The sequence below is a fragment of the Catellatospora bangladeshensis genome, assembly GCF_016862575.1.
Taxonomy (GTDB): Bacteria; Actinomycetota; Actinomycetes; order Mycobacteriales; family Micromonosporaceae; genus Catellatospora; species Catellatospora bangladeshensis.
The window spans coordinates 114,467-166,192 of sequence record NZ_BONF01000002.1 but is presented as its reverse complement, the minus strand read 5'-3'; the positions used below and the strand labels follow the sequence as shown (position 1 = coordinate 166,192).

Annotated in this window: 42 protein-coding genes (1 of these 42 running past the window's edge); 21 read left to right on the top strand and 21 right to left on the bottom strand. The window is 73.1% G+C overall.

Going from position 1 to position 51,726, the window contains the following annotated elements:
• Positions 1-59: 59 nt before the first annotated feature.
• From Cba03nite_RS01380 to Cba03nite_RS01365, 4 genes are all read right to left on the bottom strand, one after another.
• Complete coding sequence (locus Cba03nite_RS01380; protein WP_203740731.1) at positions 60-1,352, bottom strand: MFS transporter; 1,293 nt, start codon at positions 1,350-1,352, stop codon at positions 60-62.
• Positions 1,353-1,727: 375 nt separating this feature from the next.
• Entirely contained in the window at positions 1,728-2,678 is a 951-nt protein-coding gene (locus tag Cba03nite_RS01375) for an ABC transporter ATP-binding protein (protein ID WP_203740729.1), read from the bottom strand.
• Between the two features lie 10 nt (positions 2,679-2,688).
• On the bottom strand, positions 2,689-3,474 hold the full coding sequence (locus Cba03nite_RS01370) for an ABC transporter permease (protein ID WP_203740765.1): 786 nt from the start codon (positions 3,472-3,474) through the stop codon (positions 2,689-2,691).
• 97 nt (positions 3,475-3,571) lie between these two features.
• Positions 3,572-4,312, bottom strand: coding sequence for an ABC transporter permease (locus tag Cba03nite_RS01365; protein ID WP_239125371.1), 741 nt, complete (start codon positions 4,310-4,312; stop codon positions 3,572-3,574).
• A gap of 241 nt (positions 4,313-4,553) precedes the next feature.
• On the opposite strand from Cba03nite_RS01365, the gene Cba03nite_RS40190 reads away from it, so the two are divergent.
• Together Cba03nite_RS40190 and Cba03nite_RS01355 are read left to right on the top strand one after the other, a co-directional pair.
• Positions 4,554-7,235, top strand: coding sequence for a WG repeat-containing protein (locus Cba03nite_RS40190; RefSeq protein WP_275411523.1), 2,682 nt, complete (start codon positions 4,554-4,556; stop codon positions 7,233-7,235).
• A gap of 53 nt (positions 7,236-7,288) precedes the next feature.
• Positions 7,289-8,287, top strand: coding sequence for an aldo/keto reductase family protein (locus Cba03nite_RS01355; protein WP_203740720.1), 999 nt, complete (start codon positions 7,289-7,291; stop codon positions 8,285-8,287).
• A gap of 49 nt (positions 8,288-8,336) precedes the next feature.
• Here the strand turns inward: Cba03nite_RS01355 and Cba03nite_RS01350 are convergent, their stop codons facing one another.
• The gene (locus Cba03nite_RS01350) at positions 8,337-8,531 is read right to left on the bottom strand and encodes a hypothetical protein (RefSeq protein ID WP_203740718.1); all 195 of its coding nucleotides are present in this window, start codon (positions 8,529-8,531) and stop codon (positions 8,337-8,339) included.
• 89 nt (positions 8,532-8,620) lie between these two features.
• Here Cba03nite_RS01350 and Cba03nite_RS01345 point away from each other — a divergent pair, with 89 nt between their 5' ends.
• Genes Cba03nite_RS01345 through Cba03nite_RS01335 form a run of 3 tightly spaced genes read left to right on the top strand, consistent with a single transcriptional unit; the run spans position 8,621 to position 12,459 of the window.
• Complete coding sequence (locus tag Cba03nite_RS01345) at positions 8,621-10,618, top strand: bifunctional adenosylcobinamide kinase/adenosylcobinamide-phosphate guanylyltransferase (protein ID WP_203740716.1); 1,998 nt, start codon at positions 8,621-8,623, stop codon at positions 10,616-10,618.
• Positions 10,596-11,366: an adenosylcobinamide-GDP ribazoletransferase gene (cobS, locus tag Cba03nite_RS01340; RefSeq protein ID WP_203740714.1), complete on the top strand. Its 771-nt coding sequence runs from the start codon at positions 10,596-10,598 to the stop codon at positions 11,364-11,366. Before Cba03nite_RS01345 ends, cobS begins: the two co-directional genes overlap by 23 nt.
• Positions 11,367-11,391: 25 nt before the next feature.
• Complete coding sequence (locus Cba03nite_RS01335; protein WP_203740712.1) at positions 11,392-12,459, top strand: hypothetical protein; 1,068 nt, start codon at positions 11,392-11,394, stop codon at positions 12,457-12,459.
• Here the strand turns inward: Cba03nite_RS01335 and Cba03nite_RS01330 are convergent.
• Positions 12,456-12,806, bottom strand: coding sequence for an MmcQ/YjbR family DNA-binding protein (locus Cba03nite_RS01330; protein ID WP_203740710.1), 351 nt, complete (start codon positions 12,804-12,806; stop codon positions 12,456-12,458). The two genes, Cba03nite_RS01335 and Cba03nite_RS01330, sit on opposite strands and share 4 nt — an antisense overlap.
• A 312-nt stretch (positions 12,807-13,118) precedes the next feature.
• Positions 13,119-14,240 carry a glycine cleavage system aminomethyltransferase GcvT gene (gene gcvT, locus Cba03nite_RS01325; protein ID WP_203740708.1) on the bottom strand — a complete coding sequence of 374 codons (1,122 nt, stop codon included), beginning with the start codon at positions 14,238-14,240 and terminating at the stop codon, positions 13,119-13,121.
• Positions 14,241-14,312: 72 nt separating this feature from the next.
• Between gcvT and Cba03nite_RS01320 the strand changes: the two genes are divergently transcribed.
• On the top strand, positions 14,313-15,881 hold the full coding sequence (locus Cba03nite_RS01320) for a leucyl aminopeptidase (RefSeq protein WP_203740706.1): 1,569 nt from the start codon (positions 14,313-14,315) through the stop codon (positions 15,879-15,881).
• A gap of 103 nt (positions 15,882-15,984) precedes the next feature.
• On the opposite strand, the gene Cba03nite_RS01315 is transcribed toward Cba03nite_RS01320, so the two are convergent.
• A complete protein-coding gene (locus tag Cba03nite_RS01315) occupies positions 15,985-16,302 on the bottom strand; it encodes a hypothetical protein (protein ID WP_203740704.1) in 318 nt (105 codons plus the stop codon).
• A 171-nt stretch (positions 16,303-16,473) separates the two neighbouring features.
• On the opposite strand from Cba03nite_RS01315, the gene lpdA reads away from it, so the two are divergent.
• The 5 genes from lpdA to Cba03nite_RS01290 all read left to right on the top strand — a co-directional run bounded on the left by lpdA (position 16,474) and on the right by Cba03nite_RS01290 (position 23,217).
• The gene (lpdA, locus tag Cba03nite_RS01310) at positions 16,474-17,850 is read left to right on the top strand and encodes a dihydrolipoyl dehydrogenase (RefSeq protein ID WP_203740702.1); all 1,377 of its coding nucleotides are present in this window, start codon (positions 16,474-16,476) and stop codon (positions 17,848-17,850) included.
• A gap of 63 nt (positions 17,851-17,913) precedes the next feature.
• Positions 17,914-19,671: a 2-oxoglutarate dehydrogenase, E2 component, dihydrolipoamide succinyltransferase gene (gene sucB / locus Cba03nite_RS01305; protein WP_203740700.1), complete on the top strand. Its 1,758-nt coding sequence runs from the start codon at positions 17,914-17,916 to the stop codon at positions 19,669-19,671.
• Positions 19,672-19,868: 197 nt separating this feature from the next.
• Complete coding sequence (locus Cba03nite_RS01300) at positions 19,869-20,603, top strand: ABC transporter ATP-binding protein (protein ID WP_203740698.1); 735 nt, start codon at positions 19,869-19,871, stop codon at positions 20,601-20,603.
• Positions 20,603-22,249, top strand: a complete 1,647-nt coding sequence (locus Cba03nite_RS01295) for a DUF6297 family protein (RefSeq protein ID WP_203740696.1) — start codon at positions 20,603-20,605, stop codon at positions 22,247-22,249. Before Cba03nite_RS01300 ends, Cba03nite_RS01295 begins: the two co-directional genes overlap by 1 nt.
• Positions 22,250-22,326: 77 nt before the next feature.
• A complete protein-coding gene (locus tag Cba03nite_RS01290) occupies positions 22,327-23,217 on the top strand; it encodes a TIGR01777 family oxidoreductase (RefSeq protein WP_203740694.1) in 891 nt (296 codons plus the stop codon).
• A gap of 125 nt (positions 23,218-23,342) precedes the next feature.
• Here the strand turns inward: Cba03nite_RS01290 and Cba03nite_RS01285 are convergent, their stop codons facing one another.
• From Cba03nite_RS01285 to Cba03nite_RS01270, 4 genes are all read right to left on the bottom strand, one after another.
• On the bottom strand, positions 23,343-24,761 hold the full coding sequence (locus Cba03nite_RS01285; RefSeq protein ID WP_203740687.1) for an extracellular catalytic domain type 1 short-chain-length polyhydroxyalkanoate depolymerase: 1,419 nt from the start codon (positions 24,759-24,761) through the stop codon (positions 23,343-23,345).
• Between the two features lie 273 nt (positions 24,762-25,034).
• Positions 25,035-26,054, bottom strand: a complete 1,020-nt coding sequence (locus tag Cba03nite_RS01280) for an LLM class flavin-dependent oxidoreductase (protein ID WP_203740685.1) — start codon at positions 26,052-26,054, stop codon at positions 25,035-25,037.
• A gap of 92 nt (positions 26,055-26,146) precedes the next feature.
• Complete coding sequence (locus Cba03nite_RS01275) at positions 26,147-26,542, bottom strand: SCO5389 family protein (protein ID WP_203740683.1); 396 nt, start codon at positions 26,540-26,542, stop codon at positions 26,147-26,149.
• 35 nt (positions 26,543-26,577) lie between these two features.
• Positions 26,578-27,555, bottom strand: coding sequence for an ATP-binding protein (locus Cba03nite_RS01270; RefSeq protein WP_203740681.1), 978 nt, complete (start codon positions 27,553-27,555; stop codon positions 26,578-26,580).
• 391 nt (positions 27,556-27,946) lie between these two features.
• On the opposite strand from Cba03nite_RS01270, the gene Cba03nite_RS01265 reads away from it, so the two are divergent.
• The gene (locus Cba03nite_RS01265; protein WP_373315712.1) at positions 27,947-29,719 is read left to right on the top strand and encodes a DUF6311 domain-containing protein; all 1,773 of its coding nucleotides are present in this window, start codon (positions 27,947-27,949) and stop codon (positions 29,717-29,719) included.
• An 18-nt stretch (positions 29,720-29,737) separates the two neighbouring features.
• Here the strand turns inward: Cba03nite_RS01265 and Cba03nite_RS01260 are convergent, their stop codons facing one another.
• Both Cba03nite_RS01260 and Cba03nite_RS01255 read right to left on the bottom strand, forming a co-directional pair.
• Positions 29,738-31,120 (bottom strand): hypothetical protein, encoded by a 1,383-nt coding sequence (locus Cba03nite_RS01260; RefSeq protein WP_203740679.1) that lies wholly within the window; start codon positions 31,118-31,120, stop codon positions 29,738-29,740.
• A gap of 95 nt (positions 31,121-31,215) precedes the next feature.
• A complete protein-coding gene (locus Cba03nite_RS01255; RefSeq protein ID WP_239125377.1) occupies positions 31,216-33,345 on the bottom strand; it encodes an MMPL family transporter in 2,130 nt (709 codons plus the stop codon).
• A gap of 326 nt (positions 33,346-33,671) precedes the next feature.
• Here Cba03nite_RS01255 and lipB point away from each other — a divergent pair, with 326 nt between their 5' ends.
• The gene (gene lipB, locus Cba03nite_RS01250; protein WP_346114706.1) at positions 33,672-34,334 is read left to right on the top strand and encodes a lipoyl(octanoyl) transferase LipB; all 663 of its coding nucleotides are present in this window, start codon (positions 33,672-33,674) and stop codon (positions 34,332-34,334) included.
• A 174-nt stretch (positions 34,335-34,508) separates the two neighbouring features.
• Here lipB and Cba03nite_RS01245 read toward each other — a convergent pair whose 3' ends face one another.
• The 3 genes from Cba03nite_RS01245 to aspS all read right to left on the bottom strand — a co-directional run bounded on the left by Cba03nite_RS01245 (position 34,509) and on the right by aspS (position 38,534).
• A complete protein-coding gene (locus Cba03nite_RS01245) occupies positions 34,509-36,557 on the bottom strand; it encodes a M48 family metallopeptidase (protein WP_203740675.1) in 2,049 nt (682 codons plus the stop codon).
• Between the two features lie 9 nt (positions 36,558-36,566).
• Entirely contained in the window at positions 36,567-37,187 is a 621-nt protein-coding gene (locus tag Cba03nite_RS01240; RefSeq protein WP_239125370.1) for a LemA family protein, read from the bottom strand.
• A gap of 78 nt (positions 37,188-37,265) precedes the next feature.
• Positions 37,266-38,534, bottom strand: a complete 1,269-nt coding sequence (aspS, locus tag Cba03nite_RS01235; RefSeq protein ID WP_203740673.1) for an aspartate--tRNA(Asn) ligase — start codon at positions 38,532-38,534, stop codon at positions 37,266-37,268.
• Positions 38,535-38,837: 303 nt separating this feature from the next.
• On the opposite strand from aspS, the gene Cba03nite_RS01230 reads away from it, so the two are divergent.
• The 6 genes from Cba03nite_RS01230 (at position 38,838) to Cba03nite_RS01205 (ending at position 43,259) form a co-directional block, all read left to right on the top strand.
• Positions 38,838-39,137: a type II toxin-antitoxin system VapB family antitoxin gene (locus tag Cba03nite_RS01230; RefSeq protein ID WP_203740671.1), complete on the top strand. Its 300-nt coding sequence runs from the start codon at positions 38,838-38,840 to the stop codon at positions 39,135-39,137.
• A gap of 1 nt (position 39,138) precedes the next feature.
• On the top strand, positions 39,139-39,543 hold the full coding sequence (locus tag Cba03nite_RS01225; protein WP_203740669.1) for a PIN domain-containing protein: 405 nt from the start codon (positions 39,139-39,141) through the stop codon (positions 39,541-39,543).
• A gap of 54 nt (positions 39,544-39,597) precedes the next feature.
• Positions 39,598-40,530 carry a lipoyl synthase gene (gene lipA, locus Cba03nite_RS01220; RefSeq protein WP_203740667.1) on the top strand — a complete coding sequence of 311 codons (933 nt, stop codon included), beginning with the start codon at positions 39,598-39,600 and terminating at the stop codon, positions 40,528-40,530.
• 37 nt (positions 40,531-40,567) lie between these two features.
• A complete protein-coding gene (locus Cba03nite_RS01215) occupies positions 40,568-41,260 on the top strand; it encodes a DUF4191 domain-containing protein (RefSeq protein ID WP_203740665.1) in 693 nt (230 codons plus the stop codon).
• 131 nt (positions 41,261-41,391) lie between these two features.
• A complete protein-coding gene (locus Cba03nite_RS01210; protein WP_203740663.1) occupies positions 41,392-41,961 on the top strand; it encodes a winged helix-turn-helix domain-containing protein in 570 nt (189 codons plus the stop codon).
• Positions 41,961-43,259, top strand: coding sequence for an MFS transporter (locus Cba03nite_RS01205; protein ID WP_203740661.1), 1,299 nt, complete (start codon positions 41,961-41,963; stop codon positions 43,257-43,259). Before Cba03nite_RS01210 ends, Cba03nite_RS01205 begins: the two co-directional genes overlap by 1 nt.
• 11 nt (positions 43,260-43,270) lie before the next feature.
• Here the strand turns inward: Cba03nite_RS01205 and Cba03nite_RS01200 are convergent, their stop codons facing one another.
• Positions 43,271-43,636, bottom strand: a complete 366-nt coding sequence (locus Cba03nite_RS01200) for an RDD family protein (protein WP_239125369.1) — start codon at positions 43,634-43,636, stop codon at positions 43,271-43,273.
• 257 nt (positions 43,637-43,893) lie between these two features.
• Between Cba03nite_RS01200 and glnA the strand changes: the two genes are divergently transcribed.
• Positions 43,894-45,327 carry a type I glutamate--ammonia ligase gene (gene glnA / locus Cba03nite_RS01195; protein ID WP_203740659.1) on the top strand — a complete coding sequence of 478 codons (1,434 nt, stop codon included), beginning with the start codon at positions 43,894-43,896 and terminating at the stop codon, positions 45,325-45,327.
• A gap of 103 nt (positions 45,328-45,430) precedes the next feature.
• Here glnA and Cba03nite_RS01190 read toward each other — a convergent pair whose 3' ends face one another.
• Positions 45,431-45,904, bottom strand: a complete 474-nt coding sequence (locus tag Cba03nite_RS01190; protein WP_203740657.1) for a holin — start codon at positions 45,902-45,904, stop codon at positions 45,431-45,433.
• Between the two features lie 164 nt (positions 45,905-46,068).
• Between Cba03nite_RS01190 and Cba03nite_RS01185 the strand changes: the two genes are divergently transcribed.
• Positions 46,069-48,633, top strand: coding sequence for a penicillin acylase family protein (locus Cba03nite_RS01185; RefSeq protein WP_239125368.1), 2,565 nt, complete (start codon positions 46,069-46,071; stop codon positions 48,631-48,633).
• A gap of 67 nt (positions 48,634-48,700) precedes the next feature.
• On the opposite strand, the gene Cba03nite_RS01180 is transcribed toward Cba03nite_RS01185, so the two are convergent.
• Both Cba03nite_RS01180 and Cba03nite_RS01175 read right to left on the bottom strand, forming a co-directional pair.
• Positions 48,701-49,489 (bottom strand): metallophosphoesterase, encoded by a 789-nt coding sequence (locus tag Cba03nite_RS01180; protein ID WP_203740648.1) that lies wholly within the window; start codon positions 49,487-49,489, stop codon positions 48,701-48,703.
• An 88-nt stretch (positions 49,490-49,577) separates the two neighbouring features.
• Positions 49,578-51,726, bottom strand: the 3' portion of a protein-coding gene (locus Cba03nite_RS01175) for a bifunctional [glutamine synthetase] adenylyltransferase/[glutamine synthetase]-adenylyl-L-tyrosine phosphorylase (protein ID WP_203740646.1). It continues 827 nt past the right edge of the window; the window shows 2,149 of its 2,976 coding nt (coding positions 828-2,976); its start codon lies off the right edge, out of view; the stop codon is at positions 49,578-49,580.

Sequence of the window (51,726 nt, the reverse complement as noted above, 5' to 3'; positions counted from 1 at the left end):
ATCGAAGACGGGCCGGGCGGGTCGAGGGACAGGCCGGCGGTCGGAGGAAGGGTGCCCCGTCAGGCCGTGGTGAGGATGGGGTGGCGGTCGGTGGTGGTGGCGGTGTCCGGCTCGGCGGTGGCCCGCACGGTGCGGCGCAGGCGCGGCGCGACCAGGAGGGCGAGCGCGAGACCGGCCAGGGCCGCCGCGAGCGGGACCCCGAAGGCGCCGCGGTAGCCGTATGTGTCGGCCAGGCGGCCCGCGACCGCCGCGCCCAGCGAGACGCCCCCGACGACGCCGCTGGCCAGCAGGGTCATCACCATGCCCGCGTGGCGGGGCGGGGACAGCCGCCCCGCCAGCGCGTACCCGGAGATCAGGTACGGCGCGGCGGTGACGCCGAGCACGATCACGGCGCCCAGTGCGGTTGCGGTGGAGTGGGCGTACAGCAGCGCGGCGGTGCCCAGGACCAGCGCGGCGGCCGACCAGACGTACCGGCTGACCGGGCCGAGTGACTCCGGCAGCCAGGCCACCGCCAGGCCGGCGAGCGCGCTGCCCACGCCGAGCACGGCGTAGATGAGGCCCGCGGAGCCCGCCGCGCCGATGGTGTCGGCGAACGCGGTCACCCCGGTCTGCGTCGCGCCGAACACGACGCCGATCACCGACATTGCCGCGACCAGCACCGCGACCCGTCCCACCGGGAAGCGCCCGGACCGGGCGATGTCGGGGCCGGACTCCCGCGCTTGCCGGGTGGCCGTGGCGCGGGGTGCGCGCAGCACCGGTGGGGCGGTGCGGTGCAGGGCGAACGGCACCGCGGCGAGCACGGTCAGCACCGCGGCGAGCAGCAGCGGCGCCCCTGCCCAGCCGGACGTCGCGAGTACGCCGACCAGCGCCGGACCGGCCAGGAAGGAGGCTTCGTCGGCGGCGCCCTCGTACGCCATCGCGGTAGGCAGGCGGCGCTGCTGGCCGCGGTCGCCGAGCAGCACCGCCCAGCGCACCCGGACCAGCGGCCCGACCTGCGGCATGGCGAACCCGGCGAGCGCGGCGAGCGGCAGCACGGCAGCCCGCACACCGCCGAGCACGGCGCCGACCAGCGCGGCGTAGGCGACGGCGTCTACGAGGGCGGTGGCGATACCGACGGTGCGCTGGCCGTACCGGTCGGCGAGGGTGCCGACGACGGGGCCGCCGAGCGCGGCGCCCACGCCGAACGCGGCGGCGGCCAGGCCGCCGGTGCCGTACGAGCCGGTGGCGGCGACGACGAGGGTGATCACGCCGAGCGGGCCCATGGCGGCGGGCAGCCGCGCGAGGAAGGCGAGGACGAGGAACGAGGGTCCGGTGAGGCGGACGAGGTCACGGTAGGAGGCACGGGCGGCCATGGGTCTGCTCCGGGTACGGCACGGTGAACGCGCGCCGTCCCACCCAACCAGCGCGCCCCTTGCGGCCCTGTGCAGCTGAAAGTGTAACCGCCCAAGATCGCTGCCGGAAGCGGGTGTCGGCGAGCGCACACCCGACTCCGGCTCGTCGGCGCCGCGCCACAGTGAAGATCACTGTTTCGTGTCAGAACCTTGCGCTGGACCACACCTTTGGACACGAACCAGCGATCAACCTTCCAACCCAGCCCACCCACGAGTTAAGAAGGTGCCCTTCCTCTACGGATAGCGATAAGAAGGTGCCCTTCCTAACGCGCGGCGGGACGCGGCGCGGCAGGGCGGGGCGCGCGAGGGCGGGGGGCGGCGCGGGTGCGGGGTGGGTCAGTGGCGGTAGAGGCGGGCGATGACCTCTTCGATCTCCGGTTCGGCTACCGAGAGGTCGCGCAGGCCGCCGAGGGCGGTCAGGGCCGAGACGAGGGTGCCGACCGAGGCGCTGCCGTCGAGGGTGAAGACCAGGCGGGGGCCGGTCGCGGACTCCAGGTGTACGCCGGGCAGCACCGGCGGGGCCGCGGGCGCGACGTCGAAGTCCACGACGACCCGCCGCTGCGAGCCGTAGCGGGCGTGCAGCGCGTCGATGCCGCCGTCGTGCACCACCCGGCCGTGGTCGATGACCACGATGCGCCGGCACAGCCGCTCGATGTCGGCCAGGTCGTGCGTGGTCAGCACGATGGTGGTGTCGCCGCGTTCGCCCAGCTCGGCCAGGAAGCCGCGTACGGCCTGCTTGCTGACCACGTCCAGGCCGATGGTCGGCTCGTCGAGGAACAGGATCTGCGGGCCGTGCAGCAGCGCCGCGGTCAGCTCGCCGCGCATGCGCTGGCCGAGGGACAGCTGGCGGACCGGGGTGTCCAGGAATTCGTCCAGGTCGAGCAGGTCGCGGCAGCGCCGCAGGCGGGCCGCGTGCTCACCGCCGGGCACCCGGTAGATGTGCCGCAGCAGCTCGAACGAGTCGCGCAGGGGCAGGTCCCACCACAGCTGCGAGCGCTGCCCGAACACCACGCCGATGCGGCGGGCGAGCTGGATCCGCTGCGGCACCGGGGTGAGCCCGCACACCGTCACCCGGCCGCCGGACGGGTGCAGCACGCCGGTCAGCATCTTCAGCGTGGTGGACTTGCCCGCGCCGTTCGGCCCGAGGTAGCCCAGCAGCTCACCGCGCTGCACCGTCAGGTCCACCCCGTCGACCGCGGCGACGGTGCGCCGTTCCCGGCGCAGCAGCCCGCGGCGCACCCGCACGCTGAACTCCTTGCGCAGCTCCCGGGTTTCGATGACGTTCACGCGCTCCCCCTCACGAGCCGGTGCTGCGGTAGTGGCGTACGCCGGTGCGCCAGACGAGGGCGGCGAGCGCGGCGGCGGCGAGCGCGAGCAGCGGGCCGCACCAGCCGAGCCAGGCCGGGGCGCCGATCGGGTCGGGCCGGCCGAGCAGGATGAGCGCCGGGTAGTACGCGACCAGGCCGAAGCCGAGCCCGAACGCCATCAGGTGGCGGAACCAGCCGCCGTAGACGGTCATCGGGTACGAGGTGAAGTCGCGCCCGCCGTAGGTCAGCGCGGCGGACAGCTCGCCGGACTCCACCCACCAGAACGCGACGGTGGCGGTGGCCACGAAGACCGAGCCGAAGAACACGGCGCCCGCCAGCGGCGTGACGACCAGCAGCAGCAGGTTGGCGGGGGTGGGCCGGACCCCGGCCTGGTACGCGGCGACGGCCAGCACCGCGGTGCTCGTGATCACCCGGCCGACCCGCCGCACCCCGAGGTCCAGCACCAGTAGCTGGGACAGCACGCCGAGGGGCCGGATCAGCACCGCGTCGAGCAGGCCGGTCCGCACGTGCTGCTTCATCCGCTCTATGTTGCCGACGGCGAGGTCGGCCAGCGCGAATCCGAGCGCGGCCAGGCCGAACACGAGCAGCGACTCGGCCAGCGTGAATCCGGCCAGGGCGGGCACCTGGTGGAACAGCACCAGCACGGTGAGCAGATCGGCGCCCAGGAAGATCACGTTGGAGGCCAGGTCGAGCGCGAAGCTCGCCCGGTACGACGCCTGGGCACGGACCTGAGCGCGCAGCAGCGCCCGGTAGATCGCGGCGGTCGAGGCCGGAGCGTCCGCCACGTCGGCGGTGGTGACCGGGACGGTGCGGTCCGCGCCGGCGGGGGCCGCGGCCGTGGCGGCCGAGGGCTCAGCCACCCTGCACCACCAGCCGCCGCTCGGCGCGCCGCTGCACCGCGACGCAGCCCCACAGCAGCAGCACCGCCCAGCCCGCCTGGAGCCCGAGCAGGCCCAGCTGGCTCAGCGGCGGGTCGCGCTCCACCAGCACGTCCAGCGGCACCTGGAGCAGCGAGGGAAAGGGGGTGCCGAAGTAGAGCACCGCGGCGGCCCAGTCGGGCAGGAAGCGGATCGGGAAGTAGAGCCCGCCGAGCACGCCCGAGCAGACGGCCCAGGTCATCAGCACGCCACGGCTGTCCAGCAGCCAGTACGCGGCGGCGTTGGCCAGAAACCGCCCGGCGAAGCACACCAGCAGGGCCAGCAGCACCGACAGCGCGAACAGCGGGTAGGTGGCGGCGCGGCGCGGCACGTACATGTCGAACGCGAGCGCGCCCACCGCGATCGGCACGGTGAACCGGGTGAGCAGCGCGTACGCCGCGCGCCCGAGGTCGGGCAGCAGGTAGCCGAGGACCGGGTGGACCGGGCGGAGCAGGTCGGTGACCACGTCGCCGGAGCGGATGCGGTCGGCCAGGTCGGTCCAGCCCCAGAGCAGCACCACGCCGATCAGGCCCTGCCCCGCCCACACGTAGGTGACCAGCCGGGGCGCGTCGTAGCCGGCCGCCTGCCCGCCGAGCGCGGCGGCCGAGCCGGCCACGGCCAGCATGACGTAGGTGCGCAGGAAGCCGAACATGGTGTTGGTGGCCGTGGCGGCCACCGTGGCCTGGCGATATGTCGAGAATCTCCGGAAACCCGATGCGCCCAACGTCCGGATGAGGCCCGCCGACTCGGTGAAGTTTCGGATTGGGAGCCTATCCGCAGTGGCGGTGATGAAGCCCACCCCGTACCCTCCACTCGCAACCGCATCTTTTTTCGGGCCGGGTGACGATACCTTCGTGACGTCTCGGTTCGCGATGCGTTTTGTGTCATCGATGGACCCGGATCAGGCGAGGTGGGGCGTGAGCGACGAGCGCACCGACGAGCGGCACCGCGGCACGCCGGCCTGGGCCGGTACGCCGACGTCGCCGTGGTCTCGGGTGCCCGGACAGCGCCCGCCGTCAGACAACCCGGACAATCCGGCTCAGCAGGGCAACCAGCAGCAGGCGCCGCAGGGCCAGCAGCCGGGCCAGCCCGGCCCGAACCAGCCGCACCCCAACGGCCCGCAGCAGTACGGCCAGCCGCACGCCGGCCAGGGCCCGCCGCCCGGCCCGTTCCCGCCCGCCAACGGGCAGCGCCCGCCCCAGCAGGGCAACTGGGACCCGAACGCGCCCGGCGCGCAGCGTGGCGGCCGCCCCGGCCCCATGCCGCCCCAGCCCGGCCCGCAGTACCGCCCGCAGGGCCCCGGCCCGCAGCAGGGCCAGGTCTACGGCGGCCCCAACCAGCCGCACCCGCAGCAGGGCCCCGGCCCGTACGGCCCGCCGCAGCAGGGTCGCCACCCGCAGCAGGGCCCCGGCCCGCAGCAGGGTCAGCGCCCGCAGCAGGGCCAGGTCTACGGCCGCCCCAACCAGCCCGGCCCGCAGGGCCAGCCGCCCTACGGCCCGCCGCAGGGGCAGCCCGGCATGCCTCAGCAGGGCCAGCCGCCGTACGGCCCGCCGCAGGGTCAGCGCCCGCAGCAGGGCCAGGTCTACGGCCAGCCGCAGGGCCAGCCCGGCGGGCCCCAGCAGGGCCACCCCGGCATGCCCGGCCAGCCGCCGTACGGCCAGGTCCCGGGGCAGCACGGTCCGGGGCAGCACGGACCCGGCCAGCCGGCGCCGCAGGCGCCCGGCCAGCAGGCCGTGCCGCAGCCGGTGCAGGCCGCCGCGGCCGCGCCCGCCGCGCCGCCGATCCACCAGGACGCCCCGACCTCCCCCGCGCAGCCGCCGGCCCCGGCACAGACCGCAGCCGCAGGCACCTCGGCCGCACCCGCGACCGGCGACGGCAGCCCGGCCCCCGGCCGGCGTGGACGCCACTCCACCGCCGACACCGGCACCATGCCCGCGGTGACCGACCAGGCCCCGACCGGCGCCGAGGCCGCCGCGCCCGTGTCCGCCGAGCCGGCCGCCACGGCACCCGAGTCGGCCGAGCCCGTCTCCGCGACGCCCGTCTCGGTCAACCCGGTCTCCCCCGCCGCGCCGAGCACCCCGGTCGTGGCCAGCCCGGACACCGTGCTGCCGGTCACCGCGGTCGCGGCCGGCGCCGCTACCGCGCTCGCCGCGCCGACGATGATGCACCCGCTGGTCCGGCCGGGCGCCGCACCCGGTGCCGAAGCCCCCGCGCCCGCGGCCGCCACCCCGGTCACCGCGGGCGAGGCCGCTGCCGCCGCCGCGCCCGAGCCGGAGCCCACCCCCGAGGCCGGTCCCGACCCGGAGCAGGTGCTCGCGTCGTACCAGTGGCGCTTCCACCACGAGACCCTGCGTGAGCTGGTGGACAACCCGGACGAGCTGCGCGAGATCCGTGACCGGCTCACCGAGAAGCTCACCCCGGCCACCGACAACCCGACCCGGGCCCGGCTGCTCAGCCTGCGCGCCGTCGTCTCCCGCATCCTCGGCGACCTGTCCAAGGCGCTGTCCGACGGCAAGATGGCGCTGGTGCACGCCGAGGCGACCGGTGAGCTGCGCCGGATCGCGCTGGCCAAGGCGCGCCTGGCCCACGTGCTGCAGTGGCGCGGCGACTTCGCCGAGGCCGACAAGCTGTTCGCCGAGGCCAACTCGACGGAGCTGCCCGACCGGCTGCGCGCCACCATGCACGAGCACGCCGGGCGGTCCTGCCTGGACCAGGGCCGCTACATGGAGGCGTTCAACCACTTCGAGAAGGCCCTGGAGCTGCGCAAGGTCGAGGACCCGGAGCTGATCGCGCGCACCGAGATGGCGCTCGACGCCGTCTCGATGAAGATCGCCGAGAACGGCATGGGGCCGTACCCGCGCAGTTCGGACGAGATCCTCCAGGTCAGCAAGCCGCCGGTGCCGCGCTTCGACGAGCGGGTGCAGTGCTGGGGCTTCGCGGGCGCGGACGGCCGCACCGTCATCGCCCCGGCCTTCGCCGACGTGCAGCCGTTCCGCGACGGCGCCGCGTGGGTGCGCCGCCCCGAGATGGAGACCTGGGAGCTGATCGACGAGGCGGGCAACCGGCTCATCGACGGCCGGGCCGGCTGGCTCGGCGTCGGCTCGTTCTCCGACGGGCTGGCCTGGGTGTCGCGCGACGGCGCGGGTGGCTGGGTCGCCATCGACAAGCAGGGCCGCGTGATCATCTCCACCGGCTTCGACGACGTCCGCCCGTTCCGCCGCGGTCTGGCCGCGGTGCGCCGGGGTGGCTGGGGCGCGGTCGACAAGCAGGGCCGGCCCGTGGTGCCGTTCCAGTTCACCGGGTTCGCCACGGCGCTCACCGACGGCCGCTACGTGGACGGCTTCTCCGACGAGGGCCTGGCCATCGTGGACGCGGGCGGGCGCAAGGGCGTGGTGGACCGCACCGGCGCCGTGGTCGTCCCGCCGGTGCACCCGGCGCTGGTCATCCACCCGGTGGCGTTCCTCATCGCCGGGCCCACCGGCCGCTGGGGCGCGCTGGACCGCAAGGGCCGCCCGTTCATCGACCCCGAGCTGCCCAGCCGCCAGGTCGTGATGGAGGAGCTGGACCGCCTGCTCGCCGACACGAAACCGGTTTTGTAGAAGATTCAACCCTCGTACACCCGGCCGCACCGGCCGGGCATAGGGTCGTGGGCATGGACTTTCGGCATTTGGGCCGTTCCGGGATGCTCGTCAGCGAGATCTCGTACGGAAACTGGATCACCCACGGCTCGCAGGTCGAGGAGGACGCCGCCACCGCGTGTGTGCAGGCCGCCCTCGACAGCGGGATCACCACGTTCGACACCGCCGACGTGTACGCCGGCACCCGCGCCGAGGAGGTGCTCGGCCGCGCGCTGAAGGGCGAGCGCCGCCAGGGGCTGGAGATCTTCACGAAGGTGTTCTGGCCGACCGGCCCGGGACGCAACGACCGGGGCCTGTCCCGCAAGCACATCATGGAGTCGATCGACGGCTCGCTGCGCCGCCTGCAGACCGACTACGTCGACCTCTACCAGGCGCACCGCTACGACTACGCGACGCCGCTCGAGGAGACGATGAGCGCGTTCGCCGACATCGTGCACGCCGGTAAGGCGCACTACATCGGCGTCTCGGAATGGAAGGCGCCGGAGATCCGCGCCGCGCACGCGCTGGCCAAGGAGCTGCGGATCCCGCTGGTGTCGAACCAGCCGCAGTACTCGATGCTGTGGCGGGTCATCGAGGCCGAGGTGGTCCCCACCTCCGAGGAGCTGGGCATCGGCCAGATCGTGTGGTCGCCGATGGCGCAGGGCGTGCTGACCGGCAAGTACCAGCCGGGCCAGCCGCCGCCGGCCGGTTCGCGGGCCACCGACGAGAAGTCGGGCGCCGGTTTCATCGCGCGCTGGCTCGCCGAGGACGTGCTGACCCGGGTGCAGCAGCTGCGGCCGCTGGCCGACCAGGCCGGGCTCACCATGGGCCAGCTCGCCATCGCGTGGGTGCTGCAGAACCCGAACGTGTCGTCGGCCATCATCGGCGCCTCGCGCCCCGAGCAGGTGCGCGACAACGTCAAGGCGTCCGGCGTGAAGCTCGACGCGGACCTGCTCAAGGCGATCGACGAGATCGTCGAGCCGGTCACCGAGCGCGACCCGGCCAAGACCGAGTCCCCCGCGCAGCGCCCGTGAACCGTGCCGCCGCGGGGCCGTTCCGGATGGACGGCCCCGCGGCGGACGGTCACGCGCCCTGCAGGCTCATCCGGTACTCGTCGCGGTCGCCCTCGACGAGCACCACCTCGGCCGTACCGGCGGCGACCAGGTCGCGCCAGGTCTGTCCCAGCCACGACTCCGCGTCTGCCTGGTTGCTGAACGTCTCGTTCGGGCCCTCGACGGGCTTGCCCTCCGCGTCCTCGTACCGCCAGCTCCACGTCATGACGATCAGCTTATCCGGCACCGCCCGCGCCGCCGCGCAGGCACGCATCCGCTGACCCGCCCCGGGAGCGAAGGTCATAAGGTACGGGCATGTCGCATGACGGTCAGCCCACGAACATCGGGGCACGGGTGCTGGTGCTCGGCGGAATCCGCTCCGGCAAGAGCGAGTTCGCCGAATCTCTGCTGCTGGGCGCGCGATCGGTGCGCTATCTCGCCACCGCGCTCGCGGACGGTGGGGACCCGGCCTTCGCCGAGCGGGTCGCCGCGCACCGCGCGCGCCGCCCGCACACCTGGGTGACCCTGGAGACGTACGGCGACCCCGACGCGCTGCCGTCCGCGCTGCAGCAGGCGACCGCCGAGGAGACGCTGCTCGTCGACGACCTGGGCGGCTGGGTGGTGAGCCTGCTGGACCGCGCGGACGCGCAGGTGCACGTGAGCCGGCTGGCCGCGGCCGTCGCCTCCTGCCCGGCCCGGGTGGTGCTGGTCAGCCCCGAGGTGGGGCTGTCCGTGGTGCCGCCGACCGAGGCCGGGGTGCGCTTCGCCGACCTGCTCGGACTGACCAATCAGGCCGTCGCCGCCGCCTGCGACTCGGTGGCGCTGGTCGTCGCGGGCCAGCCCGCCTGGCTGCGCCGCCCGGACACCGAGACGGGCGCCGCGATCGACTTCGGCACCGCGTCGGTGCCGGACCGGGCCGCCCTCGGCGCGAGCACGGCGAACGGCGCAGCGGCCCAGCCCGCAGGCACGCCGGGAAGCGGCGCGGCTCAGGGCGCGGGCACGCCCGGAAGCGGCGCGGCCCAGGGCGCGACCGCGCCGGGTGGCACCGCGGCCGAGGTCGCGGCGGCCGCCGCACTGGCCTCGACCACGCCGGCCTCGGCCGACCCCGCGCAGGCCGCCCCGGCCACCGAGTACGCCAGCCCGGAGGTGTTCACCCCCGCCGCCGCGCCCCGGCCCTCCGCCACCGCCGACGTCCGCGAAGCGGCCGCGCAGGTCCCCGACAGCGGCCTGGTGATCGAGCCCGGCATGAACCTGCCCATCCCGGACAGCGACGCCCGGGACGCGGCGCGCGAGCACCTGGACCTGCTCGACATCCCCGGCTCGGGCCTGGGCCGGCTGGCCGAGATCGTGCTGTTCGCCGCCGCCGCGCAGGGCCGGGCGGTGCCCGCACCGTGGGCGCGGCCGCGCCTGCTGCTGCTGCACGGCGACCACGAGGGCGGGGTCGCGGCCGGGCAGTCGCCGGGCCGTTCCGCCCGTACCGCCGCCGACGCCCGCCAGGGCGAGGGACCGATCGGGCTGCTCGCCGCGGAGCAGGGGGTGAGCCTCCAGATCGTGGAGACCGCACCGGCCGGGGCGATCGAGCACGGCGAGGCGATGCCCGCCGAGGCGGTCGAGGACGCGCTGCGCCGCGGCTGGCGCCTGGCCGACGAGGCCGTCGACAGCGGGGTGGACCTGCTGATCCTGGGCTCCTGCGGGGCCGGTGCGGAGGCGGCCGCGGCCGCCGTGGTCTCAGCGGTGACCGGTGCCGAGGTGCCCGGCCTGCTGGCCCGCGTCGTGAGCGCCGACGGCACCGTGGACGACACCGCGTGGATGGAGCGCTGCGCCGCCGTGCGCGACGCCATGCACCGCGTGCGCGGGCGGGTCCTCTCGGCACGCGAGATGCTCAGCGAGCTGGGCGGCGCGGACCTGGCCGTGGCCGCGGGCGTGATCCTGGGCGCCACCGCGCGGCGTACCCCCGTGCTGCTGGACGGGCCTGCGGGGGTCGCGGCCGGCCTGATCGCGCGGGACCTGGGCAGCCAGTCGCGGCTGTGGTGCGCGGTGGCCGACGCTGGCCGCCACCCGACGACGGTGCTGGCCGCCGACGTGCTCGGCGCGACCCAGCTGACCGATCTGCACACCGGCCTGGGCGAGGGCGCGGGCGCGCTCCTGGCGCTGCCGCTGCTGCGCTCGGCGCTGACCCTGGCCGCGTCGCTGCCCGCGCTGCCGCCGGTGCTGGACGAGCCGCCCGCGCACCTGCAGGAGGTCGAGGACGAGCCGGAGTACGAGACCGACCCGGCCGAGTCCCGCACCGATGACACGTCCACCGTGGACTGACGGCCTGCGGCTGGCGCTGACCACGTTCACGGTCGCGCCAGTCGCCGGGCCGCAGCGGCTGGACCGGCCCGTCGCGGGCTGGTCCATGCGGCTGGCCCCGGCGGTCGGCGCGCTGCTCGGGCTGCTGCTCGGCGGCGTGCTGACGCTGCTCGCCGCGGGCCTGCCCGCGCTGGTCGCCGCGGCGCTGACGGTCGGCCTGGCCGCGCTGCTCAGCCGCGGGCTGCACCTGGACGGGCTGGCCGACACGGTCGACGCGCTGGGCTCGTACCGCTCCCGCGAGCGCGCCCTGGAGATCATGAAGTCGCCGGAGGTGGGCCCGTTCGGCGTGGTCGCGCTGGTGCTGGTGCTGCTGCTGCAGACCGCGACGCTGGCGCAGCTGTCCACCCGGCCACCGCTCGCGCTGCTCGCCTGCCTCGCGGCCGCGGTCGCCGGGGGCCGCCTGGCGATCACCGCGGCCTGCCGCCGCGGCATCCCGGCGGCCCGGCCCGGCGGCATGGGCGCGCTCGTCGCGGGCACCGTCGGCCCGGCCGCAGTGGTGCTCGGCGCGGTGCTCGTGGCCGCGCTGGCACTCCCCGCGGTGCCGCATCGTCCCTGGCAGGGCCCGCTTACCATCCTGATCGCACTGTCCGCCGTGGCTGCGCTGCGCACCCATCTGGTACGCCGACTCGGCGGCGTCACCGGGGACGTGCTCGGTTTTCTGTCCGAGATCTCGACGACGCTGATCACGGTCGGACTGGTTCTCTTCTGAGCCGCTTGCCACTAGCATGACGCGAATGATCTTCGAGTCCGCCACGCCGCTCGCCCGCGCCTGCGACACGCTGATGCGCGCCCGCCGCGAACGCGACCTGGAGGCGTTCGAGTCGGCCACGGCGCAGCTGTGGGAGGCGGCGCAGACCGCCTCGCCCGGTGAGCTGACCGCCGCGCTGAGCGCCTGCGCGGGCATGCTCGCCGAGCTTGGCCCCGGCTTCGGCGGCGAGTTCGCGGTGCTGTGCGGCGCGCTGGTCGAGCGCGGCGCGGACCCGGACCCGCTGGCCATGGTGCTGTGCATGCGGCTGGCCGAGGTGGCCGGGCAGGCCGCCGAGTTCGCGCAGGTGTGGACCCGGGAGTTCCCCGACGAGGGCGTGCCGGAGCCGGAGCAGGCCGAGTTCGAGACGGCGCTGGAGCGGCTGGACGAGGTGATCGCGCCGGACCACGCGGTGCGGCTGACCGAGAGCTGGTTCGGGCTGGCCTCCTGGATGCGGTGCGCCACCACGGTGCTGCAGCAGTCCCCCACCGCGCGGCTGGCCTGCCGGTGCACCCCCGGCGTACGGGCCGCGTTCACCGCGCTGGAGCAGGTCCGCGAGGACACCGGCTGGGTGTCGATGCTGCTGTCGGTGCTGGACGCCGAGCAGCTGCTGGTGCTGCACCGGGGCACCGGCCGGGGCTGGCGGGTCAGCATCAGCGGCGTGGGCGACAACTTCCAGCTGCACGTGCTGCTCGCCGCGGCGCTGTCCGGCCCCGCCTCCGCCGGCATGCTGGAGGGGCTGCGCGTCGATCCGGCGTGGACGGCCGTCGCGCTGGACGCGCCGTACGAGGCGTTCGGCGGGCAGGTCAAGGGCTGGTTCAACCTGGTCGACGCGTACGGCGGCTGGATCTGGAACGAGGGCGTGCCCGCCGACATCCCCGCCCCCGAGGGCCTGCGCATCATCCAGCTGGAGGCCCCGCCCTACGAGCGGACCTGGGACAACTCGCGCCGCTTCCCCATGATGGCCGCGTCCATCACCCTCGACGAGGTGCTCTCCCGCGACGAGGCCGCGATGTGGCTCAGCCGCTGCACCGAGGGCAAGCCGCTCGGCGGCTAACCCGCCGCGTCATACTGCTTGACCAGCTTCTTCGGCGCGGTCCGCCGCCACGCCTCGATCACCAGCTCCCGCAGCTCCCCGGCGTCGACCCGCTCCAGATCCACCTGCACCCACCCGAACCGCCCGACATACGCCGCCACGGCATACACGTCCGGCGCCTCGGCCAGCAGCGACGCCTGCTCCTCCTTGCTCGCCTTCACAGTCATCGTGGTGCTCCCCGGCTGCCCCGAGGCGAACATCTTGCCCCCCACCCGCAACGTCGGATGCCCCCACTCCGCCACCATGACCTCCCCGGTCCCCGGCAGCCCCAACACCCATTCCCGCACCTGCTCATAACTCACCGCCACGCCCGCACGCTACCGCCCCACCCCTCTACCCCGCGTCTCCCGGCGCGCCCCTCGCGCGCCCCCTCCCGCGGCGATCTTGCGCGAACTGTGGGTGCGACACGCACTATCCGGGCAAAAGAGCAACACTTCGCGCAAGATCGACGCGATCTTGGCGGCCGCGGGCAAGATCAGTGTTTCGTGTCAGAACCTTGTGCTGGACTGCACCTTTTGACATGAGGTGGCGGTCATCCGTCCCGCCCGGCAGACCCGGGCGTTAAGAAGGGCACCTTCCTCTACGCAAAGCGTTAAGAAGGTGCCCTTCCTTTCCTCAGGTCACTTCACGGAGGGCTGGACGAAGGGGGGCTTCGTCACGGTCATGGAGCTGCGGCGGCCGCGGACGTCGACCTCGACGGTGTCGCCCTCGGTGAGGGCGGCGGAGGTGTCGAGCAGGGCGAGGGCGATGCCGACCTTGCGGGTCGGGGAGAAGGTGCCGCTGGTGATCTCGCCGACCGTGGTGTCGCCGGAGAGGACCGCCATGTGCGGGCGCGGGATGCCGCGGTCGTTGGCGACCAGGCCCCACAGGGTGCGGCGGGGGCCCGCCGCCTTCTCCGCCGCGAGCACCTCGCGGCCCCAGAACTCGGGCTTGCTCCAGCCCACGGCCCAGCCGGCGCGGGCCTGCACCGGGGTGATGTCCAGGGAGAGGTCCTGCCCGTGCAGCGGGTAGCCCATCTCGGTGCGCAGCGTGTCCCGGGCGGCCAGGCCGCAGGCGCGCGCCTCGACGCTCGCGCCGAACAGGGCGTCCCACACCCGCGTCGCGTCGGCCGACGGGACGACCAGCTCGTAGCCGTGCTCGCCGGTGTAACCGGTGCGGCACACGGTCAGGGTGACCCCGTCCAGCTCCGCTGTGGCGAAGCTCATGTACTCGTGCTCGGTGGGCAGCCCCAGCTCGGCCAGCAGCTCGGCCGAGCGCGGCCCCTGCACCGCCAGCACGGCGAAGTCCGGGTGCTCGTTGGTGACGGTCAGGCCCTCCGGCGCCGCGGCGGTCAGCCGGCGGACGACCTCGGTGGTGTTGGCGGCGTTCGGGATCAGGAAGACGTGGTCCTCGCCGTACAGGTAGGCGATGATGTCGTCCACCACCCCGCCCGTCGCGTCGTCGCAGCACAGCGTGTACTGCGCCTTGCCCGGCTTGATCCGGCCCAGGTCGTTGCTGAGGCAGGCGTTGACGAACTCGGCGGCGCCCGGCCCGGTGATGCGGGCCTTGCCGAGGTGGCTCACGTCGAAGACGCCCACCCCCTCGCGGACCGTGGCGTGCTCCTTGAGCACCCCGCCTCCGGCATACTCCAACGGCATGTCCCAGCCGCCGAATGCGGCGAACTTGGCGCCCAGCGCGGCATGACGCTCGTGCAGAGGGGATCTGAGCAGGTCGGCTGAGTCTTTTGAACCCACGTCGGTCATGAGCGCAACTTACCCTGGCGTTTGGTGTTCGTTAGCATCGGCGCAGCAACCCACTTCCACCAGGAGTACTTTGTGACCACGCCCACCACGGCTCTGCCATCACTGAGCCTCGCCGACACCGACCCCGCCGACCTCACCGTGGACGCAGTGGTCATCGGCGTACACAGTCAGGAAGGCGCCGAGGGCGCGGCCGGCGAGCTGCTGCTGGCGTCCGGGGCCGAGAGCATCGCCGCCGCGTTCGACGGCAAGCTGACCGCCACCCTGGCGCTGCTCGGCGCGACCGGCGGCGCGGGTGAGGTCACCAAGCTCGCCACGCTCGGCACGATCACCGCCCCGGTGCTGGTCGCCGTCGGCCTGGGCGGCGAGCCGTCGGGCGCCGCGCCCGCGCCCGACACGCTGCGCCGCGCCACCGCCGCAGCGGTGCGCGCGCTGGCCGGCGCGCAGCAGGTCGCGCTCGCCCTGCCGCTGTCCGACGACGCCGACGACAACGGCGCCCTCACCCTGCGCGCCGTCGCGGAGGGCGCCGCGCTGGGTGCGTACCGGTTCGCCGGCTACAAGGGCAAGCCGGCGGTCGGCCGCAAGAACCCCGTCTCGGCCGTGTCGGTGCTGGTGCCCGACGCCAAGGAGGCGTCCGCGAACGCCGAGGTCAAGCGGGCCTCCGTGGTGACCGCGGCGGTCGCCCGGACCCGTGACTGGGTGAACGCCCCCGCCAACCTGCTGCGCCCGCCGTCGTTCGCGGACGAGATCGCCGCGGTCGCCGGCAAGGCCGGCCTGGACGTCGAGGTGCTCGACGAGAAGGCGCTGACCGAGGGCGGCTTCGGCGGCATCCTCGCCGTCGGCATGGGCTCGGCCGCCAAGCCGCGCCTGGTCAAGCTCACCTACACGCCGGCCCAGGCGACCACCACCGTGGCGCTGATCGGCAAGGGCATCACCTTCGACACCGGCGGCGTCTCCATCAAGCCCGCCCAGGGCATGTGGGAGATGAAGTCGGACATGGCCGGCGCCGCCGCGGTGGCCAGCGTCATGGTCGCCATCGCCGAGCTGAAGCCGTCGGTCGCGGTCACCGCGTACATCCCGATCGCGGAGAACATGCTGTCCGGTGACGCGTACCGGCCCGGCGACGTGGTCACCATGCGCAGCGGCAAGCGGGTCGAGGTGCTCAACACCGACGCCGAGGGCCGGATGATCCTGGCCGACGCGATCTCGCTGGCCTGCGAGGCGCAGCCGGACTACCTGATCGAGACCTCGACGCTGACCGGCGGCCAGGTCATCGCGCTCGGCAAGCGCATCGCGGGCGTGATGGGCTCCGACGCCCTGGCCCAGCGCACCAAGGCCGCGGGCGAGCTGGTCGGCGAGCCGACCTGGCCGATGCCGCTGCCGGACGAGATCCGCAAGTCGATGGAGTCCGACGTCGCCGACATCCTGCAGGTGAGCGCGGGTATGGAGCGCGCCGGGCACATGCTGCAGGGCGGCGTGTTCCTGCGCGAGTTCGTCGCCGAGGGCGTCCAGTGGGCGCACATCGACATCGCGGGCCCGTCGTTCCACTCCGGCGAGGCCACCGGCCACTGGAGCAAGGGCGGCACCGGCGTCCCGGTCCGCACCCTGGTCGCCCTCCTGGACGACCTGGCCGCGAACGGCTGAGTCTCGAGGTTCGGTTCCAAGATCGCTGTTTCGTGTCACGAAGTGAGGTTCTGCCGCACTTCTCGACACGAAACAGCGATCTTCCCCATTTACAGCGAGACCGTCACTCCGCGGGACGCAGTTTCTGGCGCGCGTTGTAGTCGCGCATGCGCTGCGGATACCCGGTGAGCTGGACGTCGTAGACCGGCATCGACAGCCGCCGGGCGAACTGGCGGACGACCGTGGGGCTGGGCATGCGCCGGCGGGTCCACTCGCCGTCATGGGCGATCAGGATGACGGTGGTTCCGGTGACCGTCGTCCGGGGCTCGATGAACGCCTCGACGCCCCGGCGGGACTGCGCGAACTGCTCAAGATGGGAGATGTCGGCCGGATTGGCCGGGCCATCTGCCGAGGACCCGCCCCGGCGGCGGAACCAGCCCACACCTGCTCCTCTCACACGGCGTCGCTTCGGTGCGCATGGTACTGGGCAAGAGTAGCCAGACGTGTCCTTGAGCACCTCCAGTGCGCGCCCCCGCTCCGACAGTGACAAGATGACCGGGTGTGGGCTGAGCACACACCGGCTCAGTGGCAATGACGCGACCTTGGAGCGATCGTGAGCGACACCTTTGACGTAGTCATCCTCGGCGGCGGTAGCGGCGGGTACGCCACCGCGCTGCGCGCGGCACAGCTGGGTCTGTCCGTCGCGCTGATCGAGAAGGACAAGCTGGGCGGCACCTGTCTGCACCGGGGCTGCATTCCCACCAAGGCGCTGCTGCACGCCGGCGAGGTCGCCGACCAGACCCGCGAGGCGGCGCACATCGGCATCAAGGCCGAGCTGATCGAGATCGACATGGCCGGCATCAACTCGTACAAGGACGGCGTCGTGGCCGGCCTGTACAAGGGTCTGCAGGGCCTGATCAAGGCCGCCAAGGTCACCTACGTCGAGGGCACCGGCACCCTGGTCGCCCCGAACGCCGTCGAGGCGAACGGCCAGCGCTACACCGGCCGCAACGTCGTGCTGGCCACCGGGTCGTACTCCAAGTCCCTGCCCGGTCTGGACGTGGACGGCGAGCGGGTCATCGCCAGCGAGCACGCGCTCGTGCTGGACCGCGTCCCCTCCTCCGCGATCGTGCTGGGCGGCGGCGTCATCGGCGTCGAGTTCGCCAGCGCGTGGAAGTCGCTCGGCGCCGACGTGACCATCGTCGAGGCCCTGCCCCGCCTGGTCGCCGCCGAGGACCCGGACATCTCCAAGCAGCTGGAGCGCACCTTCCGCAAGCGCGGCATCGGCTTCAAGGTCGGCAAGCCGTTCGAGAAGGTCGAGAAGACCGAGGCGGGCGTCAAGGTGACCATCGCCGGCGGCGAGACCCTGGAGGCCGAGCTGCTGCTGGTCGCCGTGGGCCGCGGCCCGGCCACCGCCAACTGCGGCTTCGAGCAGCAGGGCGTCACCATGGAGCGCGGTTTCGTCATCACCGACGAGCGCCTGCGCACCAACCTGCCCAACGTGTACGCCGTCGGCGACATCGTGCCCGGCCTCCAGCTGGCGCACCGCGGCTTCCTCCAGGGCATCTTCGTCGCCGAGACGATCGCCGGGCAGAACCCGGCCCCGATCGTCGAGTCCGGCATCCCGCGCGTCACCTACACCGACCCGGAGATCGCGTCGGTCGGCATCACCGAGGCGCAGGCCAAGGAGAAGTTCGGCGCGGAGAACGTCGAGACGTACAACTACAACCTGGGCGGCAACGGCAAGAGCAAGATCCTGGGCACCCAGGGCTTCATCAAGCTGGTGCGCCAGAAGGACGGCCCGGTCGTCGGCATCCACATGATCGGCGCCCGGATGGGCGAGCAGGTCGGCGAGGCGTCGCTCATCGTCAACTGGGAGGCCTTCCCGGCCGAGGTCGCGCAGCTCATCCACGCGCACCCGACCCAGAACGAGGCGCTCGGCGAGGCGCACCTGGCGCTGGCGGGCAAGCCGCTGCACGCCCACAACTGAGCTAATAAGCTCACCTCGTCCTAATCACAGCGGATCAGCACTTACACCGAGGAGTCTGAAGCAATGCCGGTATCGGTAACCATGCCGCGGCTCGGCGAGAGCGTCACCGAGGGCACCGTCACCCGGTGGCTCAAGCAGGAGGGCGACCGGGTCGAGGTCGACGAGCCGCTGCTCGAGGTCTCCACCGACAAGGTGGACACCGAGATCCCGTCGCCGGCCGCCGGCATTCTCAGCAAGATCATCGTCGGCGAGGACGAGACCGCTGAGGTGGGCGCCGAGCTGGCCGTCATCGCCGGCGAGGGCGAGAGCCCGGCCGCCGCGCCGGCCGAGGCGGCACCCGCCGCCGAGGCTCCGGCCGAGGCCGCTCCGGCGCAGGAGGCGGCACCGGAGCCGGCTCAGGCCGCCGAGCCCGCCGCGGCTCCGGCCGCTCCGGCGGGCGACGCGACCCCGGTGAAGATGCCCGCGCTGGGCGAGAGCGTCACCGAGGGCACGGTCACCCGCTGGCTGAAGGCGGTCGGCGACTCGATCGAGGTCGACGAGCCGCTGCTGGAGGTCTCCACGGACAAGGTCGACACGGAGATCCCGTCCCCGGTCGCCGGCACCCTGCTGGAGATCACGGTGCCCGAGGACGAGACCGCCGCCGTCGGTGCGCAGCTCGCGCTGATCGGTGCCGCCGGTGCGGCTCCGGCCGCCGCGGCTCCGGCTGCCGCTCCGGCACCGGCCGCGCCCGCTCCGGCTCCCGCCGCTGCGGCTCCGGCGGCGCCCGCTGCGGCCGCCCCGGCCCCCGCTCCGGCGCAGGCCGCTGCTGCTCCGGCCGCTCCGGCTCCGGCTGCAGCCGCCCCGGCTCAGCCGGCTCCGGCCGCCGCTCCGTCGGCTGCGGCTCCCGCGGCTGACGTCACCGGCGCCGACGGCTACGTCACCCCGCTGGTGCGCAAGCTCGCCGCCGAGCACGGTGTGGAGCTGGGCAAGGTCACCGGCACCGGTGTCGGCGGGCGGATCCGCAAGCAGGACGTGCTGGACGCCGCGGCCAAGGCGAAGGCTCCGGCCGCCGCCCCCGCCGCCCCGGCCGCTCCGGCCGCCAAGGCCGCCCCGAGCCCGCTGCGCGGACGCACCGAGAAGCTGTCGCGGCTGCGTACCACCATCGCCAAGCGCATGGTGGAGTCGCTGCAGATCTCGGCCCAGCTCACCACCGTGGTCGAGGTGGACGTCACCAAGATCGCCAAGCTGCGTACGCAGGCCAAGGCCGACTTCCTCGCCAAGAACGGCGTGAAGCTGTCCTTCCTGCCGTTCTTCGCGCTGGCCGCGATCGAGGCGCTGCGTGTGCACCCGAACGTGAACGCGTCGATGGACCTGGAGGCCGGCACGGTCACCTACCACGACGCCGAGCACCTGGGCATGGCCGTGGACACCGACAAGGGCCTCATCGTCCCGGTGATCCGCAACGCGGGCGACCTGAACCTGGCGGGCCTGGCCCGCCGGATCGCCGACGTGGCCGAGCGCACCCGCTCCAACAAGATCCTGCCGGACGAGCTGTCGGGCGGCACCTTCACGCTGACCAACACCGGCAGCCGGGGCGCCCTGTTCGACACGCCGATCATCAACCAGCCGCAGGTCGCCATCCTCGGCACCGGCGCCGTCGTCAAGCGGGCCGTGGTCGTGGACGACCCGAGCCTGGGCGAGCTGATCGTGCCGCGCTACATGGTGTACCTGGCCCTCTCCTACGACCACCGCCTGGTGGACGGCTCCGACGCGGCCCGCTTCCTGGGCACCGTCAAGGAGCGCCTGGAGAGCGGCAACTTCGAGGCCGAGCTCGGCCTCTGACCCGCACCACCCGAAGAGGGGCGACCGGCAACCGCCGGCCGCCCCTCTTCGCGTCCCGCCCTCCCTCGATCGTCCGACTTGCCTGGCAGGTGGGCGTATGTTGAGCGCCCTTTCGCCCATGTGCCAGGCAAGTCGGACGATCATGGCCGGGTCGGCGGGCGGGCGAGGGTGGTGGCGGGGCTGGTTAGGGTGGGCGGGTGGCGATCGTGGAGGCCAGGGGCGTGTCCGTCGCGTACGGCGACGCCGCCGTGCTGCGGGAGGTGAGCCTGACCGTCGGCGCGGGTGAGATCGCCGCCGTCGTCGGGGTGAACGGGTGCGGCAAGTCCACGCTGCTGCGCTGCCTGAGCGGGCTGCTCCGGCCCGGCGGGGGCGAGGTGCGGGTGCTGGGCGCCGCGCCGAGCGCCGCCCCGGCCTTCTGGCGCGAGGTCGCGCTGGCCGCCGAGGAGCCCGCCTGGTATCCCGGCCTGACCGCCCGCGAGCACCTGGAACTCGTCCCGCTCACGCACGGCACCAGCACCGCTCCGGTCCTGTCCGTCGCACGGGCGCTGGACGAGTTCGAGCTGGCCGGGCGGGCCGACGCCACCCCGCTGACGCTCTCGGCGGGTCAGCGTCAGCGGCTCGCGCTGGCGTCGGTGCTGGTCCGCCCCAGCCGCCTGCTCCTGCTCGACGAGCCCGAACAGAAGCTCGACGCCGGGTTCCGGCTCCGGCTCGCGGCGCTGCTGCGGGCGTACGCCGACGACGGCGGCACCATCGTCATGGCCACCCATGACGCGGCGCTGGCCGAGGGCACCGGCGCGCGCGTGCTGCCGATGCGCGACGGCCGCCTGCTCGACGCCGACCGCGACGGCGACGGCGACGGCGACGGCGACGGCGACGGCGACGGCGACACGCTCCGCCCCGCGTCCGCTCGCGCAGCCGCGCCCGCCGCCTGATGGCCGTCCCCGCAGCGGGAGCCGTACGGGCCGCCCGCGCCGCGACCCGGGCCCGCCGCGCCCCCGCCGACTGGTACGACCGCTACTTCCGCGTCTTCGGCGCGGCCGTGCTGGTGTTGCTGCTGCTCGGGCCGTTCCACGGGGTGCTCACCCGGCTGGCCGAGCCGGTCGCGGCGGCCGATCCGGCAGCCGCCCGCGCCGGGCTCGCGCTGCTGGTGGCGTACTTCGCCGGGCTCGTCGCGCTCGCCTCGCTGGCCGGTCCGATCGCGCTGTCCCCCGCCGACGCCCGCTGGCTGCTGCTGTCGCCCCTGGACCGGCGTGCGGTGCTCGCCCCCGCCGCCCGCCGCGCGGCCGCGCTCGGCGTCGTCGCCGGTGCGCCCACGGCCGCCGTGGCGGTCCGCCTGCTGGGCCTGCCCGAGCACGGCCCGCTCCGGCTGGCCGCGACCGTCCTGATCGGCGCGGCGGCCGGACTGACCGCGATCTGCCTCGCCACCCTGGCCCAGCCCTCGGCCCCGGCCGCCCGCCGCCTGCGCCGGGTCGCCCTCGCCGTGACCGCCGTGGCCGTGCTCACCGCCGCCGCGCCTCTGCTGCCAACACCCACCGCCCTCGCCGCTGCCGGCACCCTGTCCACTTCGATCTCGCCGACGCCCCCCGCACCGGCCACCGAGATCGCTCCCCGTGCCGCGACGTCACGTGTCGCTGAAGCTGCCGCCGTCGTCACTGATGCGGTGCCGCGAGGTGGCTCGCTGCCTGAGATGCCACTGCCGGGGCTGCTGCTGGCCGCGGGACTTGCCGTGGCGGTGGCGGCAGTCCTGGCACTGCTGGTTTGGCGGCGGCTGGCGGGCTTCCCGGCCGGGCCGGTGGTGGAGGCCGCAGGGCGGGTCGGGGTGGCGACCGAGACCGCCGTGGGGCTGGAGCCGTCCTTTCTGACCCGCGCGGTCGAGCAGGCGTACTGGCGCGGCAGGCGACTGCGCTCGCGGCGCTGGCCGTCCTGGCCGGGGCCGCTCGTGCTCGCCTGGCTCGACTGGCGGACGCTGGCCCGCCGCCCGCTGCGCCCGCTCGCCCTGGCCGTCGCGAGTGCGCTGCCCGCCGTCCTGGTCACGGTGTGGCCCGCGCAGGCGCCGGTGGCCGTGGCCGCCTCGTTCCTACTGGCGCTGGCCGCGGCGAGCGCGGGCACCGGCGGCGTCCGGCACGACGCGGACAGCCCGGCGCTGGCCCGCCTGTTCGGGGTACGGCAGCCCGCCGCCGACGCGTCCCGCCTGGCGCTCCCGTCCGTGCTGGCCGCGGCCTGGTACGCGGTCGCGCTGGCGCTGCTGGCGCGGGCGGGGGTGCTGCCCGGTGGGCCGTGGGCGCTGTTCGGCCCGGCGGCGGCGCCCGTGCTGGCGGTGGCCGCGGCGCGCCTGGCACGGCGCGGGCACGTCGACCACGCCTCGACCCCGGTGGTCATGCCGATGACCGGCTCGCACATCCCCACCGGCTGGTTCATCTGGTGCCTGACCGGCCTCGACGTCGCCGTTCTCGGCTGCCTGCCGCTGCTCTGGGCGCTCGCCGCCCCGCCTGCCGACCCGTACCCGCCGCTGCTCGTCCAGGTGATCGTCAGCGGGGCCGTCGTCGCCGTACACCTGCTGCGCCGCCGCACGCGATGACCACGGCCCGGCCGCGGACCGTCACCCCCGCGGTGTCGGCACGCCGGGCCCGGCTCCTTTTCGGGCATGATTGTCGTATGCGGATCGTGGTGGCGGGAGCCTCGGGCTTCCTGGGGCAGCCCCTGCTGTCGACTCTCCGGTCGGCCGGGCACGAAGTCATCCAGCTGGTGCGCCGCCCGGCCGCCGACCCCTCCGAGCGGCAGTGGGACCCGGCCGAGCCGATCCGGCTCCCCGACGGCACCGATGCCGTGGTCAACCTGTGCGGGGTCGGCGTGGGCGACCGGCGCTGGACCGACGAGTACCAGGCGCTGATCCTGTCCAGCCGGGTCGTGCCGACCGCGACGCTGGCCCGCGCCGTCGCCGCGCAGCGCATCCCGGTGCTGGTCAACGCATCCGGAGTGGGCTTCTACGGGGAGACCGGCGACCGCGAGGTGACCGAGCTGTCCCCGCCCGGCGACGACTTCCTGGCCGGCGTCTCGATCCACTGGGAGGAGGCGACCGCGCCCGCCGTGACCGCCGGGTCGCGGGTGGTGCTGCTGCGCACCGGCTACCCCCTGCACCGCGACGGCGGCTTCCTCAAGGCACAGCTGGTGCCCTTCAAGATGGGCCTGGGCGGGCGGCTCGGCAACGGCCGCCAGTGGGTCCCCTGGATCTCCCTCTACGACTGGCTGGGCGCCGCCCAGTTCGTCCTGGACGACGACCGCGTCGAGGGCCCCGTCAACATGGTCGGCCCCGCCCCCGTCACCAACGCCCAGTTCACCCGCGCCTTCGGCGCCGAACTCCACCGCCCCACCGTCATGCCCATCCCCAAAGCGGCCCTGAAGATCCTCTACGGCGAGTTCGGCAACGAGGCCTACCGCAGCCTCCGCGTCATGCCCGGCGCCCTCACCGCCGCCGGCTTCCCCTACCGCCACCGCACCATCAGCCAGGCCCTCCACGCCGCCCTCACCGACCCAGTCCCCGCCTGACCGCGCCCCGCCCCCTCTCTACCGCGCCGATCTTGCGTGAACTGTGGGTGCGACACGCCCCTTCCGGGCATATCCCTAACAGTTCGCGCAAGATCGGCGCAGCGGTGGGGGCGGGGCGGGGGCGGTCAGCACTGGCCGTCGGCGATGACCCAGTAGTCGGGGCCGGTCTGCTTCAGGGTGTGGGTGTAGAAGGTGTTGTAGAGACCCATGTTCTGGTTGGAGCCGTTGGCGTAGGCGTAGCCGAGGGAGTGGTAGGCGCGGCCCGCGGCGACCTGGGCGTAGTTGCTGGCGGTGTAGCAGACGGGCGGGGTGGTGCCGCCGGTGGTGGTGGCGGAGACGGGGGCGGACTGGCCGCTCTCGCCGGAGGCGCTCACGGCGGTGACGGTGAAGGTGTACGCGGTGCCCGCGCTCAGCCCCGTCGCCGTGTACGCCGCACCGGTGACCGGGGATGACGTCAGCTTCGTGCCGCCGCGGTAGACGTGGTAGCCGGTGGCGCCGGACACCGCCGTCCAGGACAGGGCGACGCTGGTGTCGGTGACGCCGGTGACGGACAGGCCGGTGGGCGCGCCGGGCGGGGTCGGCGTGGTGCCGCCGCCGTCCAGCCCGAAGAACAGCGCGTCGCGGTACGCCGAGCAGATGGTGTCGAGGAAGTACGACGCGGCGGTGCCGCACTGGTCCACGCCGCTGCCCGGGTCGACGGGCGTGCCGTGGCCCATGCCGGCGACCTTGTAGAGCCGCACCGCGTCGGACGCGTACGTCTCCAGCGTGGTGTTGCCCGGCAGGCTGCTCGTGCTTCCGACGGCCTGCGAAGCGCCGCGCACGTTCGTCCACTGCGTCATCAGCTCGGTGCCGTTGGCGGGCACGACGGTCGTGTCGGACTGCCCCTGCCAGATCGCCACCCTCGGCCACGGGCCGCCGAAGCCGGGGTAGGCGTTGCGGACCAGGTCACCCCACTGCTGCGGGGTCTTGCTCACGGCCGCGCCCTGGCAGGCCGTGCCGCAGTTGTACGGGATGCCCGCGACGACCGAGCCGGCCTTGAACACGTCCGGGTACGCGGCGAGCATCACCGCGCTCATCGCGCCGCCCGCGGACAGGCCGGACACGTACACCCGGCTCGCGTCGGTGCCGTAGTTGGTCTTGGCGTAGTCGACCATCTGCTTGACCGACAGGGCCTCGCCCTGCCCCCGGGCGATGTCCCCGGCCTGAAACCAGTTGAAGCAGCTCAGCGAGTTGTTGCCGGACTTCTGCTCGGCCACGATGAGCGCGAAGCCCCACAGGTCGGCGTACTTGCGCCAGCCGGAGTTGGTGAAGTACGCGTTCGCGTTCTGGGTGCAGCCGTGCAGCAGCACCACGGCCGGACGGCCGCTGGCCAGGCCGTCGGGCCGGTAGCTGTACATACTGAGGTTGCCGGGATTGCTGCCGAACGAGCTGACCTGCGTCAGCGTGGCCGCGTGCGCCGGGGTGGCGACGACGGCCACCCCGGCGAGTCCGATGAGGAGGGCGAGCGCCGCGCGGAGCAGCCGCGGGGCGGAGGGGACGGGCATGGCGGGCTCCTAGACAGTGATCCGTGTCACTCACCTGTGTGGAGCCGCACGCTATGCCCTCCCGCAACACCCCCGACATATCCCCGCAACACACATTCCCCCTCCCCGATGTGGCTACGAGGGAAAGCCCACGAAAGGAAGGGCACCTTCTTAACGCTATCCGTAGTAGAAGGTGCCCTTCTTAACGCCGCAGCCCGGCGCCCTCACCCCAGAGCGTCGATCTTGCGCGAACTGTTAGGGATATGCCCGGAAAGGGCGTGTCGCACCCACAGTTCACGCAAGATCGGCGCTCTGGAACGGGGCGGCGACGGGGGTGCGAGGCGGAGTGGGCCAGGCTGCGGGGAGGGCAGCGAGGGTGATGATGAGGTCGGTGGTGGCCCCGGGGGAGCCGGCGGCTTCGACCATGCACAGGTGGCGCGACACCCCCGTCTCGGTGACGGAGTGCGCGAGGGCGGCGGCGACCTCGGCGGGCGGGCCGACGGGCTGGATCCGGAGCAGGTGCTCGACATGCGCGTCGAGGTCGCGGCCGGGCGGGGCGCCGGAGACCGGCACGGCGGCCCGGATGCCCGCGAGCCAGCGCGGCAGGCGTTCGCGCAGCTCGCGCTCTCCCGTGGCACGGTCCGCGCACGGGTAGGCCAGCCGGACCCGCGCGTGGTCCACCCCCACGGGATCGTGCCCGTGCGCAGCGGCGGCCTGCGCCCACCGGTCCACCAGCGCGGCCGTCTCGGCGTCATCGGCGTGTACGCCCAGCAGCAGCGGCAGCCCGTGCCGCCCCGCCAGCTCGGCCGTGTCCCCCGAGGTGACCGCCACCCGCACCGGCACCGGCCGGTCCGGTCGTGGCACGACGGCCAGCGGCCCGAACCGGTGGAACTCCCCGTCCGCGCCGACCGCCGCCGCCCCTGACAGCCAGCGCAGCAGCACCTCCAGCGACTCGGCGAAGCCCTGCCGGTAGTGCTCCACGCCCCGCCCGAGGATCGCGACCTCCTGCCACGGCCCGCCCCGGGCGACGCCGAGCTGAAACCGGTCCCCGGCCAGCGCGTGCAGCAGCGCCGCCTCCTCCCCCAGCGCGACCGGGTGCCGCGAGCCCAGCACGCACGCCGCCGTGCCGACGGTGATGCGCCTGGTCCCGGCGAGGATGTGCCCGGCCAGCACGGTCGCCGACGGGCACTGGCCGTACGCGACGAAGTGGTGCTCGGCGAGCCACACCCCGCCCATCCCGGCCCGCTCCGCCGCCACCGCGTGCGCGACCGCCGCAGCCGGGCCATAGGCACTGGTCAGGAAAACGTCCAGCAAGGCGACTCCTTCCAGAGCGCGATTCAGCGCAAATGTTAAGAAGGGCACCTTCCTATACGCATAGCGTTAAGAAGGTGCCCTTCCTTTCTCGGTCAGCAGTCGCGGAGTTCGGGTGACTGGTTGCGCAGCTGGGCCACCGGGGAGATGAACTCCTGGTAGGTGTCCCCGCCGACGGCGCTCAGCGCGAACGCCGCGACGCGGTGGCAGTTCTGGAACGCGAGCTTGATGCCGAAGTGGCGCTCCAGGCCGCCCCGGATCGCGTCGCTGGCCAGCGCGCGCAGCAGCTCACCGCGCTGGGCCTCGCTGGGCGGCGGGGTGGCGTGCTCGCCGAACTCGCTACCGGGCGTGTCGGCCAGCCGCCCGGCGGCGGCGCTGACCACCTCCCACGCGTACGGCAGCGACGTGCGTACGCAGTCGACGAACTCGGCGTCGTCGACCTGCCCGGCCTCGGCGCGCTCCAGCAGCGCCACGGGTACGTCGAGTGACATGTGCTCTCCTCTCATCGGGGACGGCCTGGCGGCCGTCAGCGGTGTCCTGCCGGCTCGAGCCGCTGCGGCCCGAGCACGAAATCGGGGTCGACCTGGGCGGCGAGGTCCTCGCCGCTGCGGGCGTTGCCCCACGCCTGCGCGTTGCGCAGATGGAACTCCACGGCCTGCGCGGTGTAGCGCGGCCAGTCCTTGACGCAGCCGTCCACGGTCGCCCGGATCAGGTCGAGCGCAGCCCGGTTGGGCGCCTCCAGCTCGCTGATCGGGCGCGGGGCGCCGCGCTCGGCGGCGCGTACGAACCCGGAGCGCCCGACCCAGGTGAGCAGGTCGTCGCCGACGTGCTCGCGCAGGAACGCCACGTCCGACGCGTCGTCGATCTTGTTGCCGATCACGTGCACGCGCACCCCGAAGTCGCGGGCGTAGCCGATGTACTGCCGGTACACCCCCACGCTGCGCAGGGTCGGCTCGCACACCAGGAACGTGGCGTCGAACCGGGTGAACAGGCCGGAGGCGAAGCTGTCCGCACCCGCGGTCATGTCGACCACGACGTACTCCCCGGGCCCGTCGACCAGGTGGTTGAGCAGCAGCTCGACCGCACCGACCTTGGAGTGGTAGCAGGCCACGCCCAGGTCCTCGGTGGCGAACGGCCCGGTCACCGCCAGGCGCACCCCGCCGACGCGGCGGACCAGGCGGTCGTAGATCGGGTTGGTCTCGCCGACCCGCAGGAGGCGTGAGCCGCTCCCCGGCGGGGTCGTCTTGACCATCGTGGCGGCGGAGGGGATGCGCGGGTTGTCGCCGCGCAGGTACTCCTTGATGTCGGTCAGGTGGTCGCCCAGCGACGGGAGCAGGACCGCCTCGTCCTCGCTGATGCCGAGCGCCGCCGCCAGGTGCTGGTTGATATCCGCGTCCACGGCCAGCAGCGCCCCGGGCGGCGTCGCCGCCGCCAGGTGCCGGGCCACGAGCGCCGCAAGGGTGGTCTTACCGCTGCCGCCCTTGCCGACGAATGCCATCTTCATACTGCTATTGATAGTCATTTTCAATAGGCGGGTCAATCACTGTGCGTATCTCGCGCGTGTCGCCGGGTCACCTCCCCGTGCCCACTGTGATGCGGGATCGGGATGATCGCCGTTTCGTGTCGAAAACTGTCGCGTAGCGCAAGGTTTAGACACAAACTGGCGATCTTCCCCGCGCCGGGTGACGGAGCCACGGCTAAGGCAGTGGCGGAGCACCGGCGCGGCGGGCAAGCCGAGAGCGCGGCTCGGGCGCGGAGAGCCCACCCGGCGCGCTGATAAACTGCGCCGAGTGTCGATCGCCTCGCCCGCCAGCCCCCAGAGCCCCCCCGCCGACCTCGCGGAGGCGCCCGGCCACGACGGCGCCGAGGCCGCCGCGCGCACCCGCGGCCGCCGGATCGACCTGCTGGTCGCGGCCGTCTCACTGCTCGGCGCGGTATGGGTCACCGGCGCGCTCTGGTCCGACCCGCTGCACCGCGCGAGCGGCGTCAACTCCGGCGACCAGGCGTTCTTCGAGTGGCTGCTGTCCTACGGGGCGTACGCGCTCACCAACGGCGCCGATCCGCTCTTCACTCACCTGCTCAACGTGCCCGACGGCGTGAACCTCGCGGTCAACACCTCGGTGTCGGTGTACGCGTTCCTGTTCGCCCCGCTGACGATCCTGGCCGGCCCCGCGATCACATTCCTGGTGATCCTCACCCTGAACCTCGCCGCCACCGCCTATGCCTGGTACTGGCTGTTCCAGCGCCACCTCGGCGCGAACCGGCTCGGCGCGGCGCTCGGCGGCCTGTTCTGCGGCTTCGCCCCGGCGATGATCTCCCACGCGAACGCGCACCTCAACTGGACCGCGCAGTGGGTCGTCCCGCTGATCATCGCGCGCTGCCTGCTGCTGGTCCGCCGCGACAAGCCGGTCCGGGACGGCGCGCTGCTGGGCCTGCTCATCGCGGTCTGCTTCTCGCTCGCGGGCGAGGCGCTGTTCTTCACCGCGCTCGCGCTCGGCGTGTTCACGCTGGTCTGGGCGCTGGCCCGGCGCGCCGAGGCGGCTGCGCTGCTGCGCAAGGTGCTGGCCGGGCTGGGCAGCGGCGCGGTGGTGGCGGGTGTGCTGCTGGCGTACCCCCTGTATCTGCACTTCGCAGGCCCACAGCGGTACCACGGCACCGGCTTCGACCCGAAGGTGCACAACGAGGACCTGGCCGCCTTCGCCGCCTGGCCGGAGCGCTCGCTGGCCGGCGCGCTCGGCCTCAACACCGACCTGGCCGCCAACCCGACCGAGGAGAACTCGTTCTTCGGCGCACCGCTGCTGCTGCTCGTGATCGTCGGCATCGTGCTGCTGTGGCGTCGCGCCGCCCGGCCGCAGCGGGTCAACCTGGCCGCCGTCGCCGTCACCGCGGGCGTGTTCGCGCTGCTCTCGCTCGGCCCCGAGCTGCGCTGGCTGGGCCGCCTCACCGGCGTGTGGATGCCCGAGGCGCTGATCGGCGGGCTGCCGGTGTTCAACGCCGCGCTGCCGTCCCGGCTCGCGCTGATCGTCGCGCCCGCGTTCGGTCTCGTCGTGGCCTGGCTCGCCACCGCGCTGACCTCCCGCGACGCCGAGTCCGGCGTGGGGGTACGGGTGCCCGGACCGCGCGCCGCGTGGGCCGCCGCGTTCGCCCTCGCCCTGCTGCCCCTGATCCCCACCCCGCTGCTCGCCCGTGACCGCGCTCCCGTGCCGGAGTTCTTCACCACCGGCCAGTGGCGCGAGTACGTGGCCGACGGCGGCACCGTGGTGCCCGTGCCGATCACCAACGACCTGCTGCCGGACGGGCAGCGCTGGCAGGCCGCCGCGCTCGCCGACGCGGCCGGTCCCGGCGACAGCGTGTTCCGGCTGCCCGCGGGCTTCTTCCTCGGCCCCGGCGGCCCGAACGGCACCGGCCGCATCGGCCCGATCCCCCGCCCCACGCAGACCCTGCTGGAGACGATCGCGAAGACCGGCGTGGTGCCCCCGCTCACCGACGCGGACCGCACCGCGCTGCGCGACGACCTGCGCTACTGGAACGCGAGCATCGTGGTGCTCGCCGACGACGTGCACGGCGCCCACTGGCCGACGTACCAGCCCGCCCTGAAGTCCGCGATGACCCAGCTCCTCGGCGACCCCCGGCGCGTCTCCGACGTCTGGCTCTGGCAGGTCCACTGACCCCCGTCGGGACCGGGCTCACCAGCGCCAGGCGGTGCGGGTGAGGCGGGGGGTCAGGTGGTCGCGCCAGGCGGTGGCGAGCTGGCCCGCGATGCGGCGGAGCAGCGGGGTGCCGAGCCAGCCCAGGACGACGGCGCTGTAGGCGGCGCTGAGCCACTGGGTGGCGGTCAGGTGGGCGAACTGCCAGGACACCAGGGGGTACCAGAGCGAGCTGTACTCGGGTGAGTACCAGCAGAGCGCCTCGACGGACTGCGGGGTGTTGAAGCAGGCGGTGGGCCACAGCTCGTGCCAGAACAGGCTGTTCAGGCCGATCCAGCTCGACAGCAGCAGCACCGCCAGCGTGAGCAGGTTCGCGCCGAGCCCGGCCTGCCGGTGGCCGAGGCGCAGGGCCAGCGCCAGCGCGGCGGGCAGGATGCCGGCCAGGAAGAAGCGCGGCCCCCACGACATGCCCGCGTACCAGGCCCACCAGGGCGCGTACACGACGACCAGGCCGCCGACGAACAGCAGCCACAGCCGGTGGATGCGGGCCAGGTCGATGCCCACCGGCCCGTCGAGGTCGGCCAGCGCGCGCCGCATCGGCAGGAACATGCCGGGCAGGTACCAGACGATGCCGCGGCCGAACGCGAACAGGATCGCCAGCACCCCGAAGAAGAATGGATACGAGAAGCCGGGGCGGCCCGAGAAGGGCATGACGTCCTTGGCGCCGCGGTCGCCTACGTAGCCGCCCTTGCGGGCCAGGATCTCCAGCAGGATCAGCGCCGCCGCGACCGCCACCGGCACCAGCAGGCGCAGCCGCCGGTGCCGCCAGGTCTCGGCGAGGCCGACCACGCCGAAGCCGACCACGGTGGCGGGCGTGTTGACCACGCCGACCACGGCCGCGGCCCAGCCCCAGCCGCGCCGCCGCCCGCGCACGACGACGACGATGCCGACCATCACGCCCATCATGGTGAACGTCTCGCTGCCGTAGTGGCCGACGTCCGGCGGCAGCAAGCTCGCCGCCACGGTGATCAGCATGAACCGCCGGATCAGCGCGCCGGGCACCAGCCCGCGCAGCAGCAGCCAGAGCGCGGCCAGGCCGAGGGTGAAGACCACCAGGTTGAAGTACTTGATGCCGGCCTCGGGGGTGGCCACGGCCTTGCCGAGCAGCCACAGCGGCGTGGAGAACAGCGGGCCCATGATCGAGTACTCGCTGTTGTTGAGCCGCCCGTCGGTGAGCAGGACGCTGATGCTGTTGAGCCGGTCCACCCCGTCGGCGACGACCGCGACCTGCTGGCCCCAGACCAGGCGGGCCAGGCCCGCGACGATGAGCAGCGTCTCCACGACGGCGGTCCAGTGCGGACGGCGCGGTGCGGCGGGTGCCTCGGACGCGGTGGCGGCGGGTTCCAGGGTGGTCTGCGACACGGCGTCACCATACGCAACCCGGCCACGACGTTAGGAAGGGCACCTTCTTATACGCATAGCGTTAAGAAGGTGCCCTTCCTTTCCCCACCCCGGGGTTAGTCGGCGGGACGGCGCCAGAGTCCGCCGGGCCACCAGACGAAGCGGCCGATGTCGACGGTGAGGGCGGGGACCAGCAGTGAGCGCACCAGCAGGGTGTCCAGCAGCACGCCGAACGCCACCGCGAACGCGATCTCCACGACGAAGACCAGCGGCAGCACGGCCAGGGCCGCGAACGTCGCCGCCAGCACGACACCGGCCGAGGTGATCACGCCGCCGGTGACCGCGAGGCCCTTGAGCGTGCCGGGCTTGTGGCCGATCTTGCCGGCCTCCTCGCGGACCCGGGTCATCAGGAAGATGTTGTAGTCCACGCCCAGGGCCACCAGGAACACGAACGCGAACAGCGGGTACGACGAGTCGGCGCCCGGGAAGCCCAGCACGTCGGTGAAGACGAGGCCGGAGATGCCCAGCGTGGCCAGGTAGGACAGCACCACCGTGGCGATGAGCAGCAGCGGCGCGATGAGCGAGCGCAGCAGCACCATCAGGATCAGGAAGATGACGCCCAGCACCAGCGGGATGATCACGTTACGGTCGCGCTGCGAGGTGTGCTGCACGTCGTAGTTGATCGCGGAGAAGCCGCCGACCTTCGCGTCCGCGCCGTCGATGGCGTGCACCGCGGCGCGCAGCCGCTCGACCGTCTCCAGCGCCGCCGGGGAGTCGGCCGCGTCGGTCAGCGTCGCGTCGATCCGGACCAGGCCGTCGACCACCTTCGGCTCGGCCGGCGGCGGCACCAGCGGCGTGCCGGGCTGCGCCTCGGCACCCGTCTGGCCCTGCGCCCCGGGCACCTGCCCGCCCGTGGGACCGCCCTCGATGCCCGGCTGCCCCTCGCCCGGCGGGACGACCGGCATGGCGGGCAGGCCCGTGAACGGGGCCGCCTCGGCGACACCGGCGGTCTGCCGTACGGCCAGCAGCACCTGGTCCAGCTTCTCGGCGCGGGTGACGATCTCGGCGGGGTTGCCGCTGCCGCCCGGGAAGTGCGCCGTGGTCAGCTCCTGCGCGGCCACCGAGTCGGGGTTGCCGATGAAGCCCTCGGACTGCGGGATGCCGTCGGCGTCCAGGCGGGTCAGCCCGGCGACGCCGGCCAGCAGCAGCACCGCGGTGCCGATCCAGACCAGCCGCGCGCGGCGACCCACCAGCGCGGACACCTTCGCCCAGATGCCGGTCTCCTCGACCGGCGCGGAGCCGTGCTTCGGGCGCACCGGCCAGAACGCCGCGCGGCCGAGCAGCGCGAGCACCGCCGGGAGCAGGGTGAGCGACACGGCGAGGCTGCTGGCGATGCCGATCGCGCCGACCGGGCCGAGGCCCTTGTTCGAGGCGAGGTCGGACACCAGCAGGCAGAGCAGGCCGAGGATGACGGTCGCGCCGCTGGCCAGGATCGGCTCGAACGAGGCGCGCAGCGCGACCCGCATCGCGTCGTACTTGCTCACGGTGCGGCGCAGCTCCTCGCGGAAGCGGGACACCAGCAGCATCGCGTAGTCGGTGGCGGCGCCGAGCACCAGCACGTCGAGGATGGCCTGGCTCTGGCCGGAGACCGTGATTACCTCCTCCTTGGCCAGCAGGTAGACCACGCCGTTGGCCAGCGTGAACGCCATGCCCGCGCCAAACAGCACGACCAGCGGCAGCAGCGGGCTGCGGTACACGATCAGCAGGATGATCAGGATGATGCCTACGGTGACGCCGAGCAGCAGGCCGTCGATGGAGCCGAAGACCTCCATCATGTCGGTGAGGATGCCGCCCAGGCCGCCGACGTGCGCGTTCAGGCCGTCGGGCAGGCCCACGTGGTCGCGGATCCACTGCACGTCGGCCATGTTCTTCTGCGCGTCGGTCTCCGTGAACAGCACGGTGACCTGGGCCGCCTTGCCGTCGGTGGAGAAGTGCGGGTAGAGCGGCACGTCCGCGAGGCGGTCGCCCAGCTCGGCCTTGACGGCGGCGAGCTGCTCGGTGATGGCGGTCTTGTCGGCCTCGGTCAGGCCGGTGTCCCTGCCGTAGACGAGCTGCGCGGGGACCACGTCCAAGCCCGCGAACTTCTTGCTCTGCTCCAGCACGAGCGTCGCCTCGGCGGTCTCCGGCAGGAACGAGGCGTTGTCGTTCTTCTGCACCTCGGCCGTCTTGGCCGCGAACCCGCCCATGCCGCCGCTGATCAGCAGCCACACCACCAGGCCGAGGGCCGGCAGCAGCCAGCGCCACCGCTTCGGCCGGGGCGGGGCGGCCACCCCGGCATCCTGCTCCGGCTCTGCCTGGAGCTGCTCCTTCTTCTCCCGCGTCGCCGTCATCGCGCGCTGGTCCTTCCGTACGCAAGGCAAGCTGACACAGCGTGCCAGTATTTGTGAAAGCTTTCACAAGCACGCCGCTTGCGCACACCATACTGGTCGCGAGCTGGTCACGCATTCACGGGTGCGGGTGACGCCGCGCACCTTTCCTGGCCGGGCACGCGCGCACGAGTAGCCTGACGAACGTGACCAGCATCGTCTCGCCGGCGCTCGTGATCCGACGCGCCGGCACCGTCGAGTATCTGACCGCCTGGGACGAGCAGCGCCGCCTGCACGCGGGCGTCGTCGAGGGCACCGAACCGGACACCGTGCTGCTGCTGGAGCACCCGAGCGTGTACACCGCGGGCAAGCTCACCGAGCCCTGGGAGCGGCCGTTCGACGGCACCCCGGTCGTGGACGTGGACCGCGGCGGGAAGATCACCTGGCACGGCCCCGGGCAGCTCGTCGGCTACCCGATCGTCAAGCTGCCGGTGGTGCGCGGCGGGCTCGCCGACGTCGTCGCGCACGTGCGGCGTACCGAGCAGATGCTCATCGACGTCTGCGCCGAGCTGGGCGTGGCCACCACCCGGATCAAGGGCAACAACCGCTCCGGCGTGTGGGTGCGCGAGGACGAGCGCGGTCCCGACCGCAAGATCGCCGCGATCGGCATCCGGGTGGCCCGCAACGTCTCGCTGCACGGCTTCGCGCTGAACTGCGACCCCGACATGAGCCGCTTCGCCAACATCGTGCCCTGCGGCATCACCGACGCCTCGGTGACCTCCCTCAGCGCCGAACTGGGCCGCGACGTCACCGTCGCCGAGATCCTCCCCATCGTCGAACGCCACCTCCCCACCCTCCTCGCCCCCTAAAGCAAAGGAAGGGCACCTTCTTAACGCTATCCGTAGAGGAAGGTGCCCTTCTTAACCCTGGTGCGGTGGGGTGGGCCGGGGTTCCCCGGCGTTGATCGTGATCTCGTGTCACGATCTGCGGTCTGGCACAGCATTTCGACACGAATCGCCGATCATCACCCTGCGGCGCGACGGTCAGGCGGTCAGCGGCGGGAGCGGGCAGTGGAGCATGCCGCAGACGGTGCGGGTGAGCTCCTGCTCGGCGACGGTCATCGTGCCGTCGTCGGCGATCACCGCGACCACCGCCTCGATCAGGCGAGCCTTGTCACGGGGATCGAGGCCGTCGAGCATCGGCCAGGCGCCGTCCAGGGCGAGCACGCCGTGCTGCGGCGCGGTCATGGGCAGGTCCTGGCCGGGCAGGATCACGGACAGCCCGGCCCGGTACGCGCGCTCGGCCGACGCCTCGTCGGGGTGACCGGCGCGGGCCAGCACCGCGAGCAGCGCGGCGATCGCGTTGCGGGCCTGTGGGAGGCTTCGCGAGCGCACCGGCCAGGGCGGGGTGTCGTACGTCGCCTCGTACAGCTCGCGGTGCAGCAGCCGGGACAGCGCGTATTCGAACACGCTGATCCGCCCGTCGGCGCGGGCCAGCACGTCGATCGTGGCGATGACGTCCTGCCGCCGCGCGATCGGGTGGGTACGCAGCGCGGGGAAGCACAGCTGGGCCAGCGGCAGGCGCAGCAGCGGGTGCAGCCCGGCCAGCCGCCCGGCCTCGTCCAGCGCGCCGGTGACCGCGCCCGCGCCGTGCCGCTCGCCCAGCGCGGCCAGCTGCGCCTGGCGTACGTCCGCGTGCTCCGACAGCAGCAGCGCGAACAGCAGGCCGGGGGCTGTGTCGCCGCGCCGGGCGCGGGCGAGCAGCTCCGGCGGCAGGTGGTTGAGCAGCGAACCGGCCCGGTGGTAGGCGGGCTGCCCCGGCGCGCCGACCGTCGCGACGACCGCGTCGGGGCGTACCGGATGGCGGGTGTCCACGCCCGGCAGCGGGCCGCGGGCCACGGGCTGCGTGCCGCCCGCGTCCGCCGCGGCCCCGGCCGCCGGACCGGCGACCGCACCCGCACCGCCGGGCCATTCCCCGGACGAGCCTGTCGCCGGGCCGAGGGCCGGACCCGTCACCGCGGATCGGGGGGCACCCGCTCCCGGTGCCAGGCCCATGGCCGCGTCCTCGGCCATGCCCGACGGCGGGGCGGCGCGCCAGCGCTGGGCGAGCGCGTCCAGCTCGGCGGGGTCGAAGCCGGGTTCGAGCGCCTGGATGCGCTTGACCAGCGGCGGGTGCGTGGCGAACAGCGAGTGCGCCCGCGCCTCGCCGAACATCAGGTGCCCGACCTCGTCTAGCTTCGGCGTACGCAGCCGCGACCCCGTCTCCAGCCCGCCGATCTTCTTCAGCGCGCCGGCCAGGCCGGAGGTCTGCCGCGTGAACTGCACCGCCGAGGCGTCGGCCAGGTACTCCCGCTGCCGCGACACCGACGCCTGGATGAGCCGCCCCGCGAACACGCCCACCGACCCGGCCACCACCAGCGCGATGCCGATCAGCGGCAGCGGGTTGCTGCCCTGGTCGCGCCGGTCCCGCCCGCCGCCGAACGCCCCCGCGTAGAGGAACGTTCGCCCCATGACGGCCAGGAACAGGATGCCGAACAGCAGCCCGATGAGCCGGATGTTGATCCGCATGTCGCCGTTGAGCACGTGGCTGAACTCGTGCGCGATCACGCCCTGCAGCTCGTCGCGGTTGAGCCGGTCCAGCGCGCCCCGGGTGACCGCGATCGCCGCGTCGGCCGGGGACCAGCCGGCCGCGAACGCGTTGATGCCCTGCTCGTCCTCCAGCACGTACACCTCGGGCACCGGCACGCCGGAGGCCAGCGCGACCTCCTCCACCACGTTGCGCAGGCGGCGCAGCCGCAGGTCGCTGGTGTCCTCGGGCACCAGCACGCCGCCCAGGTCCCGGGCCACCTTGCCGCCCCCCGCCCGCAGCCCGATGGTGCGGAACAGCGACGCGAGCAGGATCGAGCCGGCCGTGAGCAGCGACGTCCACACCATCAGCCAGGCCAGCTCGCCCGCCGGAGCCTCGAACGCGCCCAGCGCCCACGCCACGGCGAGGTTCACCACGATCACGATCGCGACGACGGCCAGCGCGTACAGCACGATCAGGCGGAACGACATCCGCTTGACCTGCCGCTGGCGCTCGAAGAAGTCCATCGCGGCGGGTCAGAACTGCACGCGCGGCGCCTCGCGCTTGCCCGGGTCGTCGATCTCCAGCAGCGCGGCCTTGTGGAACCCGAACGGCCCGGCCAGCAGGCTGCCGGGGAAGGTCTCGCGCTTGTTGTTGTACTGCATGACCGCGTCGTTGTAGCCCTGGCGGGCGAACGCGACCCGGTTCTCGGTGGAGGTCAGCTCCTCGGACAGCTGCATCATGTTCTGGCTGGCCTTGAGGTCCGGGTAGGCCTCGGACACCGCGAACAGGCGGCCCAGTGCCTGGGTGAGCCCGTTCTCGGCGCCGGCCAGCCCCTGCATCGCGGCTGGGTCGCCGGGGTTGCGGGCCGCGTTGGCCTGGGCGGTCATCGCGGCGGTGCGGGCCGCGGTGACCGCCTCCAGCGTCTCGCGCTCGTGGCTCATGTAGCCCTTGGCGGTCTCGACCAGGTTGGGGATCAGGTCGTGCCGCCGGGTCAGCTGCACGTCGATCTGCGCGAAGGCGTTCTGGTACGCGTTGCGCGCGCGGACCAGCCCGTTGTAGAGCGACGCCACCCACGCAACGATCACGACCGCGATCACGACCAGGCAGAGCGCTCCGATGAGGAACTCCATGCCCTCACCGTGCCACCAGATCATCCGACCTGCCTGGCAATCGGGCGTATGAGCAGCCAAGATACGCCCAGATGCCAGGCAAGTCGGATGATCATCCGCCGATCAGGGCGTCACGCGGTGGAGGTCGCGGGGGTATGCGGTGACCTCGCGGATGTTCTGGGCGCCGGTGATGCGGGCGACGAAGCGCTCCAGGCCGATCGCGAACCCGCCGTGCGGTGGCATGCCGTGCTTGAACGCCTGCAGGTAGGGCTCGTACGGCTCCGCGCTCTCCCCGCGCGCGGCCAGCGCCGCCAGGTAGTCGCTGTACCGGTGCAGGCGCTGGCCGCCGGTGACCAGCTCCAGGCCCCGGAACAGCAGGTCGAAGCTGTTCGACCAGCGCGGGTCGCCCGGCTGCGGGTGGGTGTAGAACGGCCGCTTGGCCATCGGGTAGCCGGTGACGAACACGAACTCGCTGCCGTGCTCGCGTACGGCCCACTCGCCGATGGCGCGCTCGTGCGCGGGCGCCAGGTCGGGCTCGTCCGCGGGCGCACCGGCGATCTTCAGCGCCTCGCTGAAGTGCAGCGCCGGGATCCCGGCGGGCACCTCGGGCAGGGTGAGGCCCTCGGCCAGCGGCGCGACCCGGGCCACCATCGCCGCGAGGGTCTCCCGCAGCACCGCCATCACGTCCCGGTGGTCGGTGACGAAGCCCAGCTCCGCGTCCAGCGAGGTGTACTGGGCGAGGTGACGGGTGGTGTCGCTGGGCTCGGCCCGGAACACCGGCCCGACCTCGTACACCCGCTCGAACACCCCGACCATCTGCTGCTTGTAGAACTGCGGCGACTGGGCCAGGTAGGCGGGGCGGCCGAAGTAGTCGAGCGCGAACACGTTCGCCCCGGACTCGGTCGCCGTCGCGACGATCTTCGGGGTATGGATCTCGGTGAACCCGAGCGCGTCCAGGCCCTCGCGGAACCCGGCCGCCGCGGCGGCGCTGATGCGCAGCGCGCGGGCCCGCGACGGGTGGCGCAGCGACAGCGGGGCGTGGTCCAGCTGGGTGGGCAGGGTCGGCGACAGCACCGGCCGGTACAGGTCGAACGGCGTGGGCTGGGCGGGCTCGCCGAGCAGGCGTACCACCGGCTCGGTCAGCTCCACCCCGCCCGGGGCGGCCGGGTTCGCGGTCACCGTGCCCTCGACGGCGACGACGGTCTCCTCCGGCAGCGTCTCCAGCCAGGCGCGCTGCTCGGGCTCGGCGACGACGGTCTGGCTCAGCCCGGACGCGTCACGCACGATCAGGAAGGCGACCTGCTTGAGCAGGCGGCGGCGATGGATCCAGCCCGCGATGGTGACCCGGGCGCCCGCGTGGCGGGGCAGTTCGCTGGAAAGGATGCGTTGCATGGTGGTTTACCTCCGGTTTCGGTCCGCAACGCCGTCCCCAAAGGGGTGTGGGCGGTTTGGGAACCCGCGGTACCACCACACCTTCGCCCCGACCGCGCGCTGCGGTCCGGGCCTCGGCAGCCGGTGAACGGAGCCACACGGGCGGCTGAGCCGGCCCGACCCGGGCGTCACTCCGGTGATTCGCCCCGTCACTGCTGTTGAGCGGAACCTACCGAGCCGGTCGCGACGTCCGCAAGACGATTAGTTGTATGCGCGGAAGCGACGTCATATGCTCGGACTGAAACACATATACGGAGGCACGCGATGGCCAACACACTCATCGATCTCGACGACGAGGCGCTGGAGCAGGCGCGCCGCTACTACGGCACCACCACGAAGAAGGACACCGTGAACCGGGCGCTCCAGGACGCCGCCGCGCGGCTGCGGGAGCGGCGCAACGCCTTCGGCGACCATCTGGAGCAGGCGTTCGCCGACTACACCGCGATGTCCCCCGCTGAGCAGCAGGAATACGCCGCGCACCTGGAGACGACGCAGGAGCTGCTGGAGGAGACGCCGCGGCTCGACGTCGCCTGGGAGCGCCGCCGCCGCGAGTGGGCCGCCTGACGTGCGCTACCTGCTCGACACCAGCGCCTACTTCCAGGGCCGGCTGAACGCCGAGGCCATGCTGCGGCTCAAGGAGCTGTCCGCGGACGAGCGGCTCACGATCTGCATGCCGGCGATGCTGGAGATGCTGGTGGCCGCCCGTAACAGCCGCGACTGGCTGCAGACCCGAAACGCGCTGGCCCTGCTCCCCCGGGTGGAGCTGAGCGATCCGCTGGCCGCCGTCGACCTGCACGGCGCGCTCGCGCAGCGCGGCCGGCACCGGACCCCACCGGTGGACGTGATCGTCGCCGCCACGGCCGCCGAGCACGGGCTCACCGTGCTGCACTACGACCGGGACTTCGAGCGGCTTACCGCGGTGAGCGGTGGCGCCCACGAGTGGATCATCCCGGCGGGCACGGGGCACTGAGACGTCCGTTACCCACTGGAAGATCAAGGCTGTTTCGCCGCGTACGCTGGCTGCATGACCATCGTGGCTCCCGAGGGCCGGCGCCTGCTGCGCGTCGAGGCCCGCAACGCCGAGACCCCCATCGAGCGTAAGCCGGAGTGGATCAAGGTCAAGGCGAAGATGGGCCCGGAGTTCACCGCGCTGACCTCGCTGGTCAAGCGGGAGGGCCTGCACACCGTCTGCCAGGAGGCCGGCTGCCCCAACATCTACGAGTGCTGGGAGGACCGGGAGGCGACGTTCCTCATCGGCGGCGAGGTGTGCACCCGGCGCTGCGACTTCTGCCAGATCGACACCGGCCGGCCGGCCGAGTTCGACGCCGACGAGCCCCGCCGGGTCGGCGAGTCCGTCGCCACCATGGAGCTGAAGTACGCCACCGTGACCGGGGTGGCCCGCGACGACCTGCCCGACGGCGGCGCGTGGCTGTACGCCGAGACCGTGCGCCAGATTCACGCCCTGGTCCCCGGCTGCGGCGTCGAGCTGCTGATCCCCGACTTCAACGGCAACCCGGAGCAGCTGGCCGAGGTGTTCTCGGCCGCGCCCGAGGTGCTCGCGCACAACGTGGAGACCGTGCCGCGCATCTTCAAGCGGATCCGCCCCGCGTTCCGCTACGAGCGCTCCCTCGATGTGATCACCCAGGCCCGCAAGGCCGGGCTGGTCACCAAGTCGAACCTCATCCTGGGCATGGGCGAGGAGCGCGCGGAGATCTCGCAGGCGCTGCGCGACCTGCACGCGGCCGGCTGCGAGCTGATCACCATCACGCAGTACCTGCGCCCGACCCCGCGCCACCACCCCGTGGAGCGCTGGGTGAAGCCGGAGGAGTTCGTCGAGCTGCGCGAGGAGGCCGAGGAGATCGGCTTCGCGGGCGTGATGAGCGGTCCGCTGGTGCGTTCGTCGTACCGGGCGGGACGCTTGTATCGTCAGGCACTCGACGCGCGTACCACCGCCTGATCGTCACCTCACCACCGACCCACCCTAGGATCCGTCTATGGCAAAGGCCGAAGAGAAGGTCTCCTTCACCCAGCGGTTGAAGCAGATCGGCATGGTGTTCAAGTTCACCGCCAAGCAGGACAAGTGGTTCACGCCCCTGGTGGCGGCCGCGATCCTGCTGCCGCTCGCGTTCACCGTGGTCGCGGTGCTGCTGGGCTGGGGCTGGATCTGGATCCCGCTGGGCATCCTCACCGCGCTGCTGGCCGTGCTCATCGTGCTCAACCTGCGGTCCAACGCCGCGATGATGAACATGATGGAGGGCCAGCCCGGCGCGGCCGGGCAGCTCGTCGAGCAGATGCGCGGCGACTGGCGGGTCAAGCAGGCCGTCTCGGCGACCACCCAGTTCGACGTGGTGCACATGGTCATCGGCCGGCCGGGCGTCATCCTGATCGCCGAGGGCAGCCCGGCGCGGGTGAAGCCGCTGCTCGGCGAGCAGAAGCGCCGCCTGTCGAAGGTTATCGGCGACGCCCCGCTGTACGACTACATCATCGGCAACGAGGAGAACCAGGTCCCCATCCGCAAGCTGCGGATGACCCTGATGCGCCTGCCCCGCAACCTGTCGGGCAAGGAGGTCAACAACCTCGACCGGGCGCTGACCGCCCTCACCGCCCGCCCGCAGATGCCCAAGGGCCAGCTCCCGAAGGAGTTCCGCCCGCCGCGGATGCCCCGCGGCGGCGGCCGCATGCGCTGACCAGCAAGGAAGGGCACCTTCTTAACGCTATGCGTAGAGGAAGGTGCCCTTTTTAACGGCCACAATTATCGAAGCTTATAAGATCCAGTAGAAGTATTGCTGAATATTTCTACTGGATCTAGGTTGACTGCATGAGCGACATGCGGCGCATCACCGATCCTGAGGTGCTCAAGGGACTCGCCCAGCCGATCCGGCAGAAGCTTTACCGGCTGCTGGCGCAGATCGGCCCGGCCACCGGCGCCACCCTCTCCCGCAGCCTCGGCACCGACCCCGGCCAGACCAGCTACCACCTGCGCGAGCTGGCCAAGGCCGGCTTCGTCGAGGACGTGCCCGAGCTGGCCCGCGACCGCCGCGAGCGCTGGTGGCGCGCCGTGCCCGGCCCCACCGGCTGGTCCTCGGCCGACTTCACCACCCCCGAGGGCCAGGCGATCTCCGCCGCGGCCAAGGCGCAGCTCGTCATCGACGAGTTCGAGCGGGTACGCCGCTACGAGCAGTCCCGCGACACCTGGAGCGAGCCGTGGCAGGCCGCCGCGATGAGCAGCGACTCGTTCCTCCGGCTCACCCCGGCCGAGCTGAGCGAGCTGACCGCCGAGCTGCACGAGCTGGTCGTGCGCTGGAAGGACCGCGGCCGCGCCGCCGCCGACGACACCGACCGCGAACACGTGTTCCTGTTCTTCCACGCCTTCCCGGAGCGCCCCTGATGAGCACCACTGTTCTGCGTACCCCCACCGCCGCCGCGGTCCCCGCCGCCCCCGGCAGGCCCGCCCACCGCGAACCCGTCTACCTGCGCTACCTGGGCGGGCAGGCGGTCTCCATCCTCGGCGACCAGGTCTGGTACGTAGCGCTGTCGTTCAGCGCGGTGCAGCTGGCCTCGCCCGGCGCGGCGGGCGCGATCCTGGCCGTCTCCGCGCTGCCCCGGCTCGCGCTGCTGCTGTTCGGCGGCGCGTTCGTCGACCGGTACGGCCCGCGCCGCCTCATGATCGGCAGCGATCTGGCCCGGGGTGTGGTCTGCCTGATCACCGCCGCGGTGGCGCTGGCGCAACCCAGCGTGGCGCTGCTCGTCGCGGTGGCGCTCACGTTCGGGCTCGCCGACGCGCTGTTCCTGCCCGCGGCCGGCGCGACGCTGCCGCGCCTGCTCACCCCCGCGCAGCTCACCGGCGGCCTGGCGCTGTCCGGCCTCACCCAGCGGCTCGCCCTGATGCTGGGCGCGCCGCTGGGCGGCCTGCTGCTGCCCCTGGGCGGGCTGCCGCTGGCCTGCCTCGTCAACGCGATCACCTTCGGGATGTCGGTGCTCGCCCTGTGGTCCGTGCACCCCAGGCCCGCCGCGGACCCCGGCGCGGGCGCGCCGTCCGGGCAGGTCACGCCGGCGGCAGCGGACCCGCGGGCGCCCGTCCTGGCCGCGGTACGCGAAGGGCTGCGCTACCTACTCCGCCACCCCGTGCTGCGCGCCACCACGCTGGTGTCGCTGCTGGTGAACATCGCCGCCGCCGGACCGCTGAACGTGGGCCTGGCGCTCGTCGCCGACCAGCGCGGCTGGGGCGCGGCCGGCATCGGGTACCTGCTGGCCGGGTTCGGCGCCGGGGCAGCCGCCGGCAGCCTGCTGATGGTGCGCCGGCGCCCGGCGGGCCGGGTCGGGGTGCTCGCCGCCGCCTGCATCGTGCTCCAGGGCGGCGCGATCTACGCCATCGCGGCGGCCCCCGCGCTCGGCTGGGCCGCTGCCGCGACCGCGCTCGGCGGGCTGGCCAGCGGGCCGCTCGCGGTGACGCTGAACGGGCTCACGCACACGCACACCGCCGACACCCACCGGGGCCGGGTCACGTCCATCAACACCCTGGTCAGCCTCGGCATCACGCCGATGGCCATCGCGGTGATGGGGTTCGCGGCGGCCCAGGTGGGCACCGTGCCGTCGTTCGCGGCCTGCACGGCGCTGGACGTGCTCGCGGCAGCCGCCTGCGTCACCGTCCCCGCCCTGCGCCACGCCACGCTCACACCCTCCTGAGCGGCGCGAGGTCAGGAGGCCGGGCGGATCAGGGTGCCGGCGGCGCGGTCGTGCAGGCCGCGGCGCTCGCCGTCCATGATCAGAGCGGGCACGACCAGGGCGAGCAGCACCCCGCGCAGGGCGCCCCGGAACAGGCCGACCGGCTGACCCGTATCGACCCCGAGGCAGGTAATCTTCGCCAGGCGCATGCCCGGCGTCTGCCCGAACAGCCCGACGAAGAACGTGTAGACGGCGACCAGCACCACCGGCGCGGCCCAGCCGTCCCGCATCGGGTCCGCGAACAGGCCGGCCGCCAGGACGCAGAGCATCCAGTCGAGCAGCAGCGCCCCGAACCGGCGGGCCAGGGAGGGTACGGCAGGCAGGGAGGCGTCAGTCACCCGCCGAGCGTACCGTCCGCGCCGCCGGACCGGCCCGCTGAGCTGGCCACCCAGCCCCAAGCGCCAGGTTACGGGTGACGTAACACGGCCGAAACAAAACCGACATGGCCGGGCAATGCCACGGTTCTAGCGTCGCGACCAGCCAATGGCCACCCGACGCAGTGCAGCGCCGTCGGCCGCGTCTCCCGAGGTCAGCCCCGGAGATGTGCTGAAGTGGGGGCCGGGAGCTCCCGCAGACCATGTGCCAGGAGGACGTGTTGTTCGCCAATTCCGAGGAACTGCTTCGGTACCTCAAGGACGAAGACGTCAAGTTCGTCGACGTCCGCTTCTGTGACCTGCCCGGCGTGATGCAGTTCTTCACCGTGCCGGTGCAGTCGTTCGACGCGAGCGTCTTCCGTGACGGCCTCGCGTTCGACGGCTCGTCCATCCGCGGTTTCCAGCAGATCCACGAGTCGGACATGCTGCTGCTGCCGGACGTCACCACGGCGTTCATCGACCCGTTCCGCGTGCAGAAGACCCTGGCGCTGAACTTCTTCATCCACGACCCGTTCACCCGCGAGGCCTACTCGCGTGACCCGCGGAACGTGGCGAAGAAGGCCGAGGCGTACCTGGCCGCCAGCGGGATCGCCGACACCGCGTACTTCGGCGCCGAGGCGGAGTTCTACATCTTCGACTCGATCCGCTACTCGACCCAGGCCAACCAGGCGTTCTACCACATCGACTCGGTCGAGGGCGCGTGGAACACCGGCTCGGAGTTCAACGCCGACGGCAGCGCCAACCGCGGTTACAAGCCGGGCTACAAGGGCGGCTACTTCCCGGTGGCGCCGACCGACCACTACGCCGACCTGCGCGACACCATGGTGACGAACCTGGTGGACCTCGGCTACACCGTCGAGCGCGGTCACCACGAGGTCGGCACCGCCGGCCAGGCCGAGATCAACTACAAGTTCTCGACCCTGCTGGCCGCGGGCGACCAGATGCAGCTGTTCAAGTACGTCATCAAGAACACCGCGTGGCAGGCCGGCAAGACCGCGACCTTCATGCCGAAGCCGCTGTTCGGTGACAACGGCTCGGGCATGCACACCCACCAGAGCCTCTGGCTGGGCGGCGAGCCGCTGTTCTACGACGAGACCGGCTACGCCGGCCTGTCCGACACGGCCCGCTGGTACATCGGCGGTCTGCTGCACCACGCGCCGTCGCTGCTGGCCTTCACCAACCCGTCGGTCAACTCGTACCGCCGCCTGGTGCCGGGCTTCGAGGCGCCGGTCAACCTGGTGTACTCGCAGCGCAACCGCTCCGCCTGCACCCGTATCCCGGTCACCGGCACGAACGCGAAGGCCAAGCGCATCGAGTTCCGCTGCCCCGACCCGTCGTCGAACCCGTACCTGGCGTTCTCGGCGATGCTGATGGCCGGCCTGGACGGTATCCGCAACAAGATCGAGCCGCCGGCCCCGATCGACAAGGACCTCTACGACCTGCCGCCGGAGGAGGTCGCGAACGTGACCCAGGTGCCGGGCTCGCTGTCCGACGTGCTCACGTCGCTCGAGAAGGACAACGAGTACCTGCAGGCCGGTGGCGTGTTCACCAGCGACCTGATCGAGACCTGGATCGACTACAAGCGGTCCAACGAGATCGACCCGGTCCGCCTGCGCCCGACCCCGCACGAGTTCCAGATGTACTTCGACTGCTGAGCATCGCCCGGCAGTGAAGAAGGCCCCGCCAACCGGCGGGGCCTTCTTCTGTCTGCGCTCGCCACCAGCCACCGGAGCGGCAGCCCAGTGGCGTCGGCGCAGGTCAGGCAGCCGGAGCCGCAGCGGGCGCCGCCTCGGCAGCCGGAGCGGCCGCGGCCGGAGCAGCGGCAGCAACCGGAGCAGCCGCGGCGGGGGCGGCAGCAGCCGGAGCGGGCGCGGCCGGGGCGCCGGTCGGGTCGACCGCGACGGCGGCCGCGACCGCCGGGGCGAGCGCGGGGCTCGCGGCCGCGGCGGCGACCACCGCGTTGGCGGCCGTGACCGGCCCGGCAGCGGCGACGCTGACCAGGCTCGGGCTGTTGGACGCGCCGATCGGGCCGGACCCGACCGACATCAGCACGGACAGCAGGGCAGCGCTGAACGCCAGCGACAGCGCGCCGCGCCAGTCGATCGCGGCGACGTCGACGCCGACGGCACCGCTGACCTGGCCCACGCCGAACGCGGCGATCAGCGCCTGGACGAAGGTCTTGATGGCACGCTCGGCGGTGGCGATCCAGAACTGCTTGTTCAGCAGGTACATCGGAGCTCTCCTGGAGATGAGGGGGACACCCGGGAAGCGAGCCTTGAGCTTAGATGCCCGTCGCTCTCCCGGCCTGTCCGCATGCCGACCGACCGAACGACCAGCCAAAATCTGTGTTACCTGGTGGTAACGCGAATCACAGAGCATGCGTAGACTCCGCGAATGTGAAACCCCCACGCCTTCTGCTCCGCCGCCTGCGTACCACCGCGCTCTGGCTGCTCGGCGTCGTGACGGTGCTCGCCGTCGTCGTCGCCGGCCTGGGTGTCTGGTCGGTGCGCCGCGCGTTCGCGACCGTCGACGGTGAGCTGACCCTCGCCGGGCTGTCCGCCCCGGTCACGGTCCGCCGCGACGTGTACGGCATCCCCCAGCTCTACGCCAGGACCAGCGACGACCTGTACCGCGCCCAGGGTTACGTGCACGCCCAGGACCGGTTCTGGGAGATGGACTTCCGCCGCCACGTGACCGCCGGCCGGGTGTCCGAGCTGTTCGGGCAGTCCCAGGTCGAGACGGACAAGTACCTGCGCACCATGGGCTGGCGCCGGGTCGCCGAGCAGGAGCTGGCGCTGCTGAAGCCGGAGTCGCAGCAGGCGCTGCGCGCGTACGCCGACGGCGTGAACGCCTGGCTGGCCGCCAACACTGACACGGCGTCCCTCCCATCGGGTCAGGGGGACGGCTTCGCCTCCTCCGGCGCGCTGAGCCTGGAGTACTCCCTGCTCGGCCTGCAGAACTCGGGCTACGTGATCGAGCGCTGGACGCCCGTGGACAGCCTGGCCTGGCTCAAGGCGATGGCCTGGGACCTGCGCGGCAACATGGAGGCGGAGATCCGCCGCGCCGCGCTGCAGGCCGAGGGCCTGAGCAAGGAGCAGGTGGACCAGCTCTACCCGGCGTACCCGCTGGACCGCAACCTGCCCATCGTGAACGGCGGCGTGATCGTGAACGGCGCCTTCGACGCGAAGGCGACCGCTCCCGCGCCCGCCCCGGCCGTGACCCCGCCCGCCCCCGCGCCGCTGTCCGCGACCGGCCTGCGCGACCTGGCCGACGGCCTGGCCGAGCTGCCCGGCCTGATGGGCAACGCCGACGGCGACGGCATCGGCTCGAACTCGTGGGTGATCAGCGGCAAGCTGACCGCCACCGGCAAGCCGATCCTGGCCAACGACCCGCACCTGAGCCCCAGCCAGCCGGGCATCTGGTACCAGATCGGCCTGCACTGCGAGTGCGGCGTCGAGGTCGCGGGCTTCAGCTTCTCCGGCGTTCCCGGCGTCGTCATCGGCCACAACGCGAAGATCGCCTGGGGCTTCACCAATCTGGACCCCGACGTCATCGACATGTACCTGGAGGAGGTCGACGGCGACAAGGTCAAGGCGGGCGACGGCTGGGAGCAGCTGACCAGCCGCCAGGAGGTCATCAAGGTCGCCGGCGGCTCCGACGTCACCATCACGGTGCGCACCGGCCGCCACGGCCCGCTGCTGTCGGACGCCAGCGAGAGCCTGGCCAAGCTCGGCGGCAGGTACGCCATCGCGATGCGCTGGACCGCGCTCGACCCCGGCCGCACCGCCGACGCGCTGTTCGCGCTGAACAAGGCGGGCAACTGGACCGAGTTCCGGGCCGCCGCGGCGCAGTTCGAGGTGCCCGCGCAGAACATCGTCTACGCCGACGTCGAGGGCAACATCGGTTACCAGTCGCCGGGCCGCATCCCGGTCCGCGGCGCGGGTGACGGCAAGCGGTTCGCGCCGGGCTGGGACAAGGCGTACGACTGGACGGGCTTCATCCCGTTCGACGAGCTGCCCAGCGTTTTGAACCCGGACCGCGGCTACGTGGTGACCGCCAACCAGGCCGTGATCGGCGACCAGTACCAGCGGCACCTGACCGACGACTGGAGCTACGGGTACCGCAGCCAGCGCATCTACGACATGATCGGCACCGCGGGCGGGAAGATCACCGTCGAGGACGTGCAGAAGCAGCAGTTCGACAACCGCAACGGGTTCGCCCCGACGCTGATCCCGGCCCTGCAGAAGGCGCCGCGCCCGGCCCTGTCGCAGGTCGAGAAGAACGCGGACGCGCTGCTGGTCGACTGGGACTACCAGCAGGGTGAGGACTCGGCCGCGGCCGCGTACTACAACGCGATCTGGAAGAACCTGCTCGGCCTGACCTTCGACGAGCTGGGCGCGGACTACGCCGCCGACGGCGGGGACCGCTGGTTCGAGGTGGTGCGCGGCCTGCTGAACAAGCCGGACGACAAGTGGTGGGACGCCAAGGGCACGCCCGCCGTGGAGCAGCGCGACGACATGCTCGCGCAGGCCATGTCGGCGGCGGTGAAGGAGCTGGCCGAGGCGCAGGGCGAGGACCCGAAGCAGTGGCGCTGGGGCGCGATGCACACGCTGACCCCGACCCACGCCACGTTCGGCGAGTCCGGCATCGGCCCGATCGAGTGGCTGTTCAACCGGGACACCGTCGGCGTCTCGGGCGGCGATGCGATCGTCAACGCCACCGGCTGGAGCGCGGGCGAGGGCTACGAGGTCGACGCGGTGCCGTCCATGCGCATGATCGTGAACCTGGCGGACCTGAACGAGTCCCGCTGGGTACAGCTGACCGGCAACTCCGGCCACGCGTTCCACGAGAACTACGCCGACCAGTTCGAGCTGTGGCGGACGGGCCGTACGCTGCCGTTCCGCTTCGACAAGGCCGCCATCGAGGCCGAGGCGAAGGCGACGCTGACCCTCAAGCCCTGACCAGGGCCTGGTTAGGAAGGGCACCTTCTACATCGCAAAGCGATAAGAAGGTGCCCTTCCTTCTGTCTTAGGCGGGTTGCGGCGCGGCGAGCGGGATGACGAGGCACGGCGCGCCCAGCGAGATCCCGGTGTCCACGGCCATGACCAGGCCGTCGGCGTAGGTGATGGGGCCCTGGACCGCTGCCGGGGGCACGCCGAAGGTCTCCGGGATGGTGGAGTGGCCGTGCACGATCCGCCGCCCACCGAGCCGTTCCAGCAGCGTACGGGCATTCGCCACGCCGTCGTTGTGCTCCAGGAACTCGAAGCGGCGGAACAGCAGCCGGGTGTTGCGGCCGAACGTGGCCGCGTCGCGCTCCCGCATGATCCGGCGCAGCGTCAAGTTGATCTCGGTGAGGTCGCCGCCGAACTCCAGATAGGCCATGGTGTCGGCGTGCAGCAGCAGGTGCTCGTCGACCAGCGCGATCGCGGGCAGCCCGGCCAGCCAGCCGGCCCGCTCCTCGTCGAGCCGGTCCAGGTCGTGCTCCTGGCCGCCGTTCAGCGCCCACACCTGGATGATCGTGCGCACCTCGGTGACCGGCGACTCCGGGATGAAGCGGCTGCCGTACAGCAGCATGTCGTGGTTGCCGATCACGCAGCCGACCTCGCCGCCCGCCGCGGCCGCCTCGGCCTGCAGGCGCCGGATCAGATCGATCACGCCGATCCCGTCCGGACCGCGATCGGTCAGGTCACCCAGGAACCACAGGCGCGCGGCACCGCCGCACCAGGCGCCTGCCTCGTCGAGCAGGCCCGCCTCACGCAGCGCTCCGGTCAGCGGCGCGAGGTGCCCGTGCACGTCACCGACCACGTACAGCGTCACGCGATCACCCTAGAGCACGTTTGCCGGAAGTCGCTCGCAGGCCGCGTACCGGTTCAACGAGCGTTCAGGCGCGGCGGGCGCGCGAGCCCTAGGCGAGGAACAGCCGTTCCACGGCGGCGCGGGCGCGGCGGGTGGTCTTGAGGTACTCGTCCAGGAACTCCCCCGGGTCGCCGCCGGTCAGCATGCGGGCCACCCCGGCCAGGTCCACGCCGTGCCGGGGCAGCTGGTCGGCGGCCCGGCCGCGGATCAGGGTCAGCGCGTTGCGCACCCGCGAGCACAGCGTCCACGCCGCGGCCAGCACCTCGGCGTCCTCGACGGACACCAGTTCCGCCGCGTGGGCGGCGGCCAGCGCGTCGAGCGTACGCGGCGTGCGCAGGCCGGCCACCTCGTGACCGTGCCGCAGCTGCCACAGCTGGACCGTCCACTCGACGTCGGCGATGCCGCCCCGGCCGAGCTTGGTGTGGGTGAGCGGGTCGGCGCCGCGGGGCAGCCGCTCGTTCTCCACCCGTGCCTTGATCCGCCGGATCTCGGTGATCTGCTCCCGGCGCAGCCCGTCGAGCGGGTAGCGCACCGGGTCGATCAGCGCGGTGAACTCGGCGGCCAGCTCCGGGTCGCCTGCCACCGGCCGGGCGCGCAGCAGCGCCTGCGCCTCCCACACCTGCGACCAGTTCGCGTAGTAGCGCTGGTAGGCGGCGAGGCTGCGGACCAGCGGACCCTGCCGCCCCTCCGGGCGCAGGTCGGCGTCGATGCCCAGCGGCGGGTCGGGCGCCGGAGCGGACAGCAGGGTGCGCAGCTGCTCGGCGACCGCCAAAGCCGCGCCGTTGGCCTCGTCGTCCTTCATGCCGGGCGCGGGCTGGTAGACGAACAGCACGTCGGCGTCGCTGGGGTAGCTCAGCTCCGCCCCGCCGAGGCGGCCCATGCCGATCACCGCGAAGCGCAGCTCGTCCGGCACGCCCGCGGCCTGCCGGGCCACCGCCAGCGCGGCCGCGATGGTGGCGTCGGTGAGATCGGCCAGCCCCTGCCCCACCCCGGTGATGTCGACGGTCTTGCCCGGGGCCAGCTCGCCCGCGCCGCTGAGCAGGTCGGCGCTGCCGATACGGAACAGCTCGCGCCGCCGCATCGCGCGCACCGCCGCCACGGCGGCCCGCGGGTCGGGGTGCCGGGCCGCGGCCGCGGCCGTGCCGTCCAGCAGCGACTGCCGGGTGCGCAGGCTCAGCTCGCCCTCGTCGGCCAGCAGCCGCAGCGCCTCCGGGTCGCGGGTCAGCAGCTCGGTGAGGTAGCGCGAGCTGTCCAGCACCCGGGCCAGCCGCAGCGCCACCGGCCCCTCGTCGCGCAGCAGCCGCAGGTACCACGGGGTGCTGCCGAGGGTGTCGGAGACCTGCCGGTACGCCAGCAGCCCGGCGTCCGGGGCGGGCGCGTCGGCGAACTCGGCCAGCAGCACCGGCAGCAGCGTGCGCTGGATCGCCGCGGTGCGGGACACGCCCGTGGTGAGCGCCTCCAGGTGCCGCAGCGCACCGGCCGGATCGGCGTAACCGAGCAGCTCCAGGCGTTTGCGGGCGGCGTCGGGGCGCAGCGACAGGCCGTCGGCCGGCACCCGCGCCACGGCCGCCAGCAGGGGGCGGTAGAGCAGTTTCGCGTGCAGGCGGCGTACCTCGGCGGCGTGGGTGACCCAGTCGGCGCGGAACGCGGCGATGGGGTCCAGCCCCGCGCCCTCCCGGCCGCGGCCCGTCCCCAGCGCGGGCTCCTCCCGCTTGTAGTTCATGGCGCGGGCCAGCCAGCGCAGCGCCGCGGTGCCCGCGCCGCCGTCGTCGGCGGGCACGGTGTGGGTACGCCGCAGCCGCTGCAGCTGCAGCCGGTGCTCGACGTTGCGCAGGAAGCGGTACGCGGCGCTGAGCGCCTCGCCGTCGCCGCGCCCCACGTAGCCGCCCTCGACCAGCGCGCGCAGCGCCTTGAGCGAGTTGCCCGAGCGCAGCGTCTCGTCGCCGCGGCCGTGCACGAGCTGCAGCAGCTGCACCGCGAACTCGATGTCGCGCAGGCCGCCCGGACCGCGCTTGATCTCCCGGTCCAGCTCGGCGCGCGGCACCTGCTCGATGATGCGGCGGCGCATGGCCCGCACGTCCTCGACCGCCTCCGGCCGCTCGGCGGCGTGCCAGATCAGCGGCTGCAACGCGGCCAGCCAGGCCTTGCCCAGGCTCGCGTCCCCGGCCACCGGCCGCGCCTTGAGCAGCGCCTGGAAC

Bases quoted from the DNA above. Each gene is read 5' to 3' on its own strand.
- Cba03nite_RS01270 (WP_203740681.1), bottom strand. From the start codon at position 27,555: ATGAAGATGGCATTCGTCGGCAAGGGCGGCAGCGGTAAGACCACCCTT.
- Cba03nite_RS01355 (WP_203740720.1), top strand. From the start codon at position 7,289: ATGGACTTTCGGCATTTGGGCCGTTCCGGGATGCTCGTCAGCGAGATC.
- Cba03nite_RS01290 (WP_203740694.1), top strand. From the start codon at position 22,327: ATGCGGATCGTGGTGGCGGGAGCCTCGGGCTTCCTGGGGCAGCCCCTG.
- aspS (WP_203740673.1), bottom strand. From the start codon at position 38,534: ATGCAACGCATCCTTTCCAGCGAACTGCCCCGCCACGCGGGCGCCCGG.
- Cba03nite_RS01285 (WP_203740687.1), bottom strand. From the start codon at position 24,761: ATGCCCGTCCCCTCCGCCCCGCGGCTGCTCCGCGCGGCGCTCGCCCTC.
- Cba03nite_RS01210 (WP_203740663.1), top strand. From the start codon at position 41,392: ATGAGCGACATGCGGCGCATCACCGATCCTGAGGTGCTCAAGGGACTC.
- Cba03nite_RS01240 (WP_239125370.1), bottom strand. From the start codon at position 37,187: ATGATCTGGTGGCACGGTGAGGGCATGGAGTTCCTCATCGGAGCGCTC.
- Cba03nite_RS01275 (WP_203740683.1), bottom strand. From the start codon at position 26,542: ATGTCACTCGACGTACCCGTGGCGCTGCTGGAGCGCGCCGAGGCCGGG.
- Cba03nite_RS01190 (WP_203740657.1), bottom strand. From the start codon at position 45,904: ATGTACCTGCTGAACAAGCAGTTCTGGATCGCCACCGCCGAGCGTGCC.
- gcvT (WP_203740708.1), bottom strand. From the start codon at position 14,240: ATGACCGACGTGGGTTCAAAAGACTCAGCCGACCTGCTCAGATCCCCT.
- Cba03nite_RS01245 (WP_203740675.1), bottom strand. From the start codon at position 36,557: ATGGACTTCTTCGAGCGCCAGCGGCAGGTCAAGCGGATGTCGTTCCGC.
- Cba03nite_RS01295 (WP_203740696.1), top strand. From the start codon at position 20,603: ATGGCCGTCCCCGCAGCGGGAGCCGTACGGGCCGCCCGCGCCGCGACC.
- sucB (WP_203740700.1), top strand. From the start codon at position 17,914: ATGCCGGTATCGGTAACCATGCCGCGGCTCGGCGAGAGCGTCACCGAG.
- Cba03nite_RS01335 (WP_203740712.1), top strand. From the start codon at position 11,392: ATGATCTTCGAGTCCGCCACGCCGCTCGCCCGCGCCTGCGACACGCTG.
- Cba03nite_RS01380 (WP_203740731.1), bottom strand. From the start codon at position 1,352: ATGGCCGCCCGTGCCTCCTACCGTGACCTCGTCCGCCTCACCGGACCC.
- Cba03nite_RS01255 (WP_239125377.1), bottom strand. From the start codon at position 33,345: ATGGGCGGGTTCGCGGCCAAGACGGCCGAGGTGCAGAAGAACGACAAC.
- Cba03nite_RS01345 (WP_203740716.1), top strand. From the start codon at position 8,621: ATGTCGCATGACGGTCAGCCCACGAACATCGGGGCACGGGTGCTGGTG.
- Cba03nite_RS01205 (WP_203740661.1), top strand. From the start codon at position 41,961: ATGAGCACCACTGTTCTGCGTACCCCCACCGCCGCCGCGGTCCCCGCC.
- Cba03nite_RS01215 (WP_203740665.1), top strand. From the start codon at position 40,568: ATGGCAAAGGCCGAAGAGAAGGTCTCCTTCACCCAGCGGTTGAAGCAG.
- lipA (WP_203740667.1), top strand. From the start codon at position 39,598: ATGACCATCGTGGCTCCCGAGGGCCGGCGCCTGCTGCGCGTCGAGGCC.
- Cba03nite_RS01350 (WP_203740718.1), bottom strand. From the start codon at position 8,531: ATGACGTGGAGCTGGCGGTACGAGGACGCGGAGGGCAAGCCCGTCGAG.
- cobS (WP_203740714.1), top strand. From the start codon at position 10,596: ATGACACGTCCACCGTGGACTGACGGCCTGCGGCTGGCGCTGACCACG.
- Cba03nite_RS01230 (WP_203740671.1), top strand. From the start codon at position 38,838: ATGGCCAACACACTCATCGATCTCGACGACGAGGCGCTGGAGCAGGCG.